Annotated in this window: 49 protein-coding genes (2 of these 49 cut by a window edge); 32 read left to right on the plus strand and 17 right to left on the minus strand. The window is 39.3% G+C overall.

The window, feature by feature from the left end:
- The 3 genes in view from astD to H5163_RS01860 are tightly spaced (at most 44 nt apart) and all read right to left on the minus strand, a layout consistent with a single transcriptional unit that may run on beyond the window.
- Positions 1–250 carry the 5' end (the start) of a succinylglutamate-semialdehyde dehydrogenase gene (gene astD / locus H5163_RS01850; RefSeq protein WP_182734135.1) on the minus strand. 1,232 nt of this gene lie to the left of the window's left edge, so 250 of the gene's 1,482 nt are visible here — the first part of the coding sequence; it begins with the start codon at positions 248–250; its stop codon lies beyond the left edge, outside the window.
- Between the two features lie 18 nt (positions 251–268).
- Entirely contained in the window at positions 269–1,303 is a 1,035-nt protein-coding gene (gene astA, locus H5163_RS01855; RefSeq protein ID WP_149980153.1) for an arginine N-succinyltransferase, read from the minus strand.
- Between the two features lie 44 nt (positions 1,304–1,347).
- The gene (locus tag H5163_RS01860) at positions 1,348–2,553 is read right to left on the minus strand and encodes an aspartate aminotransferase family protein (protein WP_182734137.1); all 1,206 of its coding nucleotides are present in this window, start codon (positions 2,551–2,553) and stop codon (positions 1,348–1,350) included.
- Between the two features lie 204 nt (positions 2,554–2,757).
- Here H5163_RS01860 and H5163_RS01865 point away from each other — a divergent pair, with 204 nt between their 5' ends.
- Both H5163_RS01865 and H5163_RS01870 read left to right on the plus strand, forming a co-directional pair.
- Positions 2,758–3,186, plus strand: coding sequence for an Lrp/AsnC family transcriptional regulator (locus tag H5163_RS01865; RefSeq protein ID WP_145235943.1), 429 nt, complete (start codon positions 2,758–2,760; stop codon positions 3,184–3,186).
- A gap of 211 nt (positions 3,187–3,397) precedes the next feature.
- Complete coding sequence (locus H5163_RS01870; RefSeq protein WP_182734139.1) at positions 3,398–4,423, plus strand: GGDEF domain-containing protein; 1,026 nt, start codon at positions 3,398–3,400, stop codon at positions 4,421–4,423.
- Here H5163_RS01870 and H5163_RS01875 read toward each other — a convergent pair.
- On the minus strand, positions 4,420–5,343 hold the full coding sequence (locus H5163_RS01875) for a hypothetical protein (protein ID WP_145235936.1): 924 nt from the start codon (positions 5,341–5,343) through the stop codon (positions 4,420–4,422). The genes H5163_RS01870 and H5163_RS01875 overlap by 4 nt on opposite strands.
- 90 nt (positions 5,344–5,433) lie before the next feature.
- Positions 5,434–7,347, minus strand: a complete 1,914-nt coding sequence (locus H5163_RS01880) for a bifunctional diguanylate cyclase/phosphodiesterase (RefSeq protein ID WP_145235932.1) — start codon at positions 7,345–7,347, stop codon at positions 5,434–5,436.
- Positions 7,348–7,992: 645 nt separating this feature from the next.
- Here H5163_RS01880 and H5163_RS01885 point away from each other — a divergent pair.
- The 10 genes from H5163_RS01885 (at position 7,993) to rluF (ending at position 23,643) form a co-directional block, all read left to right on the plus strand.
- Positions 7,993–8,292, plus strand: a complete 300-nt coding sequence (locus H5163_RS01885) for an isoamylase early set domain-containing protein (RefSeq protein ID WP_145235928.1) — start codon at positions 7,993–7,995, stop codon at positions 8,290–8,292.
- Between the two features lie 10 nt (positions 8,293–8,302).
- Positions 8,303–10,300 carry a 4-alpha-glucanotransferase gene (malQ, locus tag H5163_RS01890; protein ID WP_182734141.1) on the plus strand — a complete coding sequence of 666 codons (1,998 nt, stop codon included), beginning with the start codon at positions 8,303–8,305 and terminating at the stop codon, positions 10,298–10,300.
- Positions 10,301–12,529, plus strand: coding sequence for a 1,4-alpha-glucan branching protein GlgB (gene glgB / locus H5163_RS01895; RefSeq protein WP_182734143.1), 2,229 nt, complete (start codon positions 10,301–10,303; stop codon positions 12,527–12,529). It abuts the gene before it with no gap.
- The gene (glgX, locus tag H5163_RS01900) at positions 12,513–14,573 is read left to right on the plus strand and encodes a glycogen debranching protein GlgX (RefSeq protein WP_182734145.1); all 2,061 of its coding nucleotides are present in this window, start codon (positions 12,513–12,515) and stop codon (positions 14,571–14,573) included. Before glgB ends, glgX begins: the two co-directional genes overlap by 17 nt.
- Positions 14,563–17,088 (plus strand): glycogen/starch/alpha-glucan phosphorylase, encoded by a 2,526-nt coding sequence (locus H5163_RS01905; RefSeq protein WP_182734147.1) that lies wholly within the window; start codon positions 14,563–14,565, stop codon positions 17,086–17,088. Before glgX ends, H5163_RS01905 begins: the two co-directional genes overlap by 11 nt.
- Before the next feature lie 14 nt (positions 17,089–17,102).
- Positions 17,103–18,404, plus strand: coding sequence for a glucose-1-phosphate adenylyltransferase (gene glgC, locus H5163_RS01910; RefSeq protein WP_145235911.1), 1,302 nt, complete (start codon positions 17,103–17,105; stop codon positions 18,402–18,404).
- Positions 18,405–18,435: 31 nt separating this feature from the next.
- Positions 18,436–19,983, plus strand: a complete 1,548-nt coding sequence (locus tag H5163_RS01915; protein WP_182734149.1) for a glycogen synthase — start codon at positions 18,436–18,438, stop codon at positions 19,981–19,983.
- A 118-nt stretch (positions 19,984–20,101) separates the two neighbouring features.
- Positions 20,102–21,313: an EAL and HDOD domain-containing protein gene (locus H5163_RS01920; protein WP_182731590.1), complete on the plus strand. Its 1,212-nt coding sequence runs from the start codon at positions 20,102–20,104 to the stop codon at positions 21,311–21,313.
- A 16-nt stretch (positions 21,314–21,329) separates the two neighbouring features.
- On the plus strand, positions 21,330–22,415 hold the full coding sequence (locus H5163_RS01925; protein WP_145235902.1) for a DUF418 domain-containing protein: 1,086 nt from the start codon (positions 21,330–21,332) through the stop codon (positions 22,413–22,415).
- Positions 22,416–22,719: 304 nt separating this feature from the next.
- Entirely contained in the window at positions 22,720–23,643 is a 924-nt protein-coding gene (gene rluF, locus H5163_RS01930) for a 23S rRNA pseudouridine(2604) synthase RluF (RefSeq protein ID WP_145235899.1), read from the plus strand.
- A 60-nt stretch (positions 23,644–23,703) separates the two neighbouring features.
- On the opposite strand, the gene H5163_RS01935 is transcribed toward rluF, so the two are convergent.
- Both H5163_RS01935 and H5163_RS01940 read right to left on the minus strand, forming a co-directional pair.
- Complete coding sequence (locus tag H5163_RS01935; protein ID WP_145235895.1) at positions 23,704–26,766, minus strand: efflux RND transporter permease subunit; 3,063 nt, start codon at positions 26,764–26,766, stop codon at positions 23,704–23,706.
- Position 26,767: 1 nt separating this feature from the next.
- The gene (locus tag H5163_RS01940) at positions 26,768–27,850 is read right to left on the minus strand and encodes an efflux RND transporter periplasmic adaptor subunit (RefSeq protein ID WP_145235892.1); all 1,083 of its coding nucleotides are present in this window, start codon (positions 27,848–27,850) and stop codon (positions 26,768–26,770) included.
- A 122-nt stretch (positions 27,851–27,972) separates the two neighbouring features.
- Here H5163_RS01940 and H5163_RS01945 point away from each other — a divergent pair, with 122 nt between their 5' ends.
- Both H5163_RS01945 and H5163_RS01950 read left to right on the plus strand, forming a co-directional pair.
- On the plus strand, positions 27,973–28,866 hold the full coding sequence (locus H5163_RS01945; protein ID WP_145235888.1) for a LysR family transcriptional regulator: 894 nt from the start codon (positions 27,973–27,975) through the stop codon (positions 28,864–28,866).
- A complete protein-coding gene (locus H5163_RS01950; protein WP_145235885.1) occupies positions 28,867–29,172 on the plus strand; it encodes an MGMT family protein in 306 nt (101 codons plus the stop codon). It begins immediately after the preceding gene.
- A 9-nt stretch (positions 29,173–29,181) separates the two neighbouring features.
- Here the strand turns inward: H5163_RS01950 and H5163_RS01955 are convergent, their stop codons facing one another.
- Positions 29,182–29,820: a hemolysin III family protein gene (locus H5163_RS01955; protein WP_182734151.1), complete on the minus strand. Its 639-nt coding sequence runs from the start codon at positions 29,818–29,820 to the stop codon at positions 29,182–29,184.
- A gap of 255 nt (positions 29,821–30,075) precedes the next feature.
- On the opposite strand from H5163_RS01955, the gene H5163_RS01960 reads away from it, so the two are divergent.
- The 15 genes from H5163_RS01960 to H5163_RS02030 all read left to right on the plus strand — a co-directional run bounded on the left by H5163_RS01960 (position 30,076) and on the right by H5163_RS02030 (position 41,319).
- Entirely contained in the window at positions 30,076–30,372 is a 297-nt protein-coding gene (locus H5163_RS01960) for a hypothetical protein (RefSeq protein WP_145235879.1), read from the plus strand.
- Between the two features lie 213 nt (positions 30,373–30,585).
- Positions 30,586–31,164: an LON peptidase substrate-binding domain-containing protein gene (locus tag H5163_RS01965; RefSeq protein ID WP_145235874.1), complete on the plus strand. Its 579-nt coding sequence runs from the start codon at positions 30,586–30,588 to the stop codon at positions 31,162–31,164.
- A 66-nt stretch (positions 31,165–31,230) separates the two neighbouring features.
- On the plus strand, positions 31,231–31,854 hold the full coding sequence (locus H5163_RS01970) for a sigma-70 family RNA polymerase sigma factor (RefSeq protein ID WP_145236307.1): 624 nt from the start codon (positions 31,231–31,233) through the stop codon (positions 31,852–31,854).
- Positions 31,847–32,509, plus strand: a complete 663-nt coding sequence (locus H5163_RS01975) for a ChrR family anti-sigma-E factor (RefSeq protein WP_145235871.1) — start codon at positions 31,847–31,849, stop codon at positions 32,507–32,509. Before H5163_RS01970 ends, H5163_RS01975 begins: the two co-directional genes overlap by 8 nt.
- An 8-nt stretch (positions 32,510–32,517) precedes the next feature.
- Positions 32,518–33,471 carry a DUF523 and DUF1722 domain-containing protein gene (locus H5163_RS01980; RefSeq protein ID WP_182734153.1) on the plus strand — a complete coding sequence of 318 codons (954 nt, stop codon included), beginning with the start codon at positions 32,518–32,520 and terminating at the stop codon, positions 33,469–33,471.
- Complete coding sequence (gene phrB / locus H5163_RS01985) at positions 33,471–34,865, plus strand: deoxyribodipyrimidine photo-lyase (RefSeq protein WP_182734155.1); 1,395 nt, start codon at positions 33,471–33,473, stop codon at positions 34,863–34,865. Before H5163_RS01980 ends, phrB begins: the two co-directional genes overlap by 1 nt.
- Position 34,866: 1 nt before the next feature.
- The gene (locus tag H5163_RS01990) at positions 34,867–35,295 is read left to right on the plus strand and encodes a nuclear transport factor 2 family protein (RefSeq protein WP_182734157.1); all 429 of its coding nucleotides are present in this window, start codon (positions 34,867–34,869) and stop codon (positions 35,293–35,295) included.
- Positions 35,295–36,005 (plus strand): SDR family NAD(P)-dependent oxidoreductase, encoded by a 711-nt coding sequence (locus tag H5163_RS01995; protein ID WP_169018644.1) that lies wholly within the window; start codon positions 35,295–35,297, stop codon positions 36,003–36,005. The genes H5163_RS01990 and H5163_RS01995 overlap by 1 nt, the downstream gene beginning before the upstream one ends.
- A complete protein-coding gene (locus H5163_RS02000) occupies positions 36,002–37,258 on the plus strand; it encodes an NAD(P)/FAD-dependent oxidoreductase (protein ID WP_182734158.1) in 1,257 nt (418 codons plus the stop codon). The genes H5163_RS01995 and H5163_RS02000 overlap by 4 nt, the downstream gene beginning before the upstream one ends.
- Positions 37,251–37,985 (plus strand): DUF1365 domain-containing protein, encoded by a 735-nt coding sequence (locus H5163_RS02005; protein ID WP_145235849.1) that lies wholly within the window; start codon positions 37,251–37,253, stop codon positions 37,983–37,985. Before H5163_RS02000 ends, H5163_RS02005 begins: the two co-directional genes overlap by 8 nt.
- Before the next feature lie 26 nt (positions 37,986–38,011).
- Positions 38,012–39,274, plus strand: a complete 1,263-nt coding sequence (locus H5163_RS02010) for a cyclopropane-fatty-acyl-phospholipid synthase family protein (RefSeq protein ID WP_145235846.1) — start codon at positions 38,012–38,014, stop codon at positions 39,272–39,274.
- Complete coding sequence (locus tag H5163_RS02015) at positions 39,252–39,764, plus strand: DUF2878 domain-containing protein (RefSeq protein ID WP_145235843.1); 513 nt, start codon at positions 39,252–39,254, stop codon at positions 39,762–39,764. Before H5163_RS02010 ends, H5163_RS02015 begins: the two co-directional genes overlap by 23 nt.
- Positions 39,765–39,808: 44 nt before the next feature.
- Entirely contained in the window at positions 39,809–40,300 is a 492-nt protein-coding gene (locus H5163_RS02020; RefSeq protein WP_145235840.1) for a chalcone isomerase family protein, read from the plus strand.
- A gap of 1 nt (position 40,301) precedes the next feature.
- Positions 40,302–40,835, plus strand: a complete 534-nt coding sequence (locus H5163_RS02025; protein WP_145235836.1) for a DUF3833 domain-containing protein — start codon at positions 40,302–40,304, stop codon at positions 40,833–40,835.
- A gap of 208 nt (positions 40,836–41,043) precedes the next feature.
- Positions 41,044–41,319, plus strand: a complete 276-nt coding sequence (locus tag H5163_RS02030; protein ID WP_145235830.1) for an HU family DNA-binding protein — start codon at positions 41,044–41,046, stop codon at positions 41,317–41,319.
- A gap of 69 nt (positions 41,320–41,388) precedes the next feature.
- Here H5163_RS02030 and ilvN read toward each other — a convergent pair whose 3' ends face one another.
- Positions 41,389–41,886 (minus strand): acetolactate synthase small subunit, encoded by a 498-nt coding sequence (ilvN, locus tag H5163_RS02035; protein WP_149980181.1) that lies wholly within the window; start codon positions 41,884–41,886, stop codon positions 41,389–41,391.
- On the minus strand, positions 41,886–43,610 hold the full coding sequence (locus H5163_RS02040) for an acetolactate synthase 3 large subunit (RefSeq protein WP_145235824.1): 1,725 nt from the start codon (positions 43,608–43,610) through the stop codon (positions 41,886–41,888). The genes ilvN and H5163_RS02040 overlap by 1 nt, the downstream gene beginning before the upstream one ends.
- Positions 43,611–44,151: 541 nt before the next feature.
- Between H5163_RS02040 and H5163_RS02045 the strand changes: the two genes are divergently transcribed.
- Complete coding sequence (locus tag H5163_RS02045) at positions 44,152–47,184, plus strand: immune inhibitor A domain-containing protein (protein WP_182734160.1); 3,033 nt, start codon at positions 44,152–44,154, stop codon at positions 47,182–47,184.
- 64 nt (positions 47,185–47,248) lie between these two features.
- Here the strand turns inward: H5163_RS02045 and H5163_RS02050 are convergent, their stop codons facing one another.
- The 6 genes from H5163_RS02050 to H5163_RS02075 form a co-directional block, all read right to left on the minus strand.
- Complete coding sequence (locus H5163_RS02050) at positions 47,249–48,256, minus strand: isocitrate dehydrogenase (protein ID WP_182718661.1); 1,008 nt, start codon at positions 48,254–48,256, stop codon at positions 47,249–47,251.
- A gap of 185 nt (positions 48,257–48,441) precedes the next feature.
- Entirely contained in the window at positions 48,442–50,130 is a 1,689-nt protein-coding gene (locus H5163_RS02055) for a hypothetical protein (RefSeq protein ID WP_182734162.1), read from the minus strand.
- A 10-nt stretch (positions 50,131–50,140) separates the two neighbouring features.
- Positions 50,141–50,524: a DUF3192 domain-containing protein gene (locus tag H5163_RS02060; protein ID WP_145235813.1), complete on the minus strand. Its 384-nt coding sequence runs from the start codon at positions 50,522–50,524 to the stop codon at positions 50,141–50,143.
- 69 nt (positions 50,525–50,593) lie between these two features.
- Positions 50,594–51,367, minus strand: coding sequence for a flap endonuclease Xni (gene xni, locus H5163_RS02065; protein WP_182734164.1), 774 nt, complete (start codon positions 51,365–51,367; stop codon positions 50,594–50,596).
- Positions 51,368–51,381: 14 nt separating this feature from the next.
- Positions 51,382–52,725 carry a nucleotide 5'-monophosphate nucleosidase PpnN gene (ppnN, locus tag H5163_RS02070; RefSeq protein WP_145235807.1) on the minus strand — a complete coding sequence of 448 codons (1,344 nt, stop codon included), beginning with the start codon at positions 52,723–52,725 and terminating at the stop codon, positions 51,382–51,384.
- A gap of 41 nt (positions 52,726–52,766) precedes the next feature.
- Positions 52,767–54,302: a diguanylate cyclase gene (locus tag H5163_RS02075; RefSeq protein WP_337119163.1), complete on the minus strand. Its 1,536-nt coding sequence runs from the start codon at positions 54,300–54,302 to the stop codon at positions 52,767–52,769.
- Between the two features lie 217 nt (positions 54,303–54,519).
- Between H5163_RS02075 and H5163_RS02080 the strand changes: the two genes are divergently transcribed.
- Positions 54,520–56,304 carry a M61 family metallopeptidase gene (locus H5163_RS02080; RefSeq protein ID WP_182734166.1) on the plus strand — a complete coding sequence of 595 codons (1,785 nt, stop codon included), beginning with the start codon at positions 54,520–54,522 and terminating at the stop codon, positions 56,302–56,304.
- Between the two features lie 21 nt (positions 56,305–56,325).
- Here H5163_RS02080 and H5163_RS02085 read toward each other — a convergent pair whose 3' ends face one another.
- Entirely contained in the window at positions 56,326–57,126 is an 801-nt protein-coding gene (locus H5163_RS02085) for a glycosyltransferase family 25 protein (RefSeq protein WP_182734168.1), read from the minus strand.
- Positions 57,127–57,343: 217 nt separating this feature from the next.
- Between H5163_RS02085 and H5163_RS02090 the strand changes: the two genes are divergently transcribed.
- Positions 57,344–57,671, plus strand: partial view of a S46 family peptidase gene (locus H5163_RS02090; protein WP_182734170.1) — the 5' portion only. Its footprint extends 1,832 nt past the window's final position; only the first 328 of its 2,160 coding nucleotides appear in the window; its start codon is at positions 57,344–57,346; its stop codon lies off the right edge, out of view.

Here is a 57,671-nt window from a genome sequence, read left to right on the forward strand (position 1 = left end):
CTTCGCTATTTTCTTTTAGCTGGCTGACAAAACGTTCAAGAACCGCAATACGCTCTGTAATTGGGGTATTTGCCCATGTAATGTGTGCCTGACGAGCTGATTTAATCGCTGCGTCTACTTGTTCTTTACTTGCTGCTTTACCTTGCCAAACAATATCCCCGTTACTTGGGTTTATTGAACTGAAATCATGACCTAAGCCAGTTTGCCATTGGTTATTGATTAGTTGGCTGTTGTGCGTATTAACGCTCATAGAAACTCCTACAGAGGTTTACAGACGGAAAAACCGCGCTGCATCTCCTTGTTTTAATTTAAGTGCTTTTGCAACTTCACTGCTAATAATCAAGGTATGTTTAGCATGATTATAATGTGCATGTTTTGTGAAAGTGGCTCTGAAGTCATTCACGCCTTGATTACAAATAGCTAAGGTGTCGGAACTTTGTTGATTAATATGATCAAGTTCACCTATGGTAATAGGGCATACTTGAGATTCACGGATGCTACGTATATTGCCAAGTTTGGCTTCAACTGTTGGCCCAGCATCAAATAAATCAACGTAACCTCGATGCTCAAAACCTTCTTTTTCAAGCAATTTTAGTGCAGGTTTAGTGTGCTCGTGTACTTTACCAATTACAGCTTGCGCTTTTTTGCTTAACAGGTTGGCGTAAATAGGGTACTTGGGCATTAATTCACTAATAAATACTTTATCGCCTAAGCCGACTAAATGATCGGCTAGTGGGAATTCAATACTGAAAAAATGTTCTTCAAGCCATTGCCAAAATGGAGAATGGCCGTTTTCGTCACTAACGCCACGCATTTCTGCAATGATGGTATCGGCAAAACGCTCACTGTGTTGAGCCATAAACAAAAAGCGTGAACGCGATAAGAAACGTCCTGTTAGCCCTTTGCGGCTATCTTCACGTAAAAATAGTGTGCATATCTCTGAGCAGCCGGTGTAATCATTACACATGCTGAGAATATCAACGGTGTTATATACGTTAAGAGTGCGTGAATGATGAACCGTTTTACCTAAATGATAGTGATACAAAGGAACGTTCATACCGACCGCCGCTTCAATCGCGGTAGTGCCAACGACTTGACCTGTTTCACTGTCTTCTAATACAAATAGGTAGCCCTCGTCTTGAGGCTTATTAATGTTTTTTGCAAAGCTCCTTTCTGCTCGTTCAATTTTCTCTAGCAACAAGGCATCATCAACAGGTAATGATGTAAAACCATGGCCTGACTCTATTGCTATTTGTTTTAGTGAGTCAAAATCATTTGCGGTTATAGGACGTAATACTTGCATTTAAAAGTGCTCCATTAACGCCCTAAACAGGGCGTTAAATTAGGTTAACCGTTTACAACGTCTGCTACGGCTTTTTCAAAGCGCACTAGACCTTCTTTAATGTCCTCAAGTGGGATCACCAGCGAAGGCGTAAAACGAATAACATCAGTACCAGCAACTAAGCTCATTAGCCCTTGTTGAGTACTTGCTACTAAGAAGTCGCGAGCGCGCCCTTCAAACTTGCTGTTTAGTACGGCGCCTAATAATAGACCTTTACCGCGTACTTCACTAAATACGTCGTATTTTGCGTTGATCGCTGCAAAACCATTACGGAAAAGCTGTTCACGCTGTTTAACGCCGCTTAGCACTTGTTCGGTATTCACGGTATCAAATGCCGCTTCTGCCACTGCACACGCTAACGGGTTACCGCCATAGGTTGAACCATGCGTGCCCACTTTAAGATGTGCTGCAATATCAGAAGTGGTGATCATCGCACCAATAGGGAAACCGCCACCCAACGCTTTTGCTGTTGTTAAAATATCTGGTGTCACGCCTAATTCTTGGTATGCGTATAGTGAGCCTGTACGGCCTACACCCGTTTGTACTTCGTCAAAAATAAGCAATGCATTGTGTTTATCACACAAAGCACGCACACCTTTGATAAATTCATTATTTGCAGAGATAATGCCGCCTTCACCTTGCAGAGGTTCCATCATTACGGCACAGGTTTTATCGCTGATCAGTGCTTCAAAAGCAGCTAAATCATTGTAGTCACAATGATCAATTGCGGCTGGTTTAGGACCAAAACCGTCAGAATATGCGGTTTGGCCACCCACAGTTACGGTAAAAAAGGTACGACCATGAAAGCCTTTGTTAAATGCGATTATTTGGCTTTTATCAGCACCATGTACATCCAATGCGAAACGACGCGCAAGTTTTAGCGCTGCTTCATTTGCTTCTGCGCCTGAGTTTGCAAAGTAAACTTTGTCTGCAAATGTTGCGTCGGTGATTTTTTTAGCTAATCGAAGTGCTGGCTCATTAGTCATGACATTGGATAAGTGCCAGATTTTTTCGCCTTGCTCTTTTAACGCATTAACAAGGGCTGGGTGACAGTGACCTAAACAGTTGACCGCAATACCGCCAGCAAAGTCGATATATTCTTTATCGTTTTGATCCCAAACACGAGAACCTTGGCCACGCACCGGAATAACCTCTGATGGGTTATAGTTAGGGACCATTACGTCGTTGAATAATTCTCTTGTTACTTGCATTTGTTACACCTAATTCTGGCTTAATATGAAAAAAACAAATTGCATTTGATGGGTTAATCAAGCCGTTATTACCCTGCAATAATGTGCTTTAATAATTTTTCTTATTTACTACCGCTATTATCTGAGTTCAAAGCTTAAATTTGCAGTGCTATTTTGTGAAAAATGATTAAAATAAAATACAAAATGACGAGGTTAATAATCAATATGATAACTATACAAGACGAAAAGCTACTTTCTATACTTCGCACGAATGCCAGAGCGAGTATTTCTGATCTTGCCAGGGCACTTAACTTATCACGCTCAACTGTACAAAGTAGGATGTTAAAGCTAGAAGAGACTGGAGTGATAAAGGGCTACAGTGTTGACTATGGCGATGCGTACTTAAGTGCCATGGTATCGGCCCATGTATCGATTAAGGTAAAGCAAAAACTAACCACTAAAACTAACCTCGAGCTCAAGCAGATTGATGCCATCTCACAATTGTATGCTATCAGTGGTGAGTTTGATTTAATTGCAGTTGTGCAAGCACAAAATCTAGAAAAACTCAGCCATTTACTCGATGATATTGGTAATTTAGATGGAGTTGAACGTACGACTTCTTCTGTTATTTTAGAAACAAAATTTAAACGCTAAGTTGACGATAAATACAGAATGTCATACTTTCTATTGTGACTAAACAGTATTTACACACTACACTTACGACTAGCACTGGGTTTTCTTACTCGTTAATGTAATTATGATAGCAAACTTTATTGACGTTTTTGTTTGATTTATATTTTTATAATCTTTTATACGGGTAATTAGTCATAATAAGAATGTTCAGTTATTTGAATACAGGATCCTTATGGAAGAAAACTTATTAAATTCACTAATTAAAATAACCAAAAACCGTGATGTAGATTCATTGGAATATAGCTTGATCTTGACGATCCAAGAATTTGTTGGTTGTACAGAAATTGTAGTTTATAAGGATTTAGACGTGCAAAGTGATTTAACGATTGAGCGCAGTATATCGTTAAAAGTAATCAATGGTAATCAGTTTGAGTGGGCGCAACGTCAAGTTGTTGATTCACCAGAGCCTGAACTGTTGTCATGTTTGCGCTCAGCTTGCATTATTACTGTACAGTCTGCTGATGGTATCGAGAAGCGTTGGTTACCAATATCTTTGCAAGAAAAGCCGATAGGTGCAATTGCTGTTGTTTGCAAAGGTTTAAAAAGCTCGGATCAGGTTTTGCTTAATGCCTTTTGCCGTATTTATGAAAATTATTTATTTATCTTGCATGAGAATGAACGGGATCAACTGACTGGTCTGTTAAATAGGCAAACATTTGATAAAAAAATAAAGCAGCTAATTGAAAAGCAAGTAATTAAACAGCATAAAACGGTTAAAACGGATGATAATCGCAAGCGAAAGCTCAGTTCAACATCTTGGTTAGCAATGCTTGATATTGATCATTTCAAAAAAATTAATGATAGCTTTGGTCATGTTTGTGGTGATGAGGTTTTATTGTTACTTGCACAAAAAATGCGTCACTTCCTGCGTTCAACAGACTTGATTTTTCGCTTTGGTGGTGAGGAATTTGTGATAGTGTTTGAACCTACTAACTTTGAATCTATCGAAAAGAAAATGAATGAGTTTATGGAGATGATCAGAGACACTCATTTTCCATTTGTTGAAAATATGACTGTAAGTATAGGCATGTGTCGTATCAGTCCTTATGATTTCCCTATTACTGTATTGGAAAATGCGGATAAGGCACTTTATTATGCAAAAGAAAATGGTCGCAATAGGCTGTGCTTTTATGAACAGTTAATGGAAAATAACTTAATTAACTCAAACGACAAAAGCACTGATATAGATTTATTTTAATCTGACGCCGTTGGTATTTTCTTAATGATGGTTTTTTTTACTTCATCGAGTTTAATGACATAGGCGTTACCGCCAATTCCTTTAAATTCTTCATCGGTAAATACAATGGTATTTTCATCATAAAATGTAATCGCTTCTTTTTGAGTCACAATACCCAAATCTATCCGCGATACGTCTCCTGAGAAAAACTTATCACCAGTAAAGTTTTCAAATAACCAAATGCTTGTTGAATCTAGTAATACTAACTTTGTACGATCGGGGCTAAGTGCCGCTGAAGTTATCCAACAGAGCTTTTCCATCGTTGTACAAGTTTTAAAGGAATCTATTAACTGCGCATCAAAATTCGCTGCATGATCGCCAACTTTATACAAATTTGTAATCCCATCAAACGGTTCCGTACGGTTTTTAGTAAACAAATATAAGTGGCGGCCAAAGGCTACAAATGCTTCTAGGTCAAAGTTTCGTTTATCTGGAGTGATAGGGCTACCGTCAAGTTCTGGATAAGTGAACTTGATAATTTCAGCTTCGGTGGTATCAGTTTTAATGTCGATGGGATTTTCTATTTTATAAATAGTGAGCCATTTACGTTCTTGATTATTATTACCAAAGTCTCCTAAAAAGAAGTGCCCAAAATCATTCTGAGTCATATCTTCCCAATCAATGTTTTTCGCATTAGTAACCAGTACCTCTTTGGCAATAGAGCCGTCCTCGTTGAGACGATAAAGTTTTGCTTCATTACCGCCATCATTTATTGCCCATAAGCGCTTGAATTTATCAAATTCGATCCCCGATATTTCTTTTAGTTTAGGATCAACACTGAGTTTCTTTTTGCTGTATAAGGTATAAATTGACATGCTAGTAAGAATAACACTAACTAAAATTACGATTGAGATTAAGGAAAAGAGACTTTTTTTAAGCATGTAAGATGGGGAATTGGATACTAATTATTAAGTATTATTATCTATTTTTAGCTAGATTTCCATGGTAATAAAATTTTAAATGACAAATCGTTAAGTTTCGAGGTTCCAAACGCCAGTGCCAGTCGCGGCGATATGATTAACATTCCCTTGTAGTACCTTACTGCCAACATTCACAGATGACTGCGGACGACTAACTAAATACCCTTGTACGCTACTAATTCCCATGCGTTTCACTAATTCAAACTGGGCGATTTCTTCAACTCCTTCAGCAACGATTTTAAGCCCAAGCTTAGTACCTAATTCACTGATTGAATTTAATATTTTGTTATATTTCGGGTTTTCATTAGCTTGCGCTATGAATAATCTATCAATCTTGATTACGTCAATAGGTAGATCAGCTAAGGTACTTAATGAGCTAAAACCGGTACCAAAGTCATCTATTGCAATAGTGACGCCTTCTTTACGCAATTTCTCTAATTCATTAATGATAGTGTTGCTAGCGGTGATCAATGTCGATTCAGTGATCTCTAACATCAATGAAGTGGGCGGTAGCCCTGTCTTGGCTAGTTTTTTCATTACCCATTCATGAATTGGGCGATGTTTGAGTTGAATGCCAGAGACATTAACTGAGATTTTAACTTTGCGCATACCAGCATTGTGCCAAGCTGCCATTTGTCGACATGATTCTAGCATTATCCAATCACCAAGCTCTAATATAAGGTTTGATTCTTCTGCAATCGGAATAAACTCCACTGGAGAAATAGCCCCCTCAACAGGATGGTCCCAGCGCACTAACGCTTCGAAGTAATCAATGGCGCAATCTTCAACATGCACAATAGGCTGAAATGATAAATGAAAATTATGACACGCAATGGCTAAACGCAGCTCTTCGAGTAAGTAATGGTAGCGACGCATTTTATTACCCATTTCTGGCGAATAGACTTTAAAAATACCACGCCCATCGGTTTTAGCACGATACATAGCAACATCCGCCATTTGCAACAAAGCATGGGGAGTTGATGCACTTTCAGGATAAACAGCAATACCGACACTGGCACTGATCTTAATTAGTTTATTACCCAGAACAAAGTCCCGCTCTATTTCGTTTAGTACATGCTGTGCCACATCTAAGCTTTTAGAGTTGCAATCAATATTATTAATGAAAATAGAGAACTCATCGCCCCCTAAACGCGCTAAATTTTGCTCTAATAGACTGGTGGGATTGATATCATTAAGCTTATGATGGCGTAATACGCTAGCCAGGCGTTCGGCTACTTGAATCAATACTTCATCACCAAAACTGTGGCCAAAAGAGTCATTCACTTGCTTAAAGCCATCTAAATCAATAAATAACAAGGCACAGTGAATATTTTTTAGTTCAGCACCGTTGAGTTGGCGGTCTAGGTGCTCGATATAAGCATGACGGTCAATCAACAAAGTCAATTTATCTTGGCAAATGCTGGTTTGAGTTTCACGGGCATAATTAGCTACATGGCTGGTTAATGCATTAATTGCTTGGCTTAAACGAGTTACTTCTGTCGCATGCTCAAGTTCAGGAAGTTGAATATTAAATGATTCGATAACTTTTTTTGTTTGTATATTAAGTTGTTCTATCAGCTGTTTTTCACGCTTTATGTTTAATTGTTTACCAAAATACCATGTTAAAAATAAACCTATTAAAATCAGTAGAATAAAGTTTACAGGTGATAAAATAGTGGCATTGATGATGGATGATGCTTGAGCGGTAATAAACTGTGTATCTGTTGCTCTAATTAGTAAGTAATCAGTACCGTCTTTGCTAACTATATAGTGGCCATTTAATATCGGGTTATACCAAGAGGGCATCGTTAGTTGGGTGGTAGCAGTATCAAAAGCGCGAGTGGCAATACTAGATTGTTGCGGATTAATGGTATTGACTTGTTTCGTTAATAAAATATTCATGCTAAAGCAAAAAATAAATATAGCAATAAAGGCAATACTGAGTAAGCGAAAAAGTTTAGTCATTCCATTAAACCATTTTATCCTAATTATATGAATTTGTTATTAGGTATTACACATTTTTTTCAGTATATAGTTTGTAAGACTAACTGACAAAACATTTCTTTAATAACGCCCCTGAATAAGGAACATCTTTTCAGTTAGATGTTATTTTATCAGTATTTTTTGAGCGTTTACTCAATTCAACTATTAAATAAATTCACTTTACCAGTGGTTATTTGTTAACTACTTTAAAGGTCACAATTCAGACAGTGATTAACTTGGTTTAGTTCTTGCTGTCATTAAGATGGTAATTATAAAGTGAGTGTTTTTTGCTTTATTTGCACACATTTGGTGCAATATTTATTTAATCGCACTGTCATAAAGCATAAATATAACTTTGTTTAACTAGAGCGTGTTTATTTTTTGAGTTTACTTTTACCGCAGTATGTTTGGTTTTTATGCTAGACAGAGCACATAGTAGTGTTTTATCTACATAAATTGTGCGATAACGTAGTATACCGATCGAACACACAGCCTAAAGGTTGAAGATTTTGACTCTGAAAGGTCAACACGCACTAATAATATTTTACAGCCCTGCGTATGTTGAGTAGTTGAACGCACTTCTGTGGCAAGGATTAATTGACCTTAAGGTTTAGTTTGGAGCCCAATATGTTAAGTAAACGATTTTTTAAAACTAAAAACGAAGCTGAAGTAACATTTGAATTTCAGCATCCTCAGGCTGAGCAAGTTCAGTTAGTCGCTGAATTTACTGATTGGCAACCTGTTGCAATGAAGTTTAATAAAAAAGAACAATGTTTTAAGCTCAAGCAGCGATTACCGAACGATCAACAGTTTCATTTTCGGTATTTAGTTAATGGTACTATTTGGGACAATGACCATCATGCCGATGGATACATAGCAAACAGTTTTGGTACAGAAAATAGCATAGTCAATACACAACGTATTTAAGGCGTGGTAAATGGAGTCTCTTTCACAGCTTTTTTATCTACATGGTATTGGCTATGAATACACCAAGTATACTGGTGAACACGTGGTTTTTAGCGATGCAACCCGCAGTGCGGCACTCAGTTGTTGTGGTGTTGATGTTACGGATCACGCCCAAATTTCTCATTTAAATATCAGCTTAGATGCCAATAAATGGCTGCAATTAGTACCCGATTGTAGTTTGGTATGTGCTGAACAACCAGCCGTTAAAGTGCGTATTGATAAGCGTATGTTAGGGCAACAATGTACCGTATCATTTGCGCAGCTTGATTTGCCCAGCATTACTCACCAATTAGCTGATTTACAATGCAGTGGCGATTATTTGTTTAACGACGTCACTTATTTAGAGCTCATTTTCCCGCTTCCAGCATTGCCTACTGGTTATCATGATGCAAGCATTAACGTTGCAGGTTTAACGGCTGAAACTCAACTGTGGGTGACACCTAAATATAGCTTTCAAGTGACGGATAAAAAACAAAGTGGGCTTTCAATTCAACTTTACAGTTTAAAAAATAATGCAGCACTAGGGATAGGCGATTTTGCCGATTTATTATCGCTGACAGAGCAAGCAGCAAGTCATAAACTGGATTATATTTTACTCAATCCACTGCATTTATTATTTTCTGAGCAACCAGAGCGAGCAAGTCCATATAGCCCGAATAATCGTGCATTATTAAATCCACTCTATATATCAATTGATTTATGCGATGACAGCATTAATAACCCCAATATCACTGCGTATTTACAAAGCAACTATGCGAGTGACTTTAAAAAGCGGACTCTGCAGTCGCAGTATATTAATTACAGTGCAGTGAGTGAGTTCAAATACGCAGCCTTTAACTTGCTATACCAGCATTTTTGTATGCATGGGAGTAAGCACCGCAAACAACACTTTAGTGATTTTTGTCAACAACATGGTGCGACACTTGCGACCTTAAAAGTTACTGACAGCGACTTTGCTTACTACTTGCAATGGCAAGCATATGTGCAATTAAAATTATGCCAAACTACCGCCCGAGAGCAGGGAATGAGTATTGGTTTGATCAATGATTTAGCGGTGGGTTGCGCCGGCGATGGCAGCGAGTTTCTCAATCAACAATCGTTATTTACCGATTCTGCTTATGTAGGCGCACCGCCTGATCCATGGGCAGAGCATGGCCAGAACTGGGGATTGCCAGCACTGAATCCGATTAAGCTCAGTGATAATAATTTTAGCTACTACCGAGCATTGATCCGCGCAAATATGGAAAACGTCGGTGGTTTGCGTATCGATCATGTTATGGCAATTCGCCGTTTATGGTGGTGTTTCGAGCATCAACAGCAACAAGATGGTTGCTATGTGTATTATCCATTTGAGCATTTATTAGCGGTACTGACAATAGAATCCCATTTGAATCAATGTATTGTCATTGGTGAAGATCTTGGGGTTGTTCCACCAGAGGTGAAAGCTGCACTTGCAGATAAAGCAATATTTTCAAATAGCTTATTCTATTTTGAAAAAGATTATCAAGGTGAATTTTTATCGGCCCAGTCATTTGCGCCACAATCATTGTTAATGGTTGCAAACCATGATGTACCGCCTTTCTTTGGTTGGTGGCAGGGGCTTGATCTTACTTTGAAATTAAAATATCAATTAATTGATGAACAACAGTTAACTCAACTGCGTGCAGACCGAGATATTGAAAAACAACGACTACTGCGTTTTCTGTCAGGATGTGCAGCACACACCTTGTTTTTAGATAGTACAGCAAGTGATGTTTATCAGGCGCTGACCTTAGGCTTGGCCGCTTCACCAGCGCGGTTATTTACTATCCAGCTCGATGATTTAGATGAGCAAACGTTACCTGTAAACATTCCTGGAACGGATCAAGAATACCCTAATTGGCGTCGGGTATTAACGCATTCAAGTGAACAAATATTCACACGTCACAGTGCATTCCTCAGTGCTATTAATTCCATAAGGACTAATTAAATGAACAGTATTGTTCGTAAAACCGCAAAGTCACAGCACTATGATCAACAAGTTAATGCTTTAAAGCGTGGCTGTTTTAAAGATCCGTTTAGTTTTTTAGGCGTACATGCAATTACTGACACGCACAGTGAAATACGCTGTTATATGCCCGGGGCAACAAAAGTAACGATAAAACTGCCTCAGCAAATGATTGTTAGCACACGCTATGGTGATTCAGATTTATTTATAGCACAGCTTGATAATCAAGATATTTCAGCCTATCAGCTAGTGGTAGATTACAGCGATTGTCAGGTTATTTGTGAAGATGTGTATAGTTTTGATAGCAGCCTAGATGATAGTGCTATGTACTTATTTAATGAAGGCACATTAGAGCACGCACATCGCCATCTTGGTGCCCACTTTATTGATTTTAAAGGTGTTTCAGGTGTACGTTTTAGTGTTTGGGCACCTAATGCTAGCAGTGTTTCAGTTATTGGCGAATTTAATCACTGGCAGCAAAGCCAACACTTTATGCGTTTTAACCCTGCGTCTGGAGTCTGGGACTTATTTATTCCAGAGCTCAATGAAGGTCAGTGTTATAAGTTTTCTATAACAACTCTCAGTGGCGAAGTGCTCGAAAAGGCTGATCCATTTGCATTTAAAATGCAGCAAGCACCAGGCACTGCTTCAGTACTTCAAACTCGGCCCGCAGCAATTAAACTAACTGATAAAATGCAACGTCAGCGTGTTAAACGCAACGCGATTGATGCACCTATCTCTATCTATGAAGTGCATTTAGGTTCTTGGCAGCGAGAAGAGGGAGATCGTTATTTAACTTATCAAGAATTAGCACAGCGGTTAATTAATTATGTCACTGAACAAGGCTTTTCGCATATCCAACTTATGCCGATCAGTGAATTTCCATTTGATGGTTCTTGGGGGTATCAGCCAGTTGGCTTATTTGCACCAACGAGTCGGTTTGGCGGTTTGGATGATTTTCGTTATTTTGTAGAGCAATGTCACCAAGCTAACATTGGTTTACTCATTGATTGGGTTCCAGGCCACTTCCCAAGTGATCCGCATGGCTTGCATCGTTTTGATGGCACACATTTATTTGAACATGCCGATGTGCGTCAAGGTTTCCATCCAGATTGGAATACCTATATCTACAACTATGATCGCCCAGAGGTCCGCAGCTTTTTAGTTGCTAATGCAATGTATTGGTTAGAAGAATTTGCCATTGATGGATTACGTGTCGATGCTGTTGCCTCAATGCTGTACCTTGATTACAGTCGTGAAGATGGACAGTGGATCCCGAATAAGTTTGGCGGGCGCGAGAATCTTGGTGCTATTGAGTGTTTAAAGCAAGTTAACTTACGTTGTTATGCTAATAACCCCGGCATTATGATGGTGGCTGAAGAGTCAACAGCGTGGCCTGGTGTTACCCGTCAGGTGAATCATGATGGCTTAGGATTTGGCTACAAGTGGAATATGGGCTGGATGAACGACAGCCTTCACTATATGCAACGCGATCCATTATATCGCCAACATCATCATCATGAATTAACTTTTTCGATGGTGTATGCCTATAGTGAAAATTATATTTTACCTTTGAGCCACGATGAAGTGGTGCACGGTAAAGGCTCATTAATTGAAAAAATGCCTGGTGATGATTGGCAAAAATTTGCAAATTTACGCGCGTACTATGCATTTATGTGGGCGCATCCGGGCAAAAAATTACTGTTCATGGGCGGTGAGATTGCCCAGCGTAGCGAGTGGAATCATGATCAATCAATTGATTGGCATTTGCTTGAGCATCTATCGCATCAAGGTGTGCAACGAACTATCGCGCAGCTCAATAAAGTATATCGCGAAGTTCCAGCTTTACATCAGCTAGATACTGAACCGTCAGGTTTTAGCTGGATCGATAATCAAAATGCTCAACAGAGTATTTTTAGTTTTATTCGCTTTGCTAAGAAAGCCAGTAATTACGTGGTTGTGGTAAGTAACCTCACACCAACGGTTTATCATGATTATTGTATTGGTGTGCCAAGCTCAGGTGAATTTGAAGTAATTTTAAATACCGATGATGAACAGTTATTTGGTTCTGGAGTACAAGTGTGTGGGCAATCAGCTAAAACAACTAGTACAGCAACTCCATGCCACGGGCATCAACATAGTATTAAACTCTCACTGCCAGCGCTTGCGACGGTTTATTTAAAAAGGGTGGCTGATGAGTTTATCGATTGAATTAAATAAAGGGCAAACTTTTCCGCTGGGAGCCAGTGTATTAACAAACGGTGTAAATTTTGCCGTTTATGCGCCATTGGCTAAACAGTTGTATGTGTGTTTATTTGATGCCAGTGGTCATACCGAAGTTTTAAAGTTAGCAATGAATAATAATGAAGGGGGGATATGGAGTTTACATATAACCCCACTGGCTATGGGCACTTTATATGGTTATCGCGCAGAAGGTGAATATCAAACTAAAAAAGGATTGTTTTTTAATAGCCAAAAATTGTTAATTGATCCCTATGCAAAAGATTTATTTGGTGAGTTTACCTGGAGTGAACGCCACTATGGGCAAATGCCTAAAGGTACTTTGAGTACGGTAAATAACGCCATTGATATCCCTAAATCTAAAGTCACACAGCTGCAGCCTTATCAAGGTAAAAAACCGGGCCATAGTTGGGGAGAAACGGTTATTTATGAATGTCACGTTAAAGGCGCCACAGCACGACATCCCTCTATTCCAAGTCAGCTACAAGGTACCTATTTGGGCTTGAGCCATCCCAGTTTTATAGAGCATTTACGTACACTTGGCGTAACCACTTTAGAATTGTTACCGGTACATAGTTTTATTAGCGAACAGTTTTTAACCGCCAAAGGCCTGCAAAACTACTGGGGTTACAATACATTAAATTTTTTTACACCAAATAAAGATTACTTAGTAACTGATGAAATTGGTGAATTTCAACAAATGGTTACTAAACTTCATCAAGCGGGTATTGAAGTGATTTTAGATGTGGTTTACAACCACACCGCAGAGGCTGGTAGCGACGGTCCTTTGTTATCTTGGCGCGGCCTAAATAACCCTGGTTATTACCGTAGTGTTAACGATAACCCTGAAGTTTATATCAATGACACTGGGTGTGGTAATACCTTAAATATAGACGACCCATTTAGCTTGAAAATGGTACTCGATAGCTTACGTTATTGGGTAGAAATAATGGGTGTTGATGGTTTTAGGTTTGATTTAGCAACTATTCTTGGACGGACGCCGCATGGCTTTAGCCAAACCCATAGTTTTTTACAAGCAATCAATCAAGATCCAGTGTTAAGCCAAGTGAAATTAATTGCTGAGCCTTGGGACATAGGCCCTGGTGGTTATCAATTGGGAGCATTTCCTGCGCCTTGGCGTGAGTGGAATGATAAATACCGTGATGTTGTTAGGCGCTTTTGGCAAGGGCAGCACAATATGCTGGCTGATCTTGCAAAACGTTTACATGGCTCTTTTGATTTGTTTGATCATAATCACCGTGGGCCATTAAATAGTATTAATTTTATAACCAGTCATGATGGCTTTACTTTAACCGATTTAGTGAGTTACGAACAAAAGCATAACGAAGCAAATGGTGAACAAAACCGCGATGGGCACAGTGCTAATTATTCGTTTAATTGCGGTGTTGAAGGCTTTACTGATGATTTAAAAGTTACCTCCATGCGGTTACAACAACAAAAAAACTTTTTACTTACCTTACTACTTTCCAAAGGGGTGCCTATGCTGTCATCAGGCAGTGAAATGGGGCACTCGCAAGGAGGGAATAACAATGCTTATTGTCAAAATAACCGCACTAGTTGGCTGGCATGGAAAGACTCGCAGCGTAGCCACAGCCTCATTCGTTTTATTGACGATGTATTGACCTTACGAAAGCAACACTGTGTGTTTAAACACAGTGTATTTTTACACGATAGCGATAAGCGATTTAGTGTTGATTGGTATACCGAGCAAAGCCAAGCCATGCAAGAAAGTGACTGGCATGATGGTTCAAAACAGTTTTTGATGTATAGCTTAAAAGATACACAACTAAATACGGCATTACTCATTATTTTGAATGCCAGTAATGTGGCAGTTAAATGTCAATTACCTGCTAATCACGATTTATCGGTATGGCGTTTAGCGCTTAGCAGTGTTGATCAAGCAATGGTTAAAAATACAGAACAGTTTGAGGTTGCTGCACAAAGCAGTTGGGTTTTTACAGCCAATTTAGAGGACGAATGTAATGGCGAATAATGGTGAACAAATGTGTGTTGCTAAAGGTTGGCAAGATGCCCCTTTAATAGATGAAAGTACGCTTGAAGATGATTTATCACGCCATTTCTATTATACCCTTGGGCGCGATAAGGTCGGAAAGTCTCAACTGTATTTGTATAACGCACTAGCGTTGACAATTCGCGATCGATTAGTCGCTCGTTGTCGAGCAACAAAACAGCAAATGCACAGTGAAAAGCGTCGTAAAACGGCTTATATATCACTTGAGTTTTTAATGGGCCGAGCACTAGGTAATGCCATTTTAAATTTAGATTTAGAAGAGCAAGTCAAACTTGCACTTAATAATTATTGCGCTCACATTGAACATGTTGCGCAAGCAGAGCATGACGCTGGGTTAGGTAATGGTGGTTTAGGCCGCTTAGCTGCTTGTTTTCTAGATAGTTGTGCGAGTTTAGCATTACCTGTAACCGGTTATGGTATTCGTTATGAATACGGCATGTTTAACCAGTCAATCGAAAATGGCCATCAAATAGAGCAGCCTGATAATTGGTTACGTGAAGGGCATCCATGGGAGCTGAGCGCACCAGAGCAAGCCAAGCGTGTTAAGTTTTTTGGCCATGTTGAAAGTTATACTGATAAGAACGGACGCATTCATCGACAATGGTTAGACACTGAAGATGTATTAGCTGTCCCTTATGATGTGCCGATCCCTGGCTATAAAAATGACATAGTTAACACCCTCAGACTCTGGAAATCAGAAGCCACTGATGAGTTTGATTTAGGTGAGTTTAACGCCGGTAGTTACTCAGAAGCCGTCGCGCATAAAAACCTTGCCGAACAAATCACCATGGTACTTTATCCTAATGACAGCAGCGAAAATGGTAAAGAGCTACGTTTAAGGCAGCAATACTTTTTATCGTCGGCGAGCTTACAAGATATTGTTGGTCTATGGGTATCACAGCATGGTGAAAAGTTTAGTGATTTTGCTGATTTTCATGTTTTTCAACTTAATGACACCCACCCAAGTATTGCTGTTGCAGAGTTAATGCGATTGCTGATTGATGATTATGACTTGGATTGGGATGCTGCATGGCAGATCACCACAAAAACCATGGCGTATACCAATCATACGTTGCTTCCAGAAGCGCTCGAAAAGTGGTCTGTGTCATTATTTGCGCGTTTATTACCGCGTATTCTTGAAATAATTTATGAAATAAATGCGCGCTTTCTTGCTCAAGTTGCGTTGGCATGGCCGGGTGATGTTGCAAAACAACAAGCGTTATCTTTAATTGAAGAAGGCTCAGATCCACAAGTAAGAATGGCGTATTTAGCCATTGTTGGCAGTTTTTCAGTTAATGGCGTAGCAGCATTGCACACAGAATTACTTAAAGAAGGTTTGTTTAAAACTTTTTATGAATTGTGGCCTGAAAAATTCAACAATAAAACTAATGGTGTAACGCCAAGGCGGTGGATAGCTCATTGTAACCCTAAACTAACCCAGTTGATTGGTGAAAAAATTGGTCAAAATTGGGTGAGGGATTTTGCGCAAATTAGCCAGCTGCGTCGCTATTATGATGATGTTAAATTCCATAAACAATGGCAAAGCGTCAAACTTGAAAACAAACAACGGCTAGTTGATTTAGTCAAAGCACGTTGTGGTGTTGAATTTGATACTAGCATGCTATTTGATGTGCAAGTTAAACGAATTCATGAGTATAAGCGCCAATTACTGAATGTATTACACATTATTCACCTATATGACCGTATTCGTCGTGGCGATACCGCCAATTTAGTGCCACGCTGTGTATTACTAGGAGGCAAAGCAGCACCGGGGTATTACATGGCTAAGCGCATTATTAAGCTAATTAATAATGTTGCAGATGTGATCAACAAAGATCCACTTGCTCAGCCTTATTTACGGGTGGCATTTTTACCAAATTATAATGTTACAGCAATGGAAACTATTTGCCCCGCAACAGACTTGTCTGAACAAATTTCAACCGCAGGTAAAGAAGCATCTGGTACTGGTAATATGAAGTTTATGATGAATGGTGCGCTGACAATTGGCACTTTAGATGGTGCTAACATAGAAATTCGCGATGCAGTAGGAGCTGATAACTTCTTCTTATTCGGTGCACAAGCTGAGCAAATTGAAGGAATAAAACAAAGCTATAACCCATTACATATTATTCATAATACACCTGACTTACTGAATGTTATGCAATTACTTGAAAGTGGGCACTTTAATTTATTCGAACCTGGTTTATTTGACGACATTATTGGTGCAATCAAAAGTCCTCATGATCCTTGGTTGGTTGCCCACGATTTTGATAGTTTTGTACAAGCTCAAAAAGCTGTTGAACACGCTTATCAAGATCAACAGCATTGGACGCAAATGAGTATTTTAAATACTGCGGCCAGTGGTACTTTTTCAAGTGATAGAACGATCAGCCAATACAGTGATGATATTTGGCATTTAGAAGCATTAACAACATCTAGTTCGGCCGACACAGCCGTAAGCAATAGCAAAGATTAATACGGAGATAAATTATGCCAAGTTATGCAAATCGCTACATAAGTAGTCTGACACGAGAAACCTACGCACTGATTTTAGCAGGGGGCAGAGGTTCACGCTTACATGAATTAACAAATTGGCGGGCCAAACCGGCGGTTTATTTTGGTGGCAAACATCGTATTATCGATTTCCCGCTATCAAACTGTATTAATTCAGGTATTCGTCGTGTTGGGATTGCAACACAATATAAATCGCACTCGCTGATCCGCCATGTTAACCGTGCATGGGGTCATTTTAAAAAGGAACTGGGTGAATCTGTAGAGATATTACCTGCATCACAGCGTTATGGTGACGAATGGTATTGCGGCACTGCTGATGCGGTGTTCCAAAATATGGATATTATCCGTCATGAGTTACCTAAATATGTAATGATTTTATCTGGCGATCATGTTTACCGTATGGATTACGGTGGCTTATTGGCAAAACATGTAGAAACTGGTGCGGACATGACAGTGTGCTGTATAGAAGTTCCCTGCGAGGAAGCTGCAGAAACATTTGGTGTGATGACGGTAGATGAAGAAAAGCGAGTGCGTCGTTTTGACGAAAAACCGAAAATGCCAAGTTCAATTCCTGGTCGTCCGGGGACTTGCTTAGCATCAATGGGTAATTATGTATTTAATACTGAGTTCTTATTTGAACAACTAAAAAAAGACGCAGAAAACGAAGGTTCAGGCCGTGATTTTGGCCATGATATTATTCCGGCAATTATTGAAGAGCATAATGTATTTGCTTTTCCATTTCGAGAGCCTGGTCATGACGGCCAACCTTATTGGCGCGATGTGGGTACACTGGACTCATTTTGGGAAGCAAACATGGAGCTGGTGATGCCAGAACCACAGCTGGATTTATACGATCCAACTTGGCCTATTTGGACCTACCAAGAACAACTGCCACCCGCTAAGTTTATTTTTGATAATGACGACAGACGTGGCATGGCTGTAGATTCAACCGTTTCAGGCGGCTGTATCATTTCAGGCTCGGTGGTTCGTAAATCACTGTTATTTTCTAATGTACATATTCGTTCATACTGTGAAATTGAAGAGTCGGTGATATTACCAGGTGCAATTATTCAACGTAATTGTCGCATTCGTCGTGCTATTATCGACCGCGGTTGTGAAGTGCCTGCGGGTGTTGAAATCGGTTTTGATCGTAAGGTCGACGAGGAAAATGGTTTTAGAGTGTCTAAAAAGGGCATTGTATTAGTGACTCGTGAAATGCTCACAGAACTTTCCAAAAAGCTTGAGCGCCAAGAGCGTGAGAGTAAACAGTTAGCTTAAATATCATACAGTTGTAGGAAGTAAGAAAAAGATGCATGTATTAATGGTTGCGGCCGAAAATGACGCTTTACCAAATGCCAAAGTGGGTGGTGTTGCAGATGTACTACGAGATTGTCCCAAAGCATTAGCGGAGCTTGGCTTAACCGTTGACGTGGTTATTCCAGATTATGGTTTTACCGCGTTAGAGCGTGTGCAATTAGGCACGCTCCATGTGCCCTTTGCAGGATATATTTATGATGTTCAAGTGTCGCAAGTATATGTAGATCAGCAGCAAGTCAGGCAATTAGTAATGTCACATCCGTTATTTAGCCAGCACCATGGCGCTGTATACTGTAATGATGATGGTGACCGACCTTTTGCCACTGATGCCACTAAGTTTGCATTATTTAATGCTGCAGTGTGTGAAGCGCTATTGCAAGGTGTGATCACTCGTCCCGATGTGTTGCATTTGCATGATTGGCACAGTGCGTGTGTGGCGGTATTGTTAAAGTTTGATCATCGGTTTGCATCTTTTTCTTCTTTGCGTAGTATATTTACAGTACACAATATTGCACTGCAAGGGATCCGCCCATTCAAAGGAGATGATTCAAGTTTAGAAGCATGGTTTCCGGCGTTAAGTTATAACGGCGAGGTATTATGCGATCCGCGTTATCCTCATTGCTTTAATCCGATGCGCAGCGCTATCAATTTAGTTGATAAGATACATTTAGTATCTCCAAGCTACGCACTAGAAGTATTGCAAGCCAGTGCACCGCATAACGGCTTTTTTGGTGGCGAAGGTTTAGAGCGCGATTTGAATAATGCGATGGCAAACAATAAAGTCGTCGGAATATTAAATGGCTGTGAGTACACTGAGCACAATCAAAATGTGCAGATAAGCAGTACGTTATCACAATTATACTTTGAAATAGAGCAGGCATTGTTTGCTTGGATGGCTAAAGAAGTTAACCTGCGAAGCAGTTACTATATAGCGCATCAGCGGTTACAGCAGTTTATTGAGCAGCCAGTTAAAGGGCCTTTAGTCACCAGTGTTGGACGCCTAACCGATCAAAAAGCTTTGTTACTGCGCCAACCCTACGAAAACCAGCAAGTGCTTGATGCATTGTGTGAAAAGTTAAATGAACAGCAAGGACGTATGATAATTTTAGGTTCCGGTGACGCGGCCCTTGAAGATGTCATGACAGCCGCCATGGCGCGTAATAGTAACCTATTGTTTTTAAAGGGTTATGGTAATAACGTTGGCGAATTACTGTATGAGTTAGGAGACTTATTCTTGATGCCAAGCTCCTTTGAACCGTGCGGTATTAGCCAAATGCTAGCTATGCGAGCTGGACAGCCTTGTTTAGTGCACCAAGTTGGTGGCTTAAAGGATACCATTACACATATGGAAAATGGTTTTAGTTTTAGTGGTGACACATTACAAACACAAAGCGAGGCGCTAGTAACGTGCTTTGCTAATACTCTTACTCTGAAACAAGAACAACCTAAACAATGGGTCGAAATTGTCAGCAATGCAAAGGCTGCTCGCTTTACATGGTCCCACGTAGCAAAGGACTATATTAGTAAACTTTATAATTAATACTGCTATTTATCATCTTACTAGCTATAATGGATTGTAATAACATTATGATTTAGTTACTTAGTATTGTTTTTTATTTTGTAACTAACCATCAATAGTCGAGTTTAAGGGTGAAAAAGTGCAAGTATTTGTTGCGCGCCAAGCAATATTCAATCGTCGTCAACATGTAGTTGCCTACGAATTGTTGTTTCGTAATAGTAGTGATAATTATTTTCCGGATATTGAAGAAAGTGTCGCAACGGCGAAACTGATCATGGAAAATCAGCTTAATTTTGGCACTCGACATATTACTTCTGGTAAAAAAGCACTGATAAATATCGGTCCTGATTCTTTAAAAATGGATTTATGTGCATTTTTGCCTTCGCAAGATGTGGTACTTGAGTTGCTCGAAACAATTGAGCCGACTGAAGAAAACTACCAGCTATGTCGTGCGCTGTTTCATAAAAACTTTGTGTTAGCACTTGACGATTTTGTATATGAGCCTAAGTGGGAAAGGTTTTTAAAACTTGTTAAATTAATCAAATTTGATATTCAAATAACTCCTTTGCAGCAAATTGAACCGCTTATTCGACGGCTGCAAAAATACAAAAAGCTAAAGTTGCTTGCCGAAAAAGTCGAAACTATTGATGATTTTAAAATAGCTCATAAGATGGGCTTTGATTATTTTCAGGGTTATTTTTTTGCCAAGCCGGTAGTCATTCAACAAAGAGACATTGATATAAACTATGCATTAGCCTTGACCATCTATGCACAAGTTATGAAAGAGCATCCTGATATCAATGCGATTGCGCGATTGTTTCAATTAGATACAGCGTTAGCATTTAAGTTATTAAGATTGATCAACAGCGGTGTGTTTCCTGTCCAAAAAGAAATAGAGTCACTCAAACAGGCTTTAGTTTATTTAGGTCATGATCATATAAAGAAGTTTGTTAGCTTGATTATCACCGCTCACGTTGCACAAACGAAACCTAACGAATTGATCAAAATGTGTATCATTCGGGCCCGATTTTGTGAGCTGATAGCGAAAAAGATAGCGCCTTCGCAAGCGAATAGTGCCTTTTTAACCGGTCTTTTTTCGTTGTTGGATGCAATATTAGATCGCCCAATGGAGCAATTACTCCTTCGTTTACCATTTCCAGAACCAATCAAAGACGCTCTAATGGAAGAAAAAAACACCCTGTATTATATCCTTGCAACAGTAAAAGCGTATGAATCAGGTAGCTGGTGGGCTATGGAGCAAGCAGTTGTATTTATTAACATAAATAGTGATTTACTGCCGAAGTTTTATCGAGATGCGCTAGACTGGTCAAACATACATAAGCACAACTAATAAGTCGAGCCCAATAATGCGTAATCAAAATATGGATGTTATTCGTGGTGTTGCTGTGCTTGGCTTAATGTACATGAATGCCTATTCCTTTGGTTTATTTGAATTTGGTTACGTACCATTACAGTCCCCGCCTTTTTCGGATCATGTTATTCAATGGGTGAGCCTTAGTGTTATTGACGGCCGCTTTCGCAGCTTATTTTGCTTACTCTTTGGTGCTGGCTTATATATTCAGTGGCAGCGTTACCAGCAGGTTGAGCAATTGCAAAAACGCTTAAAAGTATTGGCCGTGTTTGGTTTACTACATGGCTTTTTGTTGTGGGCTGGTGATATTTTGTTTATCTATGCATGCGCAGGTTGGTTGGTCATACAGTACCTTGATGCGAGTGACGAGATGTTATTAAAACGCGGTTGGCAATTTCTATCATTAGCCGCAGCGATAACTTTTTTGATAGCCTTAATTGACCCCACACTGACTATCTATCGAGATTCAGCCGATTTTTTAGCAAGTTATAATGCTTCACGAGGATCGGCATTAACTATTTTTGTCAATAATAGTGTGATGTTTATCGTGATGCTCATTGCACTTCCGCTGATCACTTTGTGGATGGCTGCAGGATTAATGCTATTCGGTATTTATGGCTATAAAAATAAACTGTTTGAGACTGGTTTAACTAAATTAAGCAAAATCAGAGTTTTGTCAATTGCGCTACTGTTAAGTGCGATTAGGATCAGTTTTGAATATCAATCTAGCTTATTTATTAGTGCATTAAAAGAACCCGTAAGCTGGTTTGCAGCATTATTCACAGCCCTATTAATTATTCATTTTGTGGTAAGGCTGACGACAAAACATGACTTTCACTTTATTGCATTGCAGCGTGCAGGAAGGCTCGCATTAACTTTATATCTAATGCAAACTATTTGCTTGTTAGTGTTGTTTAAAGTTTTTTATCCGCACTGGGTGCTAAGCTTTAATCATTTAGAATATTACGTATTAGTGAGTGGTTTAGTCATTTTTCAACTTAGCTTTAGTGTGATTTATTCGCGTTATTTTAAGCAAGGTCCAATGGAATTTATTTGGCGAAAGTATACAAATGCTGCTTGAGTTGAAGCTACTGCAAATAGTGTGGTAATTTTTTCTCTGTCACTGTAGGTTAAAATTAGCGCAAACCTACATACCGTAAAACAGAGCAATCGTTTAAGTATAAACAAACCGACTAGGTGCTTGCTGTGAAAAGGCTAATAGTTGGTTTAACAGCGCTTTATACTGCGTGATTAATTTTAACAAGTGGCTTCTATTGTTTGCAATCTGTGCCTTGTCTAAATCGCTTTTAAATTCAACTGCGCTCGCATCTTAAGGTGGTTTGGGTATACAATATCGGCCTTTAAAATTAATGTGAATTTGGCTCATGACAGACTTAAAACGATTAAATAAATTTATTAGTGACACCGGTTTTTGTTCACGACGCGAAGCGGATAAATATATTGAAGATGGTCGTGTTACTGTCAATGGTATACGACCGGAAATGGGTGTCAAAGTAGCATTGTCTGACACGGTACTGATTGATGGTAAGCCGCTGAAGAAAGTGCCGAAACGGGCGTACATCGCTTACAACAAACCCGTTGGTATAACCTGTACAACTGAGCGTAAAATTCAAAGTAATATCGTCAAAGCGGTTAACTACCCAGATCGTATTTTTCCAATTGGTCGCTTAGATCGGCCATCAGAAGGGTTGATATTTCTGACAAATGAAGGGGATATCGTCAATAAAATTCTTCGTGCTGGCAATAATCATGAAAAAGAATATGTTGTTACAGTCGACAAGCCATTAAATCGTCAGTTTGTGAATAAGATGGCAGGTGGTTTACCAATTTTAGATACAGTCACGAAAAAATGCAAAGTTACACAAACAGGACCGCAACAATTTACTATTGTATTAACGCAAGGTTTGAATCGTCAAATTCGTCGTATGTGCGAGTACTTGGGCTATGAAGTGGTCACCTTAAAACGCGTACGTATTATGAATGTCACGTTAAAAGGCTTAAATGTTGGCCAGTGGCGCCATTTAACTGAGCAAGAAATGGCTGAGATTAATAATTCGATTGCCGACTCGGGCAAAACCGAAGAGTTATCAGTGGATGAGAACAAACAACCTGCGAATATCAGCAAGCCGAAACAAGCACGCACGCCTTACAAAGAAAACGATAAAAAGCGTGATTTTGCTAAGCATGTCAAACAAGGCCGTTTTGATTCTAAAAATGACCAAACTAACGCCAAACCTGCAAGAAGAAATAGCACCACTCGCACAGGCACATTAAGCCTTAAAAAATAAGATCAAATTGTAAAACCAGGAACAACATAAATTGTGCTCCTGGTTTTATTTAAACCTCAGTTATTTTGCTTTTGGCACCTCAATTTTAAATAGCACGGTATAAAGCACCGGCACTACGATTAATGTCAACACGGTTGCAAAGCCTAAACCAAACATAATCGTCACCGCCATTGATTGGAAGAACACATCAAATAATAATGGGATCATTCCTAAAATGGTGGTGATTGCTGCCATCGCAACGGGGCGCACACGGCTTACACCGGAATCAAATACTGCTTGATAAGGCTCTTTGCCTTCACTGAGCTCAAGGTTGATCTGATCTACCAACACAATGCCATTTTTAATCAACATACCGCTTAAGCTTAATAACCCAAGTAGCGCCATAAAACTAAATGCGGCGTTCATCACTAGCAAGCCGGCGCTGACACCGATGATTGCTAAAGGTACTGTGGCCCAAATAACCAGTGGTTTTTTTACTGAGTTAAATAGCAACACAGTGACTGCAAACATCGCTAAATAGCCCAAAGGTAACGAGCCAAAAATAGCTTTTTTTGCCTTTGTTGATGATTCAAACTCACCGCCCCATTGTAATTCATAGCCATTAGGGAGTTTAATTGCTTCAATACCTGGCCTGACTCTTGAAAATAGTTTAGCGGGTGTTTCATCGCCTATTACGTCATGATCGGCCATTACTGTAATAGTACGTTTGCGATCGCGGCGCATTATTAGGCTGTCTTCCCACTGTACAACAAACTCATCCACCACTTGAGTAACTGGCACGAATACGCCTAATACTGGGCTGTATATTTGTAGGTCACGGAGGCTTTCAACATTAAGACGCTCTTGTGCAGGTGAGCGGGCAATAATGGGGATCTGTTGAGTACCATCTTTGTAAATGCCGACTTTTTTACCGGAAAAACTGGTTAATAATAGTTGGTCCAAGTCTGTTTTAGCGATACCCAGACGCCGCGCTTTTTGTTCGTTAAGTTGCGGGCGAATGAGTTTTGAGCGTTCACGCCAATCATCACGAATATTATAAGCACCGGCATCTTTTGCTAGCACTTCTTTTGCTTGTTTAGCTAATTGGCGAAGCACTACTGGATCAGCCCCCGAAAAACGCGCTTCTATTTTAGCATCAGTAGAAGGGCCTATTTCCATACGTTTTATTTTAAGCTTGGCATCAAATACATGGTTGTATTCATAGTCGCGAACTTTTGCAATCATCGTCGCCACTGCTTCGCGGTCTTTTACACGGATAATTAATTGACCATAAGCTGGGTATGATTTTTCAGGTGCGTAGGTCAACATAAACCGTGGTGCGCCTTGGCCTATCGTTGATGTTACTTCTTCGACCAGCTCATCTTTTTGTAAGAATGCTTCGAGTTTGGCGACGCCATCTAAAGTGGCATGAATATCAGCCCCTTGTGTATGCCAATAATCTACGTAAAACATTGGCGTGTTAGAAGCTGGAAAAAACGCTTGTTTAATAAACTTAAAGCCAAAAACAGAGCTAGCTAATAAAACGACCATCAACAATAAAGTGGTTTTACGAAAACGCATCGAGGTGCTTAATAAACTTTTATATAGATTAAAGATCACACCTTGATATGGGTCTTCATCATGGCTTTGCTGCTTGAGCTCTGTTTCTTTAAACATTAAGTCAGCAAAGAAAGGAGTCAAGGTAATGGCAGTGATCCAGCTTAATAATAATGAGATAAATAATACCCAAAATAAGCTGCCGGCAAATTCCCCACTAGCGTCAGAGCTTAAGCCAATTGGCGCAAATGCAGTAATAGCAATCACGGTTGCGCCAAGTAAAGGCCACTTTGTTTGCTCCACTATATTAGCCGCTGCTTTTATCTTTGTTTGCCCTCGCTTTAGGTTTATTAAAATACCTTCAGTGACTACGATGGCGTTATCAACCAACATTCCTAATGCAATGATCAGTGCACCTAAAGAGATACGTTGTAAATCAATCGCAAACAGTTTCATGAAAATGAATGTACCTAATACGGTCAGCAATAAAATTGCCCCGATCAGTACGCCACTTTTAAAGCCCATAAAGACAAGCAGGACAACAATAACGATAGCGACAGCTTCGAGTAAGCTGATGATAAAGCCATTGACTGATTTTTCGACTTCAACAGGTTGGTTATAAACGGTATTTATTTCCATGCCATGGGGGCGCTGATATTCAAGCGATGCTAAATGCGCTTTAATGTTATCGCCTATATCCACAACGTTTACACCACTGCTAAACGATACGCCAACGAGCAAGGCTTGCTGCTGGTTAAAACGGATTACATTATTAGGTACTTCGGCGTATTCACGAAACACCGTTGCAACGTCACCGAGGTAAATCAGTTCATTTTCACCTGGTTTTGAGATCAGTAGATTTTCGAGCTCTTTTACGTCTTTGAATTCGCCTGTTGGGTGCAGTCTAATTGATTCATCGCCTACGCGTATTTTACCTGCATTCGATACGGTATTTTGTGATTGCAATAATTGATAAATTCTAGTTGGTGCAATACCAAGCTGCGCCAGCTTACGCGTCGATATTTCAACCATCACCTGTGCTTGTTGTTCACCACTGACGGTCACTTTACCTACGCCGTCAACGAGTACCAGTTCGCGCTTTAAGTAATCAACATAGTTTTTTAGTTCGTCATAAGAGTAACCATCGCCAGTGACGGCATACATTACGCCGTATACGTCGCCAAAATCATCTAAAATGGTACTTGGGTATACACCACTTGGCAGTGATGAAGCGTTATCGTTAATCTTGCGCCGTAGCTCATCCCAAATTTGTCGTAAGTCTTGTTTGCGATAGTTGCTTTTCATTTCAACGGTAATTTGTGATTTCCCTGGAGATGAAATGCTGGTTACGTAATCCACATACGGCAATTGTTGAATTGCATTTTCAATCGGAAAAGTAACTTCATCTTCTACCTGTTGTGGTGAAGCGCCAGGATATAAGGTGATCACCATGGCTTTTTTTATTGTAAATTCAGGGTCCTCAAGCTGACCAAGTCCTAAATAAGATACTACGCCACCGATTAATAGTAATAGCGCGCACATCCAACTGACGACCTTTTGTTTTATGGCAAGTTCAGCAATGCTCATTTTATAAGCCTCGCTCTTTTTGCCACGGACGTACTTGCATGCCTTCTTTAAGGTAGTGAACACCAGCCGCGACCACAGTTTGACCTTGCTCTAAACCAGCAAGCACTTCAATACCACGTCGATGTAATTGGCCAACTTCAACAGCTTGCTTTTTCACCTTGCCAGTCTGTGGATCGTATAGCCAGACATAGCTGTTATTAGTAGGCTGTGTTGGTTCAGAGAACACCGCTTCAACAGGGAGTAAAATATAGTGTGATTGCGAGTGAGTAACTTTACTTAGATCAATATCTACACTGCCGGTCATGCCTGCCAACAGGTTAAAATCTTTAGGCACTGGTAATGAAAATACCACCTTGTAAGTTAATGTGGCTGGATCTGCTTGGGTGTCGAATTCTTTAATCATTAAGGTATATGATTTATTTGGGAAACCGTCAAAAACCACGCTTGGCTGATAGTCAATGTCTTTATCAATACGGGCGATTAGTTTTTCGGGTACTTGAATGATCACATCCATTAAATCACGGGTTTCTAAGCGAAGAATGTTTTGTTTTGCTTGGATATTCTCAAAGTTTTTAACAAACACTTTGGAAACGGTGCCGCTAAAAGGGGCACGTAATTCGCTATTATCTAAGTTGGTTTTTGCAATTTTTAATGCCGACTCAGCTACCTGTTTATTGGCAAGTGCCTGATCAAGTTCGGATTGACTGGTAATTGATTTATTAAATAGTTTTTGTACGCGTTCAAGTTGCGAGTGCGCCAATTCAAAACGTGCTTTTCGCTCATCATATTGCAGTTGAAAATCTTCAGGGTCTAACTTGGCAAGGAGTTGATCTTTTTCAACATGTTGACCTGCCAATGCCGGGAACTCTAATAACTCACCGTTAACTCTAAACGCCAAATAAGAGCCTTGATTTGCCACTACTTCTGCCGGAAAACTGCGTATTGTCTGATCTGAGTTAGTATCAATTTCAAATAGTTTTACTGGACGAATAGCTTGTTCGACGTGAGTGTCGGTATTTGATTCTTTACAGGCGACTAAACTCAGTATTAATGTTGATATAATTAAAACTGGCGACAGTTTCATGGTCTTCTCCGTGGCTATGAAAACATAAATTAGATGCAGCATACGCCGCGAACATATAAAATAAAAATTATTAAATTTTAAAAAGATCATAAATAAAATTTATGATTTTAAGTTGGACCATTATGAACTTAGTGCAGTTAAAAATGCTTGATGCCATTGTTCGCACTCAAAGCTTGTCGCAAGCTGCTTTAGCACTGTATAAATCGCAACCAGCTTTAACGTTAGCTATTAAGAAACTTGAAGCTGAGCTTGGTTTTGAATTGTTAGATCGTAGCCATTATCGATTGCAATTAACTGAAAAGGGTCGTATTTATCATCGCGAAGCAGCATTATTATTAGATGCTCAGGCACATTTAGCACAACTGGCCAGTGAACTTGCACTTGGTAATGAAGCAAATTACAAAATTTGTTATGAGCAGTTATGTCACCAAGCACTGTATAACGATATTATTTGCAATGCTTTTGTTAAACATACCAGCACCGAGTTTAGTGTAACCAGCGGAAAACGCTTTGTTTCTCTTGAGCAAGTTAATAAAGGACAAGCAGACTTAGGGATTGGTCCGTGGTTTGATTTGTTTCATGCTACAGGCGATTTAGAAAGTTTACCGATTGGCAAGCTCGATATTGGTATTGTTAGTGTGACAGGATTAGTGCCAGATAAAGTAACTTATCAACAATTACAGAACTTTCCTTGTTTAGCGATGTTTGAAAGTGATATGAGTTTTGACTCTGATCGTTTATCGTATTCAAAAGGCTCTACCATGATGAAAATTGATGATATATCAACTTTAAAATCGTTTTTATTATCGGGAGCTGGCTGGGCAATGATGAGTTTAGCGCATTGTCAAAATGAACTTGAAAGTGGTGTATTACAACAAATTAAAATACTAGACAGAGAAAATACTTTTAGCGCACAGATCAGAGTATTCCGACAAAATGCCACTCATCATGGACCCGTGGCAAGAGCCGTGTGGCAAGATTTTAAGCAGTTAAGTAAAACGTTTTTAGGGTCGTAAATGCAAGCCAGTAAAGAAGACAAAATTTATACTGTGATGGCGAATATACCGCCAGGAAAAGTAGCCAGTTATGGACAAGTAGCGGCAATGGCAGGATTGCTAAATAATGCTCGGCTAGTAGGGCGGTTATTAAAGTTAATGCCAAAAGATTCAAGCATACCTTGGCATAGAGTGATCAACAGCCAAGGTAAAATTTCTTTTCCTGAAGGGACAGCGCAGTACCAAAAGCAATATCAATTACTGCAAAGTGAAGGCGTAATTTTTAAAAATGGTCGTGTTAATATGCGTCAATTTCAGTGGGACTAATTAAAAAATTTAACCGACCGTAATAATATAGCGGCTGATTGCAATATAGTGACAAACACAGCCTGCAATCACAAATACATGCCAAAGTGCGTGGCTATATTGACGACTTTTAGCACTATAAAAGAGTGTGCCGAGACTATACAAAATCCCTCCACTGAGTAACCACCATAGTGCGTTTACTGGCACATTTAAATAAAGCGGGTAGACAATTGCAACTGCAAACCAACCCATTAATAAATATGTTGATAAAGACACCTTTTTGTTTTGTTTTTTCACCATTAATTTATAGCACACTCCGCCAAGTGCTAAAGACCATATAAATACCAGCGTTAAAATCGACCAAATTCCGGTTAATGAGAGTACTAAAAAAGGGGTGTAAGTGCCTGCAATCAAAATATAAATAGCACAGTGGTCACATTTTTTATAAAAAGCCCGCGCACCTATGCTGCTACTGCTGTGATAAAGCGTAGATGATAAAAACAGCAACAATAAACTACCGCCATAAACAATTGCACTGACCGTTGCTTCAATCGTGTGTGTCTTGCCGGTAAGCTCCCACAATACAAACAATGAAAATATAACGCCTGCGCCGTGAGACAGGCTATTAAGTTGCTCTTCTTTTTTAGAATAAGCGGGTTCAACCGACATGACATACTCATCATAAAACATTAATTTGGATTTGAGTGTACAAGTGTACGCTGAAACTTTCAATGCTTATTTATTGACTATATTTTGGTTTTTTTAACCAATTTGAATGGTTTTAAAATTCACATCATCAATAGGTTATGCACTTGTGTGATTTAAAGTGCATAAAAAACAATTAGTTAAAATTTATTTCGTGGTTGGCACAACCTTTGATTAAGTAATAGCGACTAACTTAATAACACAATAGGGAATACCATCATGAAAAGCATTATTAAACTATCTGTTGCAGCACTTTTGGTTGTTGGTTCTACACAAGCAAGTGCAAATGACGGTCAATTAGATATTACTCAAACGCTATCAAGCAGCATTGCACAATACATTGAAAGTACGAGTAATGAATTACAAAGCAAATTAAAACAGTCATTGTTTAGTGATTCGCAAAAAATGTTAACCGAACTGTTTTCTCAGCAAAGCGAGCAATCAGCTGAAGTAGGTGTAGCTGAAAATACATCACAACTCGTTGCAACTAGCAATGCAGTAAAAGTTGAGGGTTAAAGTAATGAGCAGCGAATTAGGATTATTAGCTTTAATGTTAGCACCCGTTGTAAGCTTGTTAAGTGCGTATGCATCAGTTGAATTGTTACGTAATGTAGGGCAGTGGCTAAACATAGGCTAAGGGGATACCGATAAGTAATAATCAGTAACATTGATCTTGTTTGCTGCAGTGCACGTAACGTAATGCATAGTTAAACTGATGTAGTGAGCCTTATGAAACGTGCAATCTTTCCATTACCTGTATTTATTTTACCAAGTGGGTATACGCGGTTAAGAATTTTCGAACCTCGTTATCTTGATATGGTAAAAGAATCACTTAAAAATGATCATGGATTTGTTCTTTGCCAGTATGATGTTGATAGTCATCTCAACGTTCCTAAGTATGGATGCTTAGTGGATATTATTGACTTTTCACAAGATCAACAAGGGCAATTACTGATTGATGTGGTAGCTAAATCTGTAGTTGAGTTAACTGATGTAACTGAAGATAAGCAGCAGCTACGTTTCGGTCAGCTATCAGCACCTACAATGCCCTTTTGGTTTGAACAACCCCATAATTTAGATCGCGATGATACATATTTAGTAACTGCTTTAGAGCAGTTGTTTGATGTTAATACAGAATTAACCGATTTATATCGCCAGACACACTTTGATGATTTGAACTGGGTTATTGCTAGATGGCTTGAATTATTACCTATTTCAATTGATAAAAAACAACAGCTTGCCTTTAAATCAGACTTTGCGAATATTCACTCTTTCCTTCATACTGTGATTAATAACGAATTTTCCTAATTAATATGATCTTAATTTAGTTGCCCTGCGTATTGAATAAGCAAGAACACTAATGGGAATATTATGATGGTGAGTCAACAACTTTCAACACGTTGTGAACCTAACACAGGTAATTACACTGCCATGCCACAAACGCCAAGCAAAGAACTTGCTGATGCATTATCTGCGGTTGCAGCTAATCGCGATAAACAAGCATTCGCTTATTTATTTGCGTACTTTTCACCAAAAATAAAACGCTTTGGTATCAAGCAATTTAACTCAGAAGCACAAGCGATGGAATTAGTACAAGACACGCTTACTTCCGTGTGGCGAAAAGCACATCTCTATAATAATGATAAAGGCGCTGCTACAACGTGGGTATATACCGTAATGCGAAACGCATCATTTGATATGCTCAGAAAAATGAAAAGTAATAAAGAAGATAATATTAGCGAAGATATTTGGCCGTTAGTTGAGCAACATGATAATGCTGACTATGAATTTAGTGATCATCTTGAAAATCAACAAATAAAAAATTACCTAGATAAATTACCCCAAGCTCAACGCGATGTGGTTAAAGGCGTTTATTTTCAAGATATGTCACAAGAGCAACTTGCAGAACAATTGAACATTCCAATTGGTACCGTGAAGTCACGTTTACGTTTAGCGTTACAAAAATTACGCAATGAAATGGGAGACCGCAATGATTAAACATCACCCAAGCGATGCGCTATTAGCGCAGTATTGTAATGCGTCATTACCGGCAAGTATAAACGTCGCCGTCGCTATTCATCTTGATATGTGTAGTTGCTGTAAAGAAAAAGTGCAACGCATTGAAGCAAACAATGCCGTAGATGTGTTTGGCACTGATGATGAGCATCCTCAAACTACAGATTTAGCTATTGATGAATTATCATTAATTGATGCAATTACAGCAGATGTAACTGCTGATGAGGTATACAAGGTCGCGCCTCAAACTATCCTTGTTAATCAGCAAAATTATCAATTGCCCCGTGCTCTTGCCCGTATTTCACATAGCAAATTTATGCAAATGGGGAAATTATCACGTTCTCGTATCGATCTAGATGATGGTGCGTTACGTTCTAGCTTATTGCACATTGATGCTGGTGGAGAAATCCCTGAACATACTCACACTGGTTTCGAATTGACTTTATTACTTGATGGCGAGTTTAGTGATGAAGAGGGTCAATATGTGCCTGGCGACTTTATGTGGCTCGATGGTCGTCATCAACATACCCCGATCACAGAAAAAGGTTGTTTATGTTACACAGTAGTCAGTAGTGCTCTACACTTTAAGAAGGGACTGAGTAAGTTACTCAATCCAATTGGCAATTTGATTTACTAGGAGTGTATATGCAGCAATCGACTATTCAAATAGGCATAAGTGCATGCCTTGCAGGTGAGAAAGTTCGGTTTGATAGTGGCCATAAAAAATCAAATTTTTGCATGGATGAATTCGCAAAACATGTTGAATATAAACGCTTTTGTCCCGAAGTGGCGGTAGGTCTACCGATCCCAAGACCGACAATTAGACAAGTTAAAGTAGGCACAACTATTAAAGTGTGCCGTCCTGACGGCAGTGGTGATGTTGGCCCACAATTGACAGAATATGGTAAAAAAGTTGCCACAGAGCAGGCTGCACAATTAAGCGGCTTTGTTTTTTGTGCTAAAAGTCCAAGCTGCGGCATGGAACGGATCAAAATATATAATGAAGCAGGCACAGGTAATACATCTGAAGGCGTGGGTTTTTTTGCTGCGCAAATTATGGCTCACAACCCATTGTTACCGTGTGAAGAAAATGGTCGTTTAAATGATATGCACTTGCGTGAAAACTTTGTGATGCGAGTGTTTACTTATAAAAACTGGCAATTGTTGCGTCAACAACCAGCAACCCTGCATAGGTTAACGCAGTTTCATGCGCAATATAAGTATTTGTTAATGGCTCACAATTATCAGGCATATAAAGATCTTGGTAATTTACTGGGCACCTATGTTGGCGATGATTTTGAGCAGCTTGCTGACGATTATATTGCAGGTTTAATGGCAGCGCTGAAAAGACCTGCATCACGCAAAAATAACAGCAATACTTTAATGCACTTACAAGGCTACTTTAAAAAACATTTATCCAAAATTGAAAAAGAAGAGCTACGAGATGCAATTGATGAATATCGCTCAGGTTTAGTGCCGCTGTATGTACCGCTGACACTCTTAAAACATCATTTGAAAGTACATCCAAACGAATACTTAGCAAAGCAAGTTTATTTCAGCCCTTATCCTCACGAACTAAAATTACGCTACGGAATTTAATGAACACTGTATTTTGGTTTAGGCGCGATTTGCGCCTTTTTAATAATCATGCCCTTTATCAAGCAATCGACAATGGTTGTAAAGACGCTATATTTTTTATCACTGAGCAACAATGGCAACGCCATGGTGTTGCTTCAATACAAATTGATTTGCTAAAACGAAGGTTAAACTTCTTAGGTCAGTTACTAGCTGATAATGGCATCACCTTGCATATCATTGAAGAGGGTAATTACGCAGGATGTGTGCAGCAGTTAAGCGAGTTCTGCCAGCGACATTCAGTAACGCAGTTATTTGCCAATAAAGAATATGAAATTAATGAAGTTGAGCGCGATAACGCATTTTTACATCATGCTGATAAACTTAAAGTATCAGTTACCTTGTTTGATGGTGACGTGGTTGCACCGCCTGGAACGGTACTGAATCAAAGTGGTGAGATGTTTAAGGTGTTCACCCCTTTTAAAAATGCCTGGCTAAAGCAATATCAAGATACTCATTTTTATTTTCAAGCCCCCCCGACAATGTTTAGCCCAATACCTTGGCAAGGTTCAGCGTTACTTACCGTTGACGATTCCTCACATAAGTGGCCAGTTGATGATGCGTCATTAAGTCAAATCTGTGCCCGCTTTATCAGCGATAAATTACTCAGCTATAAAGATCAGCGAGATATTCCAAGTATTAAAGGCACATCAGGCTTAAGTCCGTATTTAGCTTTAGGAATTGTCAGCGTTCAGCAATTAATTGCTCTTGTACAGCAACAATATGTCGATGCTTTAAGTAGCTCTAAAAGCAATTTATTTACTTGGGTCAACGAGTTAGTGTGGCGTGAGTTTTATCGTCATTTAATTGTGGCTTATCCAAAACTTAATAAATATAACAACTTTAATGAGAAATATGACCCAGTAAAGTGGCGAACTGATGAGGCTGATTTTACTGCTTGGTGTGAAGGTAAAACAGGCTACCCGCTTGTTGATGCCGCTATGAGGCAGCTTATTCAAACTGGCTGGATGCATAATCGCTTACGAATGGTGGTTGCCAGTTTTCTTACCAAACACTTGTTAATTGATTGGCGTAAAGGTGAACGTTTCTTTATGCAGCATTTGATCGATGGCGATTTAGCGTCTAACAATGGCGGTTGGCAATGGGCTGCAAGTACCGGCTGCGATGCCCAGCCATACTTTAGAATATTCAACCCGATTACTCAAAGTGAGCGATTTGATCCTGATGGTCATTTTATTCGTAAGTATATACCGGAGTTGGAAAATGTGCCGAATAAGCAAATTCATTTTCCACATGAATATTTAGCGAAAAGCGGCAAAGCAAAAGCGGTTTATTGGCCAGCAATCGTTGATCATAAAACGGCTCGCTTACGAGCGCTTGATGCATTTAAGGTATGATATGAGCAACCACAGAACAGATAAATTTATCGCGATATACCAAAAGCTAAGTAAAGAAAATCTACATTTACTGAGTGATATTTATGCTGCAGACATTCACTTTTCTGATCCATTGCATGAAGTCGATGGTTTAGCTGACTTACATCAATATTTTGCTAAACTTTATAGTAATGTTATTGAATGCACGTTTGATATCAGTGACACTGTTAGTGTAGGCGATAATGCTTTTGTTTACTGGACTATGTATTATCGCCATCCAAAGCTTAGCAATGGCCAGCAAATAGCCGTAGCAGGCCATAGCAAGTTAACATTTACTGGTGACAAAATCAGCCTTCATAAAGACTACTTTGATGCTGGTGCATTACTTTATCGACATATCCCTATTCTCGGTTCAATTATTAAATACATAGATAATAAGGCAGCGGAATAATGATCACGCTTATAACAGGTGCAACATCAGGTATTGGTGAACAACTTGCGAAACTGTATGCGCAAGCCGGGGATACAGTGATCGCTTGTGGGCGTAACCAAGAAAAACTAAACGAACTTGCGCAACTAACGAATATTGAAAGTTGTCAGTTTGACGCTACTGATTTACAAGCAATACGAAGTAGCACTGTTGCTTATACGCAATTTGATCGCGTTATTCTTAATGCTGGCAATTGTGAGTATATCGATGATGCGCATAATTTTGACAGTGCATTGTTTACCCGCGTTGTTACTACTAATTTGCTTTCGATGGGTTATTGTCTTGAGGCTTTACTACCGAGGATAAAGTCCGGTGGTCAGTTGGTGATTGTCAGTTCAAGCGTAACTTATTTACCGTTACCGCGCTCTGAAGCATATGGCGCATCAAAAGCTGGGGTCAGTTACTTAGCAAAAAGTTTAGCCATTGATTTAGCTGATATTGACGTAACCTTAGTGCACCCAGGCTTTGTTAAAACACCGTTGACTCAAAAAAACGATTTTCCAATGCCAATGGCAGTTACTGCAGAAAAAGCGGCAAATTATATTATCAAAGGGGTCGCTAAGCGCCGCAAAGAGGTGCATTTTCCTTATCGTTTCACCCTTATTTTAAAATGTTTACGCATGTTGCCGCTGCCAATTTGGCTCATGCTTGCAAAAGGATTAAGTCGTTGAAAAAAATAGCAATTATAGGTTCTGGAATTGCAGGATTAAGCTGCGCGCATTTGTTGCACAAAAAGTATGATATTACGGTATTTGAAAAAAACAACTACATTGGTGGGCACACCGCAACGATAGATATACAGGTTGATGGTGTTAAGCATGCTATTGATACTGGCTTTATTGTTTTTAATGATCGCACTTACCCTTATTTTGAAAAGCTGTTAAAGCGCATCGGCGTTGAACGACAACCGACAGAAATGAGTTTTAGTGTGCATAATCAGCAAACTGGTTTTGAATACAATGGCCACACTTTTGCCAGTTTGTTTGCTCAAAAGCGCAATATATTTCGTCCGCGCTTTTGGAAGTTACTCAGTGATATTGTGCGTTTTAACACGTTGTGTAAAAAACTATATCATGACAACGACTACCAAAGTGAGCAGATGTTAGGTCAGTTGCTCGACCAACACGGTTTTAATGATTTTTTTCGTTACCATTATATTTTGCCAATGGGCGCGGCTATCTGGTCAACAAGTATTAAAGAAATGAGTAATGTAGGGGTTGAGTTTTTTGTAAAATTCTTTTTCAATCATGGCTTATTAGATATTACTAATCGTCCGCAGTGGTATGTTATTCCCGGTGGTTCAAGGGAATATATCAATCCATTGATCAGTGGTTTTAAAGATAAAATAAAATTGAACACGGATATACAGTCTATTTTTCGCACCCCAGAGCAGGTGTTGATCCGATTGAAAAATGGTACCGTTGAGCAATTTGATAAAGTTATTTTTGCTTGTCATTCTGATCAAGCTCTCGCTTTACTTGAAAACCCAAGCACTGATGAAAAAGCAATTTTATCAGCCATTCCCTACACTGAAAATTCAGTGATTTTGCATACTGACACTGCTTTGCTGCCAAAACGTAAAGCCGCATGGGCCAGTTGGAATTATCTACTTACCGATAATCTTGATAAAGCTGCTGTTGTGACTTATCAAATGAATATTTTGCAAGGCATAACAAGTAAAACGCAATTTTGTGTCACGCTTAATCACCGTGAGGGAATTGATAAAACTAAAATACTCCGAGAATTTACGTATCATCATCCAGTATTCAATAAAACGTCTATTGCTGCTCAGCAACAGAAACAGCTTATTGATGGAGCCAACAACAGTTATTTTTGTGGCGCTTATTGGTATAACGGATTTCACGAAGACGGCGTGAAAAGCGCTGTAGATGTTGCTCGCAAACTTGGGGTTGAATTTGAATAGTGCACTTTTAATCGGTGATGTTCGTCATCACCGATTAGCAATTAAAGCGCATAGCTTTAATTATCAGTTGTACATGATGTGGGTTGATCTTAATGCTCCTCAGCAACTTGATGGTGTTCACCCTTGGCTTGGAACAACAGGCTTTAAAGCACTTAAATTTAAACAATCAGATTATCTTAATCGTGATTTAGATACTCAACAACCAATCAAACAACGAGCAATTGATAAAATTGTCGAGCTGGGGATTACTGCTCCGTTTAGTAATGTTTATATGCTCGGACAGCTGCGCTGTTTTGGGGTGTATTTTAGCCCAGTTAACTTTTTCTTCTATGAAACGGCTGATGGCGATTTTCCCTATATGGTCGCTGAAGTGAGTAATACCCCCTGGAACGAGCGACACTATTACTTGGTTGATTTACACAAGAAAGTGAACTTTAAAAAGGCTTTCTCCGTATCACCATTTATGAATTTAGATATGGATTACCACTGGAAAGTGCGTTTAACAAAGCACAATACTATGATCCATATAGAAAATAAAAAAGATAATACGCTATTATTTACTGCCAGTTTGCGTTTACAACGCCAGTCACTCAGTCGTGCTGCGGTTACTGCGTTACTGAAACGTTTTCCTGCTATGACAATCACTGTGATGAAAGGAATTTACGTACAGGCGTTTAAACTATTTTGTAAGCGAGTGCCTTTTTTAGGTCACTCAGGCAAGAATTGATAAGCTAAAATAATGAAGGTCATGAGATGGAAAAAGTATCCAGTTTAGCTGATAACGCATCAAGTAGCTTGTTAAGTAAGCTGTATAAAAAGTTAGTCATTGGTGCGTTTGATAGCATTGAAGTCGGCGCGATTACCCTAGTTGATGGTAACGACGTTCAACACTTTGGTGATCCTCAAAGTCACTTGCAGGCTAAAGTAGTTGTTAATAATCCGGCAATGTATAAAGCATTTGCGCTCTCTGGCAGTGTCGGAGCTGGCGAAGCTTATATTTTAGGCCAGTGGGAATGTACTAACTTAACTCAGTTGATTGAAATTTTTGCCATTAATCAGGCTCAACTGGACCAATTTGAACGTAAGTTTGCGTTTATTAGTAATCTTTACAATCGAATAAACCACCGTAAAAACAAAAATTCTGAGCAAGGTTCAAAGAAAAACATTGTTGCTCATTACGATTTAGGCAATGAGTTGTATTCATCATTTTTAAGCACTGAAATGCTTTACTCAAGTGCTGTCTACCCATCAAAAGATGCTTCTCTTGAGCAAGCACAAAGCCATAAGCTTGATTTAATCTGCCAACAAGTAGATTTACAACCCGGTGAAACGGTTATTGAAATTGGCACAGGGTGGGGAGCGTTTGCCATTCATGCTGCAACACATTATGACTGCCACGTTACTACTACAACTATTTCTGATGAGCAACATGCGTTTGTGGCAGAAAAAATTACCCAGTTGGGGCTTGAAGATAAGATAACCTTATTGAAACAAGATTATCGTTTACTCGAAGGCAGTTACGATAAGCTCGTGTCAATAGAAATGATAGAAGCGGTTGGTCATGAATACCTACCCAGCTTTTTCAAAAAATGTAATGACTTACTCAAAGACAGTGGTGCAATGCTGATCCAAGCAATCACAATTGCTGATCAACGCTATCAACATTACCTGAAAAATTCTGATTTTATTCAGCAGTATATTTTCCCTGGTGGTTGTTTACCGTGTATTGATGAAATGAATAAGCAAATAAAAAATCAATCAGACATGGTGGTACACAGTATTAGCGATATCGGCGTTCATTATGCAAGAACCTTAGCTGATTGGCGCACACGGTTTATTGCAAGCTGGCCAGAAATCGACAAAGTTAAGTTCGACCAGCGTTTTTATCGATTGTGGTTATTTTACTTAGCTTACTGTGAAGGCGCATTTAGGGCGCGAGTAACCAGTACAGTGCATTTAGTTGCTCGTAAACCGCGTTTTAACCATTCAAGTGATGACATTGCGCTCAGTTATTAATTTTTTGCTGTTTCAAGGAGTGTGGTTTTTAGCATTATTCCTTGAGCAGCGCGCTATTATACCGATTTTATTAATCATCATACTAATGCTATGCCTGTCGCAGCAAAAGCAACAAGATATGCTGTTACTGTGCTATGGCTTAATGATCTCGTTAAGCTTTGAATATTTGATGGTTGAGGTTGGCTTTTTATCTTTTAGTATATCCCCTTTTCCATTGTGGTTTATATTACTTTGGTGTGCCTTACTCTTAACCATCAATACGTCAATGCAATTTTTGCATCGCACGCCTTGGTATTTAGCGATGTTGCTCTGTGCTGTTTTTGCCCCCGCAAGTTATATTGCTGGTGCACGCTTTGGGGCGTTAGAGGTTCATCCTGTAGTTTGGCAATTTTGGCTTATATATGGTTTTGCTTGGTCGCTTATGTTCAATTTTATCAGGATGATAAACACATATAGCAAAAAGTACCTGTTAGTTTCTGAACACAAATGAGCATACAGGTGTAACTATTTAACTTAGAAATTTGGAGTCCGGTAATGATAGCAAGATTAACTAAAGGGCTAATCATTTTAATTGTATTGATATGCAGCCGAAGCTTTGCAGCTGATTTTAAAGTGGTCGGTGAGGCTCGTTTTGAGTATCTATTTTGGGATGTCTATCAGGCGCAGTTAGCAACCCCATCTGGGACCTATCAGTTTGGTAATCACCCCACTAAACTGACATTGACCTATTTACGCGATTTTGCTGCAAAGGACATAATCAAAGCGACAAACGAACAATGGCAGCATTTGGGTAAAAAAGAGATTATTAGTAAATACGATGCACAGTTAGCTGCGCTTTGGCCAGATATCAAAAAAGGTGAATCGCTATCGTTCATTACGGATGAAAATGGTATTGGCACATTTTATTTTAATGGTAAAAAGTTAGGGGCTATAGAGCAAAATGGTTTTGCGGATAACTTCTTAGCTATTTGGCTTGACGCCGATACCTCTGAGCCACAAATGCGAAAACAACTAATAGGGCAATAACATGAAGCGAATTACTACATTATTTTTACTTAGTTGCACATTTTTATTAAGCAGTTGTGCTGCGCCAGATGTTGAGTATTACCAAGGAAGTCAGCCAGAATTTAATTTTAAACAATTTTTTAGTGGCAAATTGAAAGCCTACGGCGTTGTCCAAGATTATAAAGGTGAATTAACCCGTAAGATGGTTGTTGACATGAATGCGAGCTGGGATGGCAATAACGGTGTTATAGAGGAAGATTTTGTTTACGATGACGGTGAAACTCAACGTCGAGTGTGGAACATAACACTCAATGCAGACAATACTTTAACTGGCACTGCAGGTGATGTCATAGGTATCGCTAAAGGGAAAAGTAATGGCAGTGTTTTTCATTGGCAATATACCCTAAAACTACCTTATGGAGATGACACCATTGAAGTTAATTTAGATGATTGGATGTATCTGGTAACACAATCACGCTTGATTAACCGTACAGCTATTGATAAGTTTGGCATTGAGGTTGGGGAAGTAACCTTAGTTATCGAAAAAGTTGATTGATCAACAAATTACCATATTGATTTACTAAATAGTGCTTAAGTTCATTGTTGGTTAATCTTTAAATCAATATTTATTTCGGCAATTATTTAAAATTTACTCATTTTTTAAGAATTTACGTGAAAAAAGCATTTTGCTGTTGCCAATACTTAAAAAATGCATAAAGATAGGTTTTGCGAAGGCAAAATAATAACGAATAGGAATTTAACAAATGAATAAAGCTCAATTAGTTGAAAAAATCGCTACTGATGCAGAAATCTCTAAAGCAGCAGCTACACGCGCACTTGACGCATTCACTGGTGCTGTTACTTCTTCTTTAAAAGAAGGTAATTCAGTTGCACTAGTTGGTTTTGGAACTTTCTCTGTAAAAGAGCGTGCTGCACGTACTGGCCGTAATCCACAAACTGGTGCCGAAATCCAAATTTCAGCGGCAACTATCCCAAGCTTTAAAGCAGGTAAAGGTCTTAAAGATCAAGTTAATCCTTAATCAATTAGATTGGTTAAATAAAAAAGGGCTGATTAGCCCTTTTTTTGTATCTGCTCATTAATCTAAGGTTTAAGCTTTTAGTGCTTTATCACCGCGGCCAATACCTACCGCACCAGAGCGTACAACTTCAATTATGTCAGTCTCATGGCGTAAGGTATCTAAAAACGATTCAATTTTATCTGTGCTACTAACAAGCTGCAATGTGTAGCTGTTGCGACCCATGTCTAAAATAGCACCTTGGAATACATCTACCACCCGTGTTACTGCAGCTCGCTTAGCTTCATCTTGAGCGAATACTTTTACTAATAGCAGCTCACGTTCAATATGCGCCATTTCAGTTAGATCAATAATTTTTAATACATCAACTAATTTATTTACCTGTTTAGTGATTTGCTCAACCACACGGTCATCACCCATGGTAGTGATAGTAATACGTGATAAAGAATGATCGTCTGTTGTGCCAACTGTTAAACTATCAATGTTATAAGCTCGTTGTGAGAATAGGCCAACAATACGCGATAATGACCCTGGTTCATTCTCAAGTAAAATAGATAATATACGACGCATTATGCTTTCACTCCTTTACGTAACCACATTTCATCAACTGCTCCAAGCTTAATTTGCATTGGGTATACATGTTCATTTTCATCAACAAGAATATCTAAAAACACTAAACGGTCAGTGATCGACATGGCTTTATCGATTGCGGGCTGTAGTTCATCAAGAGTATTAACGCGAATACCGACATGGCCATAACTTTCAGCAAGTTTGACGAAATCAGGTAACGATTCCATATACGACGATGAGTGACGACCGCCATAGACCATATCTTGCCATTGACGCACCATACCCAGAGAGCGATTATTCAGTGACACCACTTTTACAGCCAAGTTATATTGTAAACATGTCGAAAGTTCTTGAATGTTCATTTGAATCGAACCATCACCGGTGACACACACTGATTCTTTATCCGGGAACGCAAGTTTCACTCCCATTGCCGCTGGCAGACCAAAGCCCATAGTGCCAAGACCCCCTGAGTTGATCCATTGGCGCGGGTTTTTAAACGGGTAGTACTGCGCCGCAAACATCTGATGCTGACCTACATCAGAGCTTATATAGGCATCACCATTGGTGGCTTTATAAATTGCTTCAATGACGGCCTGAGGTTTTATTTTATCGCCCGCAGTGCTGTAGCTTAAACATTTTTGTTCACGCCAGCTAATGATCTGACGCCACCAATCTTCTTGAGCACTACGATCAATTTTGATTGGACTTTTATCTATGGCTGTTTGTAATTGCTCAAGTACGGTTGATAAACAACCGACGACTGGAATGTGAGCTTTGATCGTCTTTGAAATAGAGGTTGGATCAACATCAACATGAACAATCGTCGCATTGGGACAGAATTTCTTCACGTTATTGGTTACCCTGTCATCAAATCTGGCGCCCAGAGCTAAGATCACATCGGCATTTGCCATCGCCTTATTTGCTTCAAGGCTCCCGTGCATACCTAGCATACCAACGAAATTAGGGTGAACACCGGAAATACCCCCCAATCCCATTAAGGTATTAGTTATTGGTGCATTGAGTGATTCAACCAAATGAGTCAGTTGCTCTGAAGTGTTAGAAATAATAATCCCGCCGCCTGAGTAAATGACCAGTTTTTTAGCTTCTAAAATAGCGGCAACGGCTTTGCGAATTTGCTTTGGGTGGCCTTTGGTATTTGGACTATAGGTTCTCAGCTCTGTGGTTGCTGGAAACTCAAAATCAAATTTAAGTGCAGGGTTTAACATATCTTTTGGCAGTTCTACGACCACAGGGCCTGGGCGTCCAGTACTTGCAATATAAAATGCTTTAGCCAAAATTTTAGGAATATCTTTTGCGCTACGACAGTTAAAACTGTGTTTTACGATTGGCCGAGAGCAACCAACAATATCGGTTTCTTGAAATGCATCATCACCAATTAAGTTAGTCGGCACTTGACCGGATAGCACTACCATAGGGATAGAATCCATATAGGCTGTAGCGATCCCCGTTATACAGTTTGTCGCACCTGGACCTGATGTTGCTAATACTACGCCCACTTCACCTGTGGCACGTGCATAACCATCAGCCATATGGGTTGCTGCTTGCTCATGACGAACTAAAATATGCTCAACATCATCTTGCTGAAATAATGCGTCATAAAGATCTAATACTGAGCCACCGGGGTAGCCAAATATATATTTTACCTTCAATGCCTTTAATGCCTGAACAACTAGTTCGGAGCCATTATATTGTTGTGTACTCATCCTCATTCCTCTGTGTGCCAGTTACCGATTGATTATTATCATGAGTAATAATGTGCTATTGCACGCACTCCCCATTTATTCTGTGCAATTACCGTATAATTTAAATGCATAAAAAAACCCCCGCTTAGGGCGGGGGTTTTTAAAAAGCTATTTCACCTTCTAATACATCCCCGCTGGGCTTAAAACTAAGACCAGTACGAGTACAGTGACTAGGTGAAATTGATATTTCATAATGTTATTTTTCTTCTCGGTATTTGTTATGTAAATTTTAATGAGTTATTGCGCCGTAATAGCCAAAAACACACTAAGTCTACTAATTCAATAGCCTTATTTTTAAAGGTTTTGCCAGCTAATGTCAACAGCCAAAACGGCAATGTTGCATTAAAATTCCAAATTAATTGTTTTTCTACTTAAAAATTGCTTTAGATCGCATTATTAACCGTGGAAAATAAAGAAATTATGCTTTTTGATTTGTTGGGGTATTCAAGGTGTACCTATAACTGTAATGTAAGTATATAAATTATTAGCTATTATTATCTTTATGAAGTTGTTGATAGGTGATCCTGTGAAATACTCACAATTGTTATGTGCACTGACTTTGGTATTGTTAAGTCAACATAGTGTGGCAATACCACAAAATAGTAGCCCAACTGATATTGGTGTCGTTAATAAAGAGCGAATTTTATATTGGTTAGATAAACGCGGGCAGCTTGACGATAAAATAGCGAATGATAAATTATTATCTGATTATATTGGCCGTGGTGGATCAGTGCATTCACGTCGGCAACTAAACCCTCAAGTTTTAACTCAACAACGAAAAATGGCTCAGCGCTTAGCGAGTGTGTCTTCGCAGTTACCTAATTCGAAAAAAAATACCGTAAAAGTGTTGGCTATATTGGTTGATTTTCCTGACTTACCTCATGATGATAATGGCTTAGCCGCAGCTGACAGCGATATGTACTACTCAAGCTATAGTCAGCAGCATTACCAACAAATGTTATTCGCTACTGATGGTTACTCAGGACCTCAGCAGCAAACTTTGCAAACAGCATATCAATATTATCAGCAAGCCTCAGGGGAAAGCTTAGCATTTACGGGTCAAGTTTATGGCTGGGTAACAGCCGATAATGATGCGAAAAGTTATGGGGCTCGCCAAGGGGGAAATAATGATATTGATGCACCAAGTTTAGTGCATGAAGCGGTAGAAAAAGCCGTAGCCAAATTTAATATTAATTTAGCCGATTATGATTTAACAGATTTGGATGATCGTGATGGTGATGGGATCACCAATGAACCTGATGGCATTATTGACCATGTTATGATTTTCCACTCGAGTATAGGTGAGGAAGCCGGCGGTGGTATATTGGGTACAGATGCAATTTGGTCACATCGTTTTTATGTGTACGATCAAAACAATCAGCCAAGTGCGGTTGAAGGCAGTAGTATTCGTTTATTTGGTTATACTATCAATCCTATCGACGCTGGTATTGGTGTGGTGGTACATGAGTTTGGTCACGACTTAGGTTTGCCTGATGAATATGATTTAACCGGCAGTGCGCTTGGTGAGCCTGTGGCATTATGGTCAGTTATGTCTGGTGGTAGTTGGGCAGGCTCACCTAGCGGTTCACAGCCGGTGATGTTCAGTCCTTATGCACTCGAATATTTACAAAACCGTTATCAAGGAAACTGGCTTAATCAAACGACGATATCGTTAGACGAAATCGATACCAATCAACAGCAAATACTTCGCCATAGTAGTGGGGTATCAACTGAATTAAACCAGTTGAAAATCACCCTGCCAACTAATTTACAGCCGTTTTATCAAGCGGTAGAAGGGCACTTGCAATATTACTCTGGCAGTGGCGATAATGTTTCACAAAGTATGACATTTACAGTTAATATACCTGCAAGTACGCAGCCTACTTATCTTGATTTAAGTGCTTATTACAGCATTGAAGCGCATTATGATTATGCTCAAGTATTAGTAAACGCCCAACCTATTGCGTCGCAATATACCCAAGCGGTTAATCCATTTTATGGAGACATTGGTCCATATATAACAGGGTCTTCAAGTTCAGTAAATGACGCTCAGCAGCCGAATAATTATTTACGGCATCGTTTTGATTTATCAGCTTATGCTGGTCAAACAATTACGCTTAGTTTTAACTATAAAACGGACACTTATACTCATTATTTTGGTCTAGTTGTTGATGATATGACCATTAGCCAAGGTGATACTTTCGTTTGGCAAGATAATGCAGAGCAGTCAACACAAGCACAACTTGATGGCTTTAGCCGAGTGGGGGATCACATCTATACAAAACCACACAATTACTATCTACAGTTACGTAGTTATTTAGGAATTGATAGTGGTTTACAAGTTGAGCAGTATTCACCGGGTTTATTACTTTGGTCTGCTAATGAACAGTATACAGATAATAATACTCCTGAGCATATTGGCGAAGGGTTTATACTGGTTGTTGATGCCGATCAAAATGCCATTGCAAAAGGTAACAGCAGCGTACCTGCAAGTACTACGATTCAGTTAAGAGATGCTGCTTTTAGTCTTTATGATCAGCGCCAGGGTTTAGGCGATACGCAGTTAGCAGCAATCACTGAGTTTAATGATAATAATGATTACAGTTTTGCCACGCAACCGGCCTCTGGTGTAAAAGTTTCACAGTTTGGTTTTAGTTTTTCTATTGTTGAGCAAGCGATTAATAATAGCTCAATTGAATTGAATTTAGGCTATACACCACAGTCTGGGATCAATGTAATTACTAATGATCTCGAAGCGAGTTTTGAAATTAAAGGAATGGCGTTGACCCCAACCGATAGTTTTAACTGGCAGTTTGGGGATGGCCAAAGCAGTGATGAATTGAATCCAAGTCATACATTTGCCGATTATGGTAGTTACACTGTGGGTTTTACTCGTACTAATGAACAAGGGCAGCAGTTTCAAGAATCGATGACTTTTGTGCTTACTGCGCCGCTATCAATTTCCAGTGTGGATACCAATATAGAGAAAGGCAATGTAACTGCAAAAGTCACTGTATCAGGTGGTCAAGCACCTTATGACTATGCATGGCAATTAGGTGATGGCTCAACTGCGAAAGGGCAGAGCATTAACCACCGCTATGAATACAGTGGCGATTATACCTTGAGCGTTATTGTAACTGATGCAAATGGCGCTATGCAGTCTTTTGCAACCCAAGTGTCGGCAGATGTATTACTTACAACACAGGCCAGTTACAGTGCAAAAGATTTGCTGGTTAATTTTAACAGTGATACCAAAGGCGGGTTTAATAATTACACTTACAGCTGGGATTTTGGAGATGGCAATGCTGTAAGCCAACAGGCTAATCCTACACACACTTATAGCCAAGCGGGAAGTTATGTGGTGACACTGACCGTGACTGATACCTCTGAAAATGGCATAAAAAACACCTTACCTGCTAGCAAGCTTACTGTAACAGTGCAAAAACAAGTTGCCAGTTCAGGCTCCAGCGGTGGAAGTCTATTTTGGTTATTGTTACTGCTACCGCTCAGTTTTCGAACAAAGATGCAAGCATAAACTAAGTGACAAAAAAGCCAGTAAATACTGGCTTTTATTATAATGCTAATAATCTAGGTTTGGTTTATAAACGGTCGATAACAGCTTGTGTGAAGTCAGTAGTACCGTGACTGCCACCTAAATCGCGAGTGGTACGATCACCCGATTTAATTACGTCAGCTACAGCACTGCGAATACGCTCTGCAGTTTCGCCCATTTCTAAATGCTCTAACATTTGAATAGATGCCAAAATAACAGAGGTTGGATTTGCTAAGTTTTTACCAGCAATATCAGGTGCGCTGCCATGAACTGCTTCAAAGATTGCTGCATCTTCACCGATGTTAGCGCCAGGTGCCATACCTAAGCCGCCTACTAGACCAGCACATAGATCAGATAAAATATCACCAAACAGGTTTGTAGTAACGATAACGTCAAACTCTTCAGGGCTCATTACCAGTTTCATACAGGTTGCATCAACAATCATTTCAGTTGATTCAATTTCAGGATAACGTTCCGCAACTTCACGAGCTACTTTTAAGAATAAACCTGAAGTTGATTTTAAGATGTTAGCTTTGTGAACCGCTGTCACTTTTTTACGGCCTTCACGCACGGCTAGTTCGTAGGCAAAAGTAACAATTTTTTCAGCACCTTCACGGGTGATCATAGACATTGCTTGTGCTTCGTTGCCATCTTCTGATGTCACTTGGCCTAAACCTGAATACATACCTTGCGTATTTTCACGTACCGTGATGATATCAATGTCTTCATAACGAGCTTTGGTGCCAACAAATGATTTTACTGGGCGTACATTGGCATATAAACCAAACTGCTTTCGTAATGTTACATTGATTGAAGTAAAACCTTCACCAACAGGAGTTGTTAGTGGGCCTTTAAGAGTGATTTTATTACGCGCAATAGTATCAATGGTATCTTGTGGTAATAATTCACCGGTTTTTTCTAAGGCAGCAAGACCTGCATCAACGAATTCATAATCAAAATCGCACCCTGCGGCTGTTAAGATCTCAAGGGCTGAATCAATAATACTCGGACCGATGCCGTCGCCTTTGATCACTGTGATGGTTTGTTTGGCCATGAACTTTTCCTATTACGAGTTAGAAATGCACGTAAATGTGACGCATTATTAAACTGCGATAACTTGTTAGATTATTTACGTGAATGAGTTTGAAAATACAAGCGGCTTTTATAGCAATTTATTCAACTTTTTGCCAGTAAAACCCACGAAAACGCACTAAATTAGTCACTATGTCTAATAAATATTCATACGCTATTGCTTAAACCTAGGCTTGGAAGCTGCGCATAAAAATCCTCGCTGGACTGCCAATCTAAGCGTTTTAATACTTGGTCAAAAGTGTGTGTTTGCCAACTACTTTGTATTGCGTTGGGTTGATACACCTTAATAACGACGAGTTTTATTGCAACCCATAATTGTGCTGCTGCAGATAAGTGTTGTTTTTTTTGCTGCTCAGCATCTAAAAGCGCTTGTGTCCATGGGTTGTCACCAAGCAATTCAAGTAAATAAGCCGATAAATGCCCACTGTCATGAATCGTGACACCAAATAGCCACGCAAAGGGCATACTTACATCACTTTTAGGTGAGTGTTCATACACTGTCTTACGGCTAATTGTGGTGCTACAGTATTCAATCAAATAATTAACGTAACCATAAATAGGCAGAGCTAGGTGCTCGAACTGGTTGTGTTGATCACGACTTACCAGTTGGTTTAATAAACTTATTATTGCCTGTAAACGTAATTGTATATGTTGCATTAATGGATGCGCTTGGTGGCTTACTAATTGCTCAAAGAGCACCCGTTGAATGATTGCTGGCGCATTATATAAGCCGACCATTGATAAACAATGGCGTAAATCTTTGCCTGCTAGCTGCTCTTTATTATAAGGCTTCACTGCTTCACGAAGTAACTCTATTGTCGCTGGATGATTGTTGAGTAATTTAGCAAGGGCACTGTATGAGTATTCCTTTTGTATTTTAACTTGGCTTATCAACATTAGTAATTGTTGTTTTTCAACGTTTACAATTTCAATAGCGGGAGCTATGTGTTCATTGAACCATACGCTAAACAATAATCGCTTGTCTTTACTTGGGCGTTGTTTTGAATGCGATTCTAGCTTTGCCTTAACACTATACCATTTGGTTTTTTGCTGCTCATGCAACGCAATTAATAAATCCCGTTGCTGGTGGTTTTTACCAATATACGTGAGCTGCTGATCGCTATAATTAACTAAAGAGCCTGGCAGGTAAGGGCCAAAATGACCGATTAATGCTTTTAATGCTTGTTGGGCAAACAGGTTGGGAGTACGGATATAAATATCAGCCACTGCTTTATAGATGTCGATATGATCATTTTGGGTACGATAAGTGATGTTCATCGCAATAATATTTGCTAACGCAACTAACGTCGTTGGTCCATCATAGATCATGATTTTTGGCGTGCTTAGCAAGGCCTGCTTATACTTATTTAAGCGCGCTAAAATACCCGCAATATGATCAGTGGCAATGTTAGCTGATTGCAGTAACTTAACTGCTAGCTGATGACGCGACTGCCATTGCTTTTTTTCTTGTTGGGTAAGAGGTTGGCGCAGGGCCAACTTATTGGTTTGTGTTTGCACACATAAATAGTTAGTTAAACACACACAAATAAGCAATTGGCTGATTTTACTGTCGTAACTTAAACTGCGACAAAATGCGGCGACAATGACACATTGATTGACTACTAAGTTGGTTGTATAACCTTGTGTTTCTGCATATAGAGTAAGTTGGGCTTGCATTGCATTTGGATGTGAATCATAGAGTTTATAATATTGCTCAGCCAGTTGTGTTAACAGCGGATAAATTTGTGGCCACTGACTTCTATTATGATAAAACCTTAATAATTTGTCAGTCTTTTCAAATAGGCTGGCAAGATCTTGTGCGCAGAGTTCATCCATAAATAATCAATTACCCGCGTTGCTCAAATGCATCAAATGCACTTGGTCCCCACAAAATCAATTCGCCATTTTTAAACAGTAAACCAGTACACTCATCCATAGTCGTGATCCCATCTGATTTGATATGTTGAGTACGGTAAAAAATAATTTGCCATACCTCTTCGTTATCACGTTTAGCGAATGTTAGATCTGGACTGCCTAAATACTCTAATACAGTGTTTAAGTTAGTCGGTGTTTCGATACTTAATTTAGCAATATAACGTTTATTGAACGCTTCTCGGTCCTGCCATATCATCGCTTGCGGATCATCTTTATAAAAAGTAATGACCAAAGTAGCGATTAAGGCATATACACCTAAACCTAATATGAGATAGCGAAAAAACTTCTTAAACATTGTGCACTCTTACGCTGAGACTTAAATTCAGTATACGCATAGTTCAAATTCAGTGCTACGTGAATGCGATTAATTGAGTCTTAACTGCTTTAAACTAAAGCCTAAGTTAATATCTGTACGTAAACCAACCAAATGTTTCGAGGTAATATAGTCAGCCATTCCTGTTGCTAACTTTTTACGTACTGCTGCAGAGAGCGTTTCATCCTCTATTGCGAATGTTATATCTGCGTGCTTACTAATAATCTCTTGTGCTGTTTTAGTACCAATTCCCTTAATACCGGGGATATCATTAGTTTTATCACCAGCCATTGCCCAAAAATCTATTAATCGAGCTTGCTCAACACCAAAACGTTGTACGATAGAGTGATGATCTAAATATTCTTTTTTAAAATAATCATACACATTAATATAATTATTTAAACTAGGTAGAAACCCTTTATCAGTGGAAACAATTGTACAATACAACTGATTTTGCGCCATTTTATGGGCTAACGTGGCGATAATATCATCAGCTTCATCATTTACTGGGGCAAACACCACAATACCCGTTTGCTCAATTGCCTGTTTAAATTTATCTAATGAATTTTTCAGAGTTTCAGGCATGGGGGCACGGCTGCTTTTATATTGAGCGTAATAATGATAACGCCAGCTTTTATCACCATCAAATACAGCAATAGCATGTGTTGCTTGGGTGATCTTTATAAGTTTTTCACAAGCGTGAGCTACCCGCGCGCAGCAGGTATTTATCATTTGCTCATCATTGCCTTTATTTTGATTACTATCAACTGCATAAATGCGCCTAATTAAATTAAGCGCATCGATTAAAAGTAACTGACCTGACACGAATACATTAACCCTTATGCTTTGACTTCATAACATGGAACATATTGACTGCCTGGGAGCTTCATTCTTCCTTGCTCAACAAATGCTTGCAGCAGTTTATCCATGGCTTTCATTAAAGTCGGCTCACCGCTAATGATAAACCGGCCATGTTGTTTAATGGCTTGAATGCCTTCGTCTTTGACATTACCAGCAACAATACCAGAAAATGCACGGCGTAAATTAGCGGCTAGTAATTGCTTTTCTTGGTCTAAATGTAAATCAAGCCCAGCCATATTGGCATGAGTTGGCGCGAAAGGTTGCTGAAATTCATTTTCAATTTTTAACGTCCAGTTGAAGTAATATGCATCGCCCTGACTCTTGCGGTAATCACGCACATTCGCCATTGCAGATTTGAGTTTGATCCCAACTAATTCTGGGTTATCAATAATAACTTCAAATTTATCAAGCGCCTCTTTGCCTAACGTCATTTCAATAAATTGACATAATTCGCTAAAGTAATTTTCACTTTCTTTCGGCCCAGTTAAAATAACCGGTAACGACTGTTTGGCATTATCAGGGTGAAGTAAAATGCCAAGTAAATATAATAACTCTTCGGCAGTGCCAGCGCCGCCAGGAAAAATAATTATAGCGTGGGCGGTACGAACAAAGGCTTCAAGGCGTTTTTCAATGTCTGGTAAAATAACTAGTTCATTGACGATTGGATTTGGTGGCTCTGCGGCAATAATACTAGGCTCTGTTAAACCTAAATAACGGTTGTTGGTGTTGCGCTGTTTTGCATGTCCAATGGTTGCGCCTTTCATCGGGCCTTTCATGGCACCGGGGCCACAGCCAGTACAAATATTTAAGCCACGTAAACCAAGCTCGTAGCCTACTTGTTTAGTGTATTTATATTCGTTTTCATTAATTGAATGACCACCCCAGCAGACAATCATACTTGGATCGCTATTTACGCGAAGCGCTGCGGCATTACGCAACATATCAAAAACCATATGTGTAATGGCTTTTTGTTCGGTTAAATCTTTTTCGTATTTTTGACAAATAAATAAAATATCACGTATAACTGAGAAAATATGTTCATGAATTCCGGTGATTATTTCACCATCAACAAAAGCGGTAGTCGGAGGGTTAAGTAGCTCAATTTTTATGCCTCGCTCACGGCTTAGTAAGCGAATATCAAAATCTTGATATTTATTGTAAATCTCTGAGCTTGAGTCAGTATGACTGCCAACATTAAGAACAGCTAGCGCACAGTTTCTAAATAACTTATAGCGTTCACTGTTAGACGATTGTTCTAATAAATCAACTTCGAGCTGCGACAGTAAATCTAACACACCTGTCGGGTTTAACTGTATTAACATAGGCGTTCTCCTTGCTATAAAAAGCACTGGGTCGGTCGTAGTTATTCATTGATACACAAGCGATCACGACCGGTATTTTTTGCTTTGTAGAGGGCATCATCGGCGCGGTCAAAAGCGCCCAATGGGGTATCACCTTTTTTAAACTGAGTGGCACCGATAGAAACCGTTATCTCTACTTGTTTATCTCTGAACTTGAACGGAATTCCTTTCACCGCTCTTCTTAGTTTTTCAAGGGGTCTTTTAGCATGCTCTAAGGGCATACCTGGCATTAATAAAACGAATTCTTCACCGCCGTAGCGAGCAATGAAATCAGATTTTCGGATTGACATTTGCAATGCTTTAGCAATCACTTGTAACGTTTTATCTCCAGCGCTGTGACCGTATTTGTCGTTGATAGACTTAAAGTGATCAACATCAATCACCACTAAGGTGACATCTGATTCTTGTACTGCAAACAAATGAAACTCGTGATGAAAACGTTCGTCAAATGCAGCTCGATTTGGCAGTTTTGTAAGTCCATCAAGCAAACTTTTAAAACGTTGCTCATGCAGGCGTTTTTTGTATTTAGATAATTTTGTTTCGAGGCTGCCAATACGTTGATTTATTTCTTGGAAACTGCTTAATAGCATTTCACGGTCTTGCTGTTCAAGGCGCTCTTTTTCAATTAAGTCTTCGCTTAACGATTTTAATTCGTTATCAACTAAGGCTTTTAATGATGAGATTGAAGTGGCATTTTGGGTTTGTGCCGTCAGATTATTAATTTTACCTTCAATGCGCTTATTTAATGCTGTAAATTCAGCTCCCATTGCTTCTGAATGTTTACTTGTAGAGACAATCGAGTGATGTAATTCTTCGAGCGTTTGGTTCAATGACACTAAAAAACTTTGTGCTGATTGTCGCTCTTTACTGATATTACTGGCAATGATGCGAATAATATCGATTGCTGAGGTCAATAAATCATCAACTGAATCTGTTTCAGAGATATTATTTTTGATAGTTTTTACTTGATCTGCGGATTCATCTTCAAACACTAGATCATTAGCTAAATTTAATAACTCTTTTGCTAAACTGGGTTGTACAGCACTTTGTTGACCATCTGCAACAGTTAGTTTTACTTGTAATGCTTGATGATAAATAGTCACTAAACGATTAAGTAGCGGAATAAAATCCCGTGTCGATTGCACATTATTCAGTTCATGGTCTAGTAAATGACGCAACGTTCGGCGTGCATCATCCGGTAACCCTTTGGTTTTTTGTAGTAACTTGCCAGCATCGAGCACACTGTTATGAAGTTCACGCTGATGTGTAGCCTGTTGTGCTTCTTGGTTTTTTAGTAGTGTGAGAATCTCGTCTATGAGTGGCGCGAATAACTCAAAATCCACCCCTTTAGCCAGTGCACTACGAAACTTAGCTAAGCGATTATCAAGTTCAATATCCATCCCTTTACAGCTTAACGATAACTTAGCTGCAAAGTGTGTCAATGTGTCTACCTGATGCTTACGTGCATGTTCAACGACCATGCGAGTATCAATGGCTTGTTTAAGTTTTTTGTTTAAAACTTCGAGCTGTTGTGACACTAATAGTTACCGCCATTGATTAAATCTTTCATTGCTGTAAGTTTACAACAAAAATCGCACAAATGTAGTCAGTAAGTCAAAAACTTAGCATTTGTTGATGATTTTTATTCATTGAACCTATCTGCACGTGTATTTATCGCTTTTAATTCACATTTTCTATCATCATTGTTACGCTCAGGCACAATAAAATTAGTTGATATATGAATTAAGAGCCGCAATGAAAAAGTTTTTAGCATTATCGGTATTAGCCGCATTATCTCACTCGGCATGGGCCGATGTTAATTATTCGCTCGCTGTTACTCAACCTGAACATCATTTAGGCAACGTTAGCGTAGAATTCCCACAAACGGCACAAGCACATTTAGATGTAAAGTTGCCAGCTTGGCGAACAGGCCGTTACGAAATTTTGAACCTTGCAAACGGTGTGCGTTTTTTCGAAGCAACAGGTGAGAATGGCAAAGCATTAAGATGGGAAAAAATTGATGCTAGTACATGGCGAGTACATTTAGATAAACCAACGGAAGTTAAAATTGATTATCAAGTGTATGCCAATGAGTTAGGTAAACGCGCACGTCATATCGATGATAGTCACGCATTTATAGATGCATCAGGCTTTTTTATGTTTAGTGAATCATTTCGCCAAGAGCCAGTAACGGTCAAGCTAGATGTGCCGAAAGCATGGCGCTCAATATCAGGTATGGATAGTGCGGGCTCAAAGCATAGTTTTAAAGCCGCAGATTACGATGTATTAGTTGATTCGCCGATCGAAACGGGTATTAATCAACACCACACCTTTGCAGTTGATGGCCGCGATTATGAATTAGTGATTTGGGGAGAGGGCAACTATGATGTTGAGCAAATGCTTATCGATCTGAAAAAATTAGTCGCTACTGGTAATATTATTTGGGATGCTTACCCGTATCAACGTTATGTATTTATGATACATGCAACCTCAGGAGCAGGTGGCGCCACCGAGCATTTAAACTCAACGATTATCCAACGTCCGCGAGATCGTTTTGGTTCACGTGAGGATTACCTGGCTTTTATTAGCACCGCGGCACATGAATTTATCCATACTTGGAATGTAAAAGCATATAGACCTGAAGGTTTAGTTCCTTACGATTACACGCATATTAATTACGATAAACTATTATGGATAGCTGAAGGCTCAACCAGTTATTTTGAAGATCATTTAATGGTGCGGTCAGGGATTGCCACGACTGATGAATTTTTAAACGTGTTAACGAAAACCGTCAACCGTCATTTATTATCGCCAGGGCGCGAAGTACAAAGTGCCAGCGAAACCAGTTTTGATAAATGGATAAATCAAGGTGGTGACCATGCACGTAACTACAGTACTAATATTTACTCCGAAGGCTCATTGATTTCGATGGCCCTTGATATTGATTTACTTGAGAACAGCCAAGGTAAGCAAAGCTACCGTGATATTCATCGTGCACTTTACAATCAATATAAAATGCCGCATGGCTTTACTGCAACTGACGTGAAAACTATTTTAAAACATTTAACGGGCCGCGATTACAGCCAGTGGTGGGCAAATAATGTTGATGCACCAGCAGATATTGATTTTGACGCACTGTTTAAAAAAGTAGGCTTAATGTTAGAGCGTCCAAAAGATGCAAAAGCCGTTGCCAGTGTTGATGCGATGGCAAAAAATACTGGTGAGTTATTAACTTTAACTCATGTGCGTCGCGATGGCGCTGCATGGCAAGCGGGTTTGACCAGCGATGACAAAATTGTGGCAATTAACAAAAAGCATGTTGGTAAAGATTTAAAATCAAGCTTAGAAACATTTAAAGCCGGGGATAAAGTAACCATTGATTTTATCCGCCGTGATGCACTGCAAAGCACCACGATAACGCTAGCACTAAGCTTTGATAAAGATAAAAAGCTGGTTGCTGACAAACAGGCAACTGCACAGCAAATGGCATTATTTAAAGCATGGATGGGTGTAGAGCACCCAAACCTCGCTAAAAAATAAATACTATTTAATGATTCTAGGTTATGAGTAAAAAGGAGCTGCGGCTCCTTTTTTGTACTTAGGATCATCGGGTAAAGCACGCTTAGTCTTTTTGATAAATGCCGCCGTTGCAAAGTGATTATTTACCGCGCTACTGAGTTGCTGACCTTTACGGGCTAAAAATGATTTTTTTACGCTGGCATTGCTACGCGACTTTATATCACTTACTTGCTCACAATCTTGAGAGACTGGATACGGCAGTAATGAATAGCCTGTTACTTGAGTTTCCCATATATGTTGTAGGTCACAATCAACAGGGCGGGCAAATGTCTTAGTAGCTGCCAATAATTGTTTCGCACCTTGATAACTGATTGCAGAAGCACAACATCCTGTCATCAGCTTTTTATGGATCACTAATTTTTGCTCAAACTGCAACGGCACTTGATAGGCGATTTTGCGAGTACGGTTTTGATAAGCTGAGAGTTTTATCAGTTGCCAAGTGAGCGGTAATTGTTCAATATTTTTAATTGCACTATTAATACTCGTATCTAAGATAAAGTCATCTTCGAGCACAATTGCGTAATCAAGTTTTCTATCGACAATGGTTTGCCATGCTTTGCGATGGCTCAAGTAACAGCCAATCTGCCCAGCACTGAGCGGGTAATGGTATTTTTGTTTGTTGAGGCTAGGACTGTAATTAATTTCTTTTTGCGCTTGTGAAAGCATGGCGCCATCAATTGCATCTATACGCTCAAAACTTAGCCCATGTGCAGCTAATTGTCGCTGGCTGTTTGCTAATCGCTCCGTTGAACGAGCGAGGTTGATCAAAAAAATAGCAGTCATAATTAGGCCGTGCATTATTAATAATATTTAAATCCTAGCTATTGAAAATGACCAAATGATTGCATTGTTGTGTTGTTTTTATTGCCAATAGAGCTCGAAGAAGTATTTGTTTTCAGTATTTTGTTACACAATAGTGCAGCTATTTTGTCGCAGAAATATTGACCTTGCTAAGGCTGCACGCGTAACCTGTTATAGAAACAATAAAAAGGATAAAAAAATGCGCTTAAAACCACTCATAGCATCACTTGCTATTGCAGTATCGGGCACAACATTTGCTGATGAAGGCATGTGGCAACCACACCAACTTCCTGATCTAGAATCAATTCTAAAAGCCAAAGGACTAGAAATTGACGCAAAATCGATTTCTAAATTAACCGAGTTCCCAATGAATGCTGTGATAAGCCTTGGTGGCTGTACCGCATCCTTCGTATCGCCAAAAGGGCTGGTGGTTACCAATCATCACTGTGCTTATGGTTCGATTCAATATAACTCAACACCAGAGAACAATATTTTAGAAAACGGTTTTTTAGCAACAACACCGGCTG

This window comes from Pseudoalteromonas sp. SG44-8, from assembly GCF_014164125.1.
Taxonomy (GTDB): Bacteria; Pseudomonadota; Gammaproteobacteria; order Enterobacterales; family Alteromonadaceae; genus Pseudoalteromonas; species Pseudoalteromonas rhizosphaerae.

Bases quoted from the DNA above. Each gene is read 5' to 3' on its own strand.
- astA (WP_149980153.1), bottom strand. From the start codon at position 1,303: ATGCAAGTATTACGTCCTATAACCGCAAATGATTTTGACTCACTAAAA.
- H5163_RS01860 (WP_182734137.1), bottom strand. From the start codon at position 2,553: ATGCAAGTAACAAGAGAATTATTCAACGACGTAATGGTCCCTAACTAT.
- H5163_RS01865 (WP_145235943.1), top strand. From the start codon at position 2,758: ATGATAACTATACAAGACGAAAAGCTACTTTCTATACTTCGCACGAAT.
- H5163_RS01870 (WP_182734139.1), top strand. From the start codon at position 3,398: ATGGAAGAAAACTTATTAAATTCACTAATTAAAATAACCAAAAACCGT.
- H5163_RS01875 (WP_145235936.1), bottom strand. From the start codon at position 5,343: ATGCTTAAAAAAAGTCTCTTTTCCTTAATCTCAATCGTAATTTTAGTT.
- H5163_RS01880 (WP_145235932.1), bottom strand. From the start codon at position 7,347: ATGACTAAACTTTTTCGCTTACTCAGTATTGCCTTTATTGCTATATTT.
- H5163_RS01885 (WP_145235928.1), top strand. From the start codon at position 7,993: ATGTTAAGTAAACGATTTTTTAAAACTAAAAACGAAGCTGAAGTAACA.
- malQ (WP_182734141.1), top strand. From the start codon at position 8,303: ATGGAGTCTCTTTCACAGCTTTTTTATCTACATGGTATTGGCTATGAA.
- glgB (WP_182734143.1), top strand. From the start codon at position 10,301: ATGAACAGTATTGTTCGTAAAACCGCAAAGTCACAGCACTATGATCAA.
- glgX (WP_182734145.1), top strand. From the start codon at position 12,513: ATGAGTTTATCGATTGAATTAAATAAAGGGCAAACTTTTCCGCTGGGA.
- H5163_RS01905 (WP_182734147.1), top strand. From the start codon at position 14,563: ATGGCGAATAATGGTGAACAAATGTGTGTTGCTAAAGGTTGGCAAGAT.
- glgC (WP_145235911.1), top strand. From the start codon at position 17,103: ATGCCAAGTTATGCAAATCGCTACATAAGTAGTCTGACACGAGAAACC.
- H5163_RS01915 (WP_182734149.1), top strand. From the start codon at position 18,436: ATGCATGTATTAATGGTTGCGGCCGAAAATGACGCTTTACCAAATGCC.
- H5163_RS01925 (WP_145235902.1), top strand. From the start codon at position 21,330: ATGCGTAATCAAAATATGGATGTTATTCGTGGTGTTGCTGTGCTTGGC.
- rluF (WP_145235899.1), top strand. From the start codon at position 22,720: ATGACAGACTTAAAACGATTAAATAAATTTATTAGTGACACCGGTTTT.
- H5163_RS01935 (WP_145235895.1), bottom strand. From the start codon at position 26,766: ATGAGCATTGCTGAACTTGCCATAAAACAAAAGGTCGTCAGTTGGATG.
- H5163_RS01940 (WP_145235892.1), bottom strand. From the start codon at position 27,850: ATGAAACTGTCGCCAGTTTTAATTATATCAACATTAATACTGAGTTTA.
- H5163_RS01945 (WP_145235888.1), top strand. From the start codon at position 27,973: ATGAACTTAGTGCAGTTAAAAATGCTTGATGCCATTGTTCGCACTCAA.
- H5163_RS01950 (WP_145235885.1), top strand. From the start codon at position 28,867: ATGCAAGCCAGTAAAGAAGACAAAATTTATACTGTGATGGCGAATATA.
- H5163_RS01955 (WP_182734151.1), bottom strand. From the start codon at position 29,820: ATGTCGGTTGAACCCGCTTATTCTAAAAAAGAAGAGCAACTTAATAGC.
- H5163_RS01960 (WP_145235879.1), top strand. From the start codon at position 30,076: ATGAAAAGCATTATTAAACTATCTGTTGCAGCACTTTTGGTTGTTGGT.
- H5163_RS01965 (WP_145235874.1), top strand. From the start codon at position 30,586: ATGAAACGTGCAATCTTTCCATTACCTGTATTTATTTTACCAAGTGGG.
- H5163_RS01970 (WP_145236307.1), top strand. From the start codon at position 31,231: ATGGTGAGTCAACAACTTTCAACACGTTGTGAACCTAACACAGGTAAT.
- H5163_RS01975 (WP_145235871.1), top strand. From the start codon at position 31,847: ATGATTAAACATCACCCAAGCGATGCGCTATTAGCGCAGTATTGTAAT.
- H5163_RS01980 (WP_182734153.1), top strand. From the start codon at position 32,518: ATGCAGCAATCGACTATTCAAATAGGCATAAGTGCATGCCTTGCAGGT.
- phrB (WP_182734155.1), top strand. From the start codon at position 33,471: ATGAACACTGTATTTTGGTTTAGGCGCGATTTGCGCCTTTTTAATAAT.
- H5163_RS01990 (WP_182734157.1), top strand. From the start codon at position 34,867: ATGAGCAACCACAGAACAGATAAATTTATCGCGATATACCAAAAGCTA.
- H5163_RS01995 (WP_169018644.1), top strand. From the start codon at position 35,295: ATGATCACGCTTATAACAGGTGCAACATCAGGTATTGGTGAACAACTT.
- H5163_RS02010 (WP_145235846.1), top strand. From the start codon at position 38,012: ATGGAAAAAGTATCCAGTTTAGCTGATAACGCATCAAGTAGCTTGTTA.
- H5163_RS02015 (WP_145235843.1), top strand. From the start codon at position 39,252: ATGACATTGCGCTCAGTTATTAATTTTTTGCTGTTTCAAGGAGTGTGG.
- H5163_RS02020 (WP_145235840.1), top strand. From the start codon at position 39,809: ATGATAGCAAGATTAACTAAAGGGCTAATCATTTTAATTGTATTGATA.
- H5163_RS02025 (WP_145235836.1), top strand. From the start codon at position 40,302: ATGAAGCGAATTACTACATTATTTTTACTTAGTTGCACATTTTTATTA.
- H5163_RS02030 (WP_145235830.1), top strand. From the start codon at position 41,044: ATGAATAAAGCTCAATTAGTTGAAAAAATCGCTACTGATGCAGAAATC.
- ilvN (WP_149980181.1), bottom strand. From the start codon at position 41,886: ATGCGTCGTATATTATCTATTTTACTTGAGAATGAACCAGGGTCATTA.
- H5163_RS02040 (WP_145235824.1), bottom strand. From the start codon at position 43,610: ATGAGTACACAACAATATAATGGCTCCGAACTAGTTGTTCAGGCATTA.
- H5163_RS02045 (WP_182734160.1), top strand. From the start codon at position 44,152: ATGAAGTTGTTGATAGGTGATCCTGTGAAATACTCACAATTGTTATGT.
- H5163_RS02050 (WP_182718661.1), bottom strand. From the start codon at position 48,256: ATGGCCAAACAAACCATCACAGTGATCAAAGGCGACGGCATCGGTCCG.
- H5163_RS02055 (WP_182734162.1), bottom strand. From the start codon at position 50,130: ATGGATGAACTCTGCGCACAAGATCTTGCCAGCCTATTTGAAAAGACT.
- H5163_RS02060 (WP_145235813.1), bottom strand. From the start codon at position 50,524: ATGTTTAAGAAGTTTTTTCGCTATCTCATATTAGGTTTAGGTGTATAT.
- ppnN (WP_145235807.1), bottom strand. From the start codon at position 52,725: ATGTTAATACAGTTAAACCCGACAGGTGTGTTAGATTTACTGTCGCAG.
- H5163_RS02080 (WP_182734166.1), top strand. From the start codon at position 54,520: ATGAAAAAGTTTTTAGCATTATCGGTATTAGCCGCATTATCTCACTCG.
- H5163_RS02085 (WP_182734168.1), bottom strand. From the start codon at position 57,126: ATGACTGCTATTTTTTTGATCAACCTCGCTCGTTCAACGGAGCGATTA.